Genomic DNA, 57,671 nt, shown 5'->3' on the forward strand with positions numbered 1-57,671 from the left:
TATACTTATTCATCAGTGACTTAAGGTCTGTTTTGGTCTCTTTACAATAGACCGTATAACCTTTTTCATGTGTCTTACTGATGGCCATCACTTTCCTCAATATCAGTGTACATCGCGCGTTAATTTACAGGGGTATAGTATACAGGTTGTGTCCCTCAATATGTAGACGATCTGAGCTATCACAGCCCGCTGAACTCAGGCGCCGCATGGCATTTTCCCATACTGGTTGCTTTCGCTGCGCCGCTTCTGAAAATTAAACGTTCTAACCTTAATAATTCCTTAATGAAACTGTAGTAAAAGTCATCAGTGTACTGACAAACTTGGGTTATCTGATGAGAAACCGCACAAATATGTTGAGTGTTATTATTCCGTTGTATAACGCGGGTGATAGTTTTCGGGATTGCATGGAATCTTTGATCGCACAGACATGGGCTGCGATAGAGATCATTATTGTGGATGACGGTTCAACGGATAACTCTGTTGATATTGCAAGACATTATGCTGATAACTATTCCCATGTCCGGTTGTTACATCAGGCTAACGCCGGGGCATCTGTCGCGCGTAATCGTGGTCTGGCAGTGGCCAAAGGGGATTATGTTGCATTTGTCGATGCCGATGACCTGGTTTATCCCAATATGTATGAAACCCTGATGACCATGGCGCTTCAGGATGACCTCGATCTGGCACAGTGCAATTCTGATTGGTGCATTTTCGAAACGGGGGACACCTGGCAATCAATACCGACGGACCGTCTGCGGTCTACGGGTGTATTGACCGGCCCCGACTGGTTACGTATGGCATTGGCTTCACGCCGTTGGACGCATGTGGTCTGGATGGGGGTTTATCGCAGAGATGTTATCGAGAAAAACAAGATAGCGTTTATTCCAGGGTTGCATCATCAGGATATTGTATGGACGACGGAGTTTATGTTTAACGCCAAACGTGTGCGATATACCGAGCAATCATTGTATAAATACTTCTTACACGATCAATCAGTTAGCCGCCTTAAAAGACAAGGCTTAAAAAATCTCAATTACCAACGCCACTATATTAAAATTACACGGTTATTGGATAAGTTGAATCGTGAATATGCGGGTCGGATTACTATTTATCCGGAATTTCATCAGCAAATAACCTATGAAGCATTACGCGTTTGCCACGCAGTACGCAAAGAGCCGGATGTCCATATTCGTCAACGCATGATTGCAGAGATTTTTGTCTCTGGTATGTATAAGCGCATGATTACTAACGTACGCAGCGCCAAAGTTTTGTACCAGGCGCTGCTATGGTCATTCCGTCTCTGGAAATGGCGCGATAAAACATCCTCGCCCTCTCGTATTGCCCGTAAAACGCTTAATTTACGTTAGCGTTCATAGCGCTGGGTGAGGATGTATTCCCCCAGCCCTGCCATTGCAGGCGCATGTACTGCACCAGCGTGCTTTGGGTGATGCTTTCACCGAGCACGCTGAAGAAGCGGCTGGCGTAAACCGGCTCTAACGGCTGCTTCGGTTTGCATAATCTCACCCCGCGGAAAGGATTACGTGGCACATCAGGTTTACCATTCTTCGGCGGTGTAAGGTTTGGTCTGGAGGTGTCTACCTGTGGTTCATTGAGCAGGCTGCTTGGGCGAACCAGCGTAATGTCCGCAGGCAGGTTATAAAGCATCTGCTGCAGGACGCGAACCGTCGAAGGGTGAGGATGCCCAATGGCAATTGCTGAACCGTTGCGGCGCGCAAGCTCAACGGCCCGATTAAACTGACGGCGAATATCGGCTTCGTTTTGTGTGTCATCCAGGAAGACTTTGCGTTTGATAACCTTCACGCCGGTTCCTGATGCTGCGCGCATTGCCTGACTGTTGCCGATGGTCATACTGTCCAGGAAGTAGAGATCGTAGCGTTCCAGCGCCTGCATCACCTTCTGCATGCCGAACAGGCTGGAGGTCATCGCGCTGCCCATATGGTTGTTCAGCCCGACCGCATTCGGTACTTTGCTTACCGCGTCGCGAATAATCCGCTCAATCTCTTCGCTGCTCATTTCCGGGCGCAAAGTATCTTTCTCTAACGGCTGTTTGCTCAGCGGCGCCATCGGCAGATGGATTAACACTTCATGCCCGCTGTTATGCGCTTTAATCGCCATTTCACGCGCGTGTGGGGCATTAGGCAGAACGGCAACGGAGAGGGTGGAAGGCATCGCCAGAACCTGATTTTCGGTGTGTGGACGATAGCCGAAATCATCAATAACGATGGCAAGTTTGCCAGCAAAAACAGGTGTTGCGAAGGCCAGCACGCTGGCGAGAGAGAATAATAGACGACGAAATTGAGGCAAAACTTATCTTCCCAACCACGGCTGTGGATTGACCGCCTGACCCTGGCGACGAATTTCGAAATAGAGTGCCGGCCTGCCCTGTCCGCCGCTGCTACCCACAAGTGCAATAGGCTGCCCGGCGCGAACCTGCGTACCGACGCTGACCAGCGCGCTCTGGTTATAACCGTACAGGCTCATATCGCCTTTACCGTGCTCAACGACGACTACCAGGCCGTAGCCCTGCAACCAGTCCGCCAGAATGACGCGACCATCGGCAATGGCTTTAACTTCGGTGCCTTCGGATGCGCCAATAACCATCCCCTTCCAACGTAGCTCACCTTGCAACTGTTCGCCATAACGATGTAGCGTTGGGCCACGAACGGGCCAGAATGCCTGGCCGCGTGGGGAACCTAAACCGCCGGTACGGGACATCAGTGATTTTTCGCTTTCGGTTGGCTTGTAGGTTGAGCCTTTCCGTGACGCATCCTTTTGTTTGTCGCGTACGGCCTGCGCCTCGCGAGCTTCACGTTCCGCGCGTGCTTTGGCTGCGGCTTCGGCGCGAGCAATGCTGTTGCGCAGGCGTGATTCGTTGGCGCGCATTTCGCCCAGTTGCTGCTGACCCTGCTGAATCGATGACTCCAGACCCGAGAGCGTCTTCTTGCGTTCATTACGCGCCTGCTCCAGCTTAGCTTGCTGAGCGCGCTGTTCGTACAGCAACGTCTGCTGTTCGCTCTGCTTATCTTCCAGCTCGGCTTTTTGCGAGTCGACTTCTTCGCGGGTTTGTTTCAACTGCGCGATGGTTTCCTGCCGCGCCTGGTTCAGATAGCCGAAATAGGCCTGCAGGCGTTGCCCGCGCTGGCTCTCTTCCCCACTCAGAATGAGCTGAATACCGGTGTGTTCGCCCTGGCGAAACGCTGCGTCAAGTTGGGCTGCCAGGCTACGCTCTTGCGCAGCCCGCTGTTTTTCCAGCTTCGCGAGGGCGGCATTCATCTCTGTGATTTGTGCATTCAGCTGCGCCAGCGAGTTTTGCGTTTCGCGTAGTTGCCTGGCGGCAACGGCGATGGCCTGTTCCTGAGCTTTAAGTTGAGCGAGGAGAGTGGAGCGTTGTTGTTGTTGTTGGCGTACCGCGCGTTCTTTTGCCGCGATATCAGCCTGAATAGATTTGAGCTGATCGCGCTCGTCCGCGTGGGCGGAAAAGGCGCACAGCAATACGCCAGCGCTAAGCGCGCTGGCGTAGAACAAGGGCCTGACTGAAAGCTTTCGCAGTTTCACGGCCCAAGTGATGGTATTGATCGCCTTTCCCCTCATGGGGAGGGATTATTCCACGATGAACAGCGGCTTACCAGTCATCTCTTGCGGGATTTCCATACCCATCAGCGTCAGCATCGTCGGGGCGATATCAGAAAGTTTGCCGCCTTCAACTGCTTTGACGTTTTTACCACCGACATAAATCAGCGGAACGGGCAGGTTGGTGTGTGCTGTATGCGCCTGACCGGTGGACGGATCGCGCATTTGCTCTGCGTTACCGTGGTCTGCGGTGATCAGCAGTTGGCCGCCAACGGATTCAACCGCTTTAGTCACCTGCTCAACGCAGTGATCCAGCGCTTCAACCGCTTTAACCGCAGCTTCCATCACCCCGGTGTGACCAACCATGTCGCCGTTCGGGTAGTTACAAATGATGGTGTCGTATTTTCCACTCTGAATCGCAGCAACCAGCTTCTCGGTCAGCTCAGCAGAGCTCATTTCCGGCTGCAGATCGTAGGTCGCGACTTTCGGCGAGTTGATCAGGATGCGATCTTCGCCTTTGAACGGCTCTTCTACGCCGCCGTTAAAGAAGAAGGTCACGTGGGCATATTTTTCAGTTTCGGAAATACGCAGCTGCGTTTTGTCATTCTTCGCCATCCACTCGCCAAGGGTGTTGGCCAGAGACGCTGGTGGGTAAGCAACAGCAGTTTTGATGTCGGCTGCGTATTCGGTCAGCATCACAAAGTTGAGGTTAACGACTTTCTTACGGGCGAAGCCGTCGAAGTCAGCGTTAACAAACGCACGGGTGATTTCACGCGCACGGTCAGCACGGAAGTTCATGAAAATCAGCGTATCGCCGTCTTCCATGGCGGCTTCAGCCTGGCCTTCAGCACGGATCACGGTCGCTTTCACGAATTCGTCGTTTTCGTCGCGGGCATAAGCAGCCTGCAGGCCTTCAACAGCCGTAGCGAACTGGAACTCGCCTTTTGCCAGCGTCATCAGGTCATAAGCCTGTTCAACGCGATCCCAACGGTTGTCGCGGTCCATGGCGTAGTAACGACCGATGATGGACGCTACGCGGCCTTTGCCCAGCGCGGCAAATTTCTCTTCGAATTTCTGCAGCGAATGTTCAGCGCTGCGCGGCGGGGTATCACGGCCATCAAGGAAAGCGTGCAGATAGATTTTCTCAGCACCGCGTTCAGCTGCCATTTCGACCATCGCCATGATGTGATCTTCGTGGCTGTGAACGCCGCCAGCAGAGAGCAGGCCCATGATGTGAACCGCTTTGCCGCTATTTTTTGCCTGGTCGACCGCATCGGTCAGCACTGGGTTAGCGAAGAAAGTCCGTTCTTTAATTTCAACATCCAGACGGGTCAGGTCCTGATACACGATGCGGCCCGCGCCCAGGTTGACGTGACCCACTTCGGAGTTGCCCATCTGGCGATCGGGCAGGCCGACTTCCAGGCCAGAGGCATCAATCAGGGTATGCGGACGTTTTGCCCACAGAGTATCCATTACCGGGGTTTTGGCATTAAAGATGGCGTTATCCTGGCTGTCTTCACGATAGCCATAGCCATCCAGAATCACCAGTACCATAGGTTTTTTAGAAACCGACATTGCGACAACCTCACACTCAATAGACAAAAATAATTGCGTAATTTTACTACAGCTGAATCGATAAAATAGCCCCAGAAGATCAAATAATCGACCAGAGCGTGTCGCAGAGGGCGCGGATTTACGTTTTTTTTTCCGTAGCGCCCCGCAAAAATGCAATCCAATGCACGCTCTGGCTGTATTTGCGCCAACGCGCAGGTATACTCTTTTCCTGGTTTTTTAATCACTAAGTCGGGAGTTGTTACCCCCCATGCAAGAAATTATGCAATTTGTTAGTCGCCACCCTGTATTGAGTATCGCCTGGATTGCGTTACTGGCGGCTGTATTATTTACCACGTTTAAGAGCCTGACTTCGAAAGTGAAGGTAATTACGCGCGGAGAAGCCACTCGTCTTATCAACAAAGAAGATGCGGTGATTGTGGATTTACGTCAGCGCGACGACTTCCGCAAAGGCCATATCGCGGGCTCCACTAACCTGCTGCCGAGCGAAATCAAAGCCAACAATTTTGGCGAGCTGGAAAAACACAAAAACAAACCTGTTATTGTGGTTGATGGCTCTGGTATGCAGTGCCAGGATTCAGCAACTGCGCTGATTAAAGCCGGTTTTGAGCAGGTATCTGTACTGAAAGACGGCGTAGCGGGCTGGAGTGGCGAGAATCTGCCACTGGTTCGCGGCAAGTAATTTACCCGTCTTCTTTCATGCCTCAGGGTAAAAGAACACTGGAGATAAGTCATGGCCAATATTGAGATCTATACCAAAGCGACCTGCCCGTTTTGCCATCGCGCAAAGGCGCTGTTGAACAGCAAGGGTGTGAGTTTCCAGGAACTTCCGATTGACGGCGATGCCGTGAAGCGTGAAGAGATGATCAAGCGCAGTGGCCGTACAACGGTTCCGCAGATTTTTATTGATGCACAGCACATTGGTGGTTGTGACGACTTGTATGCGTTGGATGCACGTGGTGGACTGGATCCACTGCTGCGTTAAGGCGTACCGAAGTATTTAAAGGACAACACTAAAGGGTTTTCTCAACATGTCAGAACAAAATAACACTGAAATGGCTTTCCAGATCCAACGTATTTATACCAAGGATGTGTCTTTCGAAGCGCCAAATGCACCACATGTTTTCCAGAAAGATTGGCAGCCAGAGGTTAAACTGGATCTTGATACCGCATCTACCCAACTGGCAGATGATGTGTATGAAGTAGTGCTGCGTGTCACCGTAACGGCTTCTCTGGGTGAAGAAACTGCGTTCCTGTGTGAAGTTCAGCAGGGCGGTATTTTCTCCATCAGTGGTATTGAAGGGACTCAGATGGCGCATTGCCTTGGTGCATACTGCCCGAACATTCTGTTCCCGTATGCCCGCGAATGCATCACCAGCCTGGTTTCCCGCGGTACATTCCCGCAACTGAACCTTGCGCCGGTCAACTTTGATGCGCTGTTCATGAACTATTTACAGCAGCAGGCTGGCGAAGGTACTGAAGAACATCAGGATGCCTGATGAACCAAAGTAATGCTTCAATGACTGTGATTGGTGCCGGCTCGTACGGCACCGCTCTTGCCATCACCCTGGCAAGAAATGGCCATCAGGTTGTCCTGTGGGGCCATGATCCGAAACATATCGCGACCCTCGAGCACGATCGCTGCAACGTCGCGTTCCTCCCTGATGTGCCTTTTCCCGAAACGCTGCGCCTGGAAAGTGATTTAGCCACTGCGCTGGCCGCCAGTCGTAATATTCTGGTGGTGGTGCCTAGCCACGTCTTTGGCGAAGTGCTGCGCAACATCAAACCGCTGATGCGTCCTGACGCGCGTCTGGTCTGGGCGACAAAGGGTCTGGAAGCGGAAACGGGACGCCTGCTGCAGGACGTCGCGCGTGAAGCGCTGGGGAATTCTATTCCACTGGCGGTTATCTCCGGTCCGACGTTCGCCAAAGAGCTGGCGGCGGGCATGCCGACGGCGATTTCTCTGGCCTCGACGGACGACACCTTTGCTGACGATCTCCAGCAGTTGCTGCACTGTGGCAAGAGCTTCCGCGTTTACAGCAATCCGGATTTCATTGGCGTGCAGCTTGGCGGCGCGGTGAAAAACGTCATTGCGATTGGCGCGGGGATGTCTGACGGCATCGGTTTCGGCGCGAATGCGCGAACCGCATTGATCACCCGTGGACTGACCGAAATGTCTCGTCTTGGCGCGGCGCTGGGTGCCGATCCTGCCACCTTTATGGGTATGGCGGGTTTAGGCGATCTGGTGCTGACCTGTACCGACAACCAGTCGCGTAACCGTCGTTTTGGCATGATGCTCGGCCAGGGGATGGACGTGCAGGGGGCGCAGGATAAGATTGGTCAGGTGGTTGAAGGCTACCGCAATACGAAAGAAGTTCGTGAATTGGCGCACCGTTTTGGTGTTGAGATGCCAATAACCGAGGAAATTTATCAAGTATTGTATTGCGGAAAAAACGCGCGCGAGGCAGCATTGACGTTATTAGGCCGTGCACGCAGGGACGAGCTGAGTCGCCACTAGCTGTAAGGAACTGTTGAATATAACGACCCGACCCGCGAAGAACGGGTCGGTCGTTTTGCTACCTTCTGGAGTACGCAATGCCGTGTGAAGAACTGGATATCGTCTGGAAAAACATTAAAGCGGAAGCCCGGGCACTGGCGGAATGTGAACCAATGCTGGCCAGTTTTTACCACGCAACGCTGCTCAAGCATGAAAACCTCGGCAGTGCGCTAAGCTATATGCTGGCGAATAAACTCGCTTCTCCGATCATGCCCGCCATTGCCATTCGCGAAGTCGTGGAAGAGGCCTACGCGGCCGATCCTGAAATGATTGCCTCAGCGGCCTGTGATATTCAGGCGGTACGCACGCGTGATCCGGCTGTCGATAAATATTCCACCCCACTTCTGTATCTGAAGGGCTTTCATGCGCTTCAGGCCTACCGTATCGGTCACTGGCTGTGGCATCAGGGGCGTCAGGCGCTGGCGATCTTCCTGCAAAATCAGGTGTCCGTTAGCTTCCAGGTAGACATTCACCCGGCGGCAAAAATTGGCCGTGGGATTATGCTCGATCACGCCACTGGTATTGTGGTCGGTGAAACTGCCGTGATTGAAAACGACGTCTCTATTTTGCAATCCGTCACGCTGGGCGGGACCGGTAAAGCCGGCGGTGACCGTCATCCGAAAATTCGTGAAGGCGTGATGATTGGCGCGGGAGCAAAAATTCTCGGCAACATTGAAGTCGGGCGCGGCGCGAAGATTGGCGCAGGTTCCGTCGTTTTACAGCCGGTACCCCCGCATACCACTGCAGCAGGCGTTCCGGCACGCATCGTCGGCAAGCCTGACAGCGATAAGCCGTCCATGGATATGGATCAGCATTTCAACGGGATACATCATACTTTTGAGTATGGAGATGGTATCTGATTTCGAGCTATCTTACCTGGCAGATTGAACCTGAGCTGTGCTCGTCATCCTCACGTATTGCGTGTACGCTCCGGTGACTGCGCGCAGTCCGTGTTCAATCTGTCTGCGCCGATAACGCTCGAAATGAATTTCATCAAATTAATGTAGGTCGGATCAGGCGCTAGCCGCCATCCAACAATCATCAGCTACGCAGTACCGCGCCCGGATACCCTAGCTGGCGCCAGGCCTCATACACCACCACCGACACCGCATTTGACAGGTTCATACTGCGACTGTCTGGCATCATCGGAATACGAATTTTTTGTTCGGCCGGCAACGCGTCAAGGATGCTGGCTGGCAGACCGCGTGTTTCCGGACCAAACATCAGATAATCCCCGTCCTGATAGCATACCGCGCTATGCGCTGGCGTACCTTTGGTGGTCAGAGCAAACAGGCGCTGCGGATGTTCTGCGGCGACGAAGGCGGCGTAATCAGGGTGGCGCAGCACGGCGGTAAATTCATGGTAATCCAGCCCCGCGCGACGCAGGCGCTTGTCGTCCCAGGTAAAGCCCATTGGCTCTATAATATGCAAACGAAAGCCGGTGTTGGCGCAAAGACGGATAATATTGCCGGTATTTGGCGGGATTTCTGGTTCGAATAAAACGATGTTAAGCATACTGCCCCCTTGATAACGGGGGGCAGAATAGCAGAAAGAGCGGGTACTATGCGACGGTCAGCGCGTGCGGTTTATAGCGCTGCAGCTTGTAAATTGTCGCGGCAGCAGCGACCAGGGCCGGAAGGCTGAGGAACATTAAGATACTGTCTGCCTGCCATTGCAGGGAAAGCAACTGGGCGCTCATCATCGTTCCGGCTACGCCGCCGAAGCGGCCCACGCCCTGCATCCAGGCAATGCCCGTCGCACGGCAGTGGGTTGGATAAAACGTGGCGGCCAGCGTCTGCAGCCCGGACTGCGCGCCGTTCATGGTAATCCCCATCAGGAAGATCAGTGCGCCGAACAAGATGATGTGGTTATGTTCAAACCCGAGAGAGAGGGCAAACAGCATCGTCAGAATAAAGCCGAGTGAGACCACTTTATGGGCTTCCCAGCGGTCCATTAACCAACCGGCCAGCAGGATCCCCGCCGTACCACCAAAGGTAAACAGCGATGTCAGCCAGGCGGATTCGGCCAGCGGATAGCCCATTCCCAGCATCAGCGTTGGCATCCAGCTCAGCAGCACGTAATAGATAACCAGCCCCATAAAGTAGGTCATCCAGAGCATCAGCGTACCCGGCAGCCAGGGCATACTAAATAACTGTGCCACGCTGCTTTTTTTGACCGTGATACGGTCTTCATCCAGATAAAACTGGGTAACCTGTTCCAGACTTCCCGACATAAAGCGTTGAGCAATGCGTTTAATCTGTGCAACCCCTTTACCGCGGTGAACCAGATACTTAACCGACTCTGGCAGGAACAGCACCAACAGTGCGGTGAGGACCAGCGGGGCGATCGCACCAGCAAGCAGAACACTGTGCCAGCCGTAGTTGGGGATCAGCCAGGAGGAGATCACGCCGCCGCCCGCAGCCCCTAACGGAAAGCCACAGTACATGGTGTTAATCGCCATTGAACGACAGCGTTTCGGGGCGAATTCGGACACCAGGGTGATGGCATTGGGCATTGCCGCGCCAAGCCCAAGCCCGGTGAGAAAGCGCCAAAACGTGAGCATATTCAGCGTCTGGGCATAGGCGGTTCCCAGACTGGCGAGGCCAAAGAACAGACAGGAAAAGACCAGGACGCGCTTACGACCCATACGATCTGAAATCGGTCCGGCCAGCAGGGCGCCAAATGAGAGGCCCAATAGCGCGGCGCTTAACACCGGTCCAAGATCTTGTTTCTTGATGCCCCAGTCGGCTGAAAGCGTGGGGGCAATATAGCCCATCGCCGCCGTATCGAAGCCGTCAATGGCTAAAACCAGAAAACCCAGGACAATAATGACCCAGTGGAAGCGCGAAAAAGCACTGTCATCTATCGCCTGCTGGATATTCACTTTTCCGGAATAAGCCATGTCACCCTCGCCCGTTATGATGGTTGTTATATGTATAAAATGCTGTTGTATTAGCTTGTCTATACATTTGGCAGGTGGATAAAAAGTTGTCAAATATATTGGTTGTAAATGTTAACTAGTCGTTATTTTTGGATAAAAAATGGTCGGGCTGAAAACAGACCGACCATTCAGAAAATGGGGTTTACGGGGATGTTGTTACGCTGCGCTACCCTGGACCAGAGGTGCCAGCGCGGCAGGCAGGCTCTTACCCAGTTCCTGTACCAGCGAATCACGGCTGATTTCGCTAATTGACTTCGCACCGGTCAGGGTCATCGCCACCTTCATCTCTTTCTCGATCAGGTTCAGCAGATTCGCCACACCGGCCTGGCCGTGGGTCGCCAGCGCGTACAGATAAGCACGCCCCAGCAGCACGCTATCCGCGCCCAGCGCTATCATGCGTACAACGTCCAGACCATTGCGGATCCCGCTATCAGCCAGAATGGTAATATCGCCTTTCACCGCATCGGCAATGGCGGGCAGCGCACGAGCTGAAGACAGCACGCCATCTAACTGACGGCCACCGTGGTTAGAGACAACGATACCATCCGCGCCAAAGCGTACGGCGTCGCGGGCATCTTCAGGGTCGAGGATCCCTTTGATCACCATCGGACCATCCCAGAATTCACGGATCCACTCGAGGTCTTTCCAGGAAATCGACGGATCGAAGTTATTCGCCAGCCAGCCGATGTAATCTTCAAGGCCGGTGGGTTTGCCCAGATAAGTCGAAATATTGCCTAAATCATGCGGGCGACCGTTCAGACCAACGTCCCATGCCCACTGTGGATGAGTGACTGCTTGCCAGTAGCGACGCAGTGCCGCATTTGGACCGCTCATACCGGAATGGGCATCACGGTAGCGTGCGCCAGGCGTTGGCATATCGACGGTAAAGACCAGCGTGGAGCAACCCGCCGCTTTGGCGCGCTCCAGTGCGTTACGCATAAAACCGCGATCGCGCAGAACATACAGCTGGAACCACATCGGACGCTTGATGGTCGGGGCGACTTCTTCAATCGGACATACGGACACTGTGGAAAGCGTAAACGGAATGCCTTTGGCATCAGCGGCGGCGGCGGCCTGAACCTCGCCCCGGCGTGCGTACATGCCGCACAAACCGACAGGCGCGAGGGCTACCGGCATGGAGAGTGTTTCGTTGAACAGCTTGGTTTCCAGGCTCAGGTCAGACATATTCTTCAGTACGCGCTGGCGCAGCGCCACCTCTGACAGGTCTGCCACGTTACGGCGCAAGGTGTGCTCGGCATACGCCCCGCCGTCAATATAGTGGAACAAGAAGGGGGGCAGGATGCGCTGGGCTGCGGCGCGATAGTCGCTGGCTGCTGAAATAATCATGTGTTGTTCTCCCTGCTATTCTCACCAGGATCACCGGGCAGGCGAGTAATACGCGCCTGCCGGGCCTGATCTTCATCAAATCGTTTAATTGTGGTGTGGACAAAACTGAGGTGCGCCATCATGGCCTTACGCGCCCCGTCGGCATCCCCGGCAACAATGGCGTCCAGCACGGCCTGATGCTGCGCCGTCAGTTGAGAAAATACCGGCGGTACCAGGTACATACGTTGGCGGCTCTGTTTTACCGAAGACTGCAGGACGTCGAAGAAACCGCGCATGGTCTGCAACAGCACCACGTTGTGCGAGGCTTCCGCAATGGCGAGATGAAAACGAACGTCAGCCTGCGAGGCGAGATCCGGATCTTCGCTTTGCGTGGCCTCGAAACAGAGCCTGATTTTCTCTTTATCCGCGGCGGTGGCCCGCATGGCAGCGTGCCAGGCGGTACTGGCTTCGATGGCGTGGCGGGCCTCCAGAATATCGAAACTGTAATCAGGATCGTCCGCCAGCAGGGTTTTCAGCGGCTGAACGATGTTTTGTTCAGACCAGGCCTCATGCTGCCAGCGGATAAACGTCCCGCCGCCACGACGGCTAATCAGTACGCCTTCACTGACCAGTTTTGCTAACGCCTCGCGCAGCGAGTTACGCGATACGCCGAGCTGTACGGCCAGTTGGCGCTCAGCGGGCAACTTCATGCCCGCTTCCAGCTGTTGTTCTTCAATCAGCGCCCGCACACGAGATGCGACTTCGTCTGACAGGCGTCTGGGCATCACTATCATGGAATCATCCAGGTTAAGACATAGGCCTGCAGCGTGGTAATCACACCCACCATGCAGGTGAAAATCAGGCTGTGTTTCACGGTAAAGCGGAACAGGTCAGACTCTTTCCCCACTAATCCCACTGCCGCACAGGCGATAGCGATAGATTGCGGCGAGATCATCTTGCCGGTCACGCCGCCGGTGGTATTTGCCGCAACCATCAGCACATCCGAAACGCCGATTTGCTGAGCAGCCGTAGCCTGCAGGGCGGCAAACAGTGCGTTTGATGAGGTGTCGGACCCGGTCAGAAATACCCCCAGCCAGCCGAGGAACGGTGAGAAGAAGGTAAACGCGCTGCCGGTGTGTGCCAGGGCCAACGCCAGGGTTGATGAAAGCCCGGAGTAGTTTGAGATAAACGCGAATGCCAGCACCATTCCGATGGAGTAAATAGGTAATGCCAGATCTTTCAGCGTGCTGCCAAAAGTCTGCAGCGCTGCGGACGGCTTCATCTTCAACCAGACGATAGACAGCAGGGCGGCAAACAAAATCGCGGTACCGGTTGCGGAGAACCAGTCAAATTTATACACCGCCGCGTAGGCTGTGGCTTCGTGTACGACCGGCGGCATACGGGCAACCAGCTTATCGAGGTACGGAACCGGAATATTGACCACCCAGTGGTACATCGCGCCGCCTGGCGCAAACAGCGCTTTAAACGGCGGTACGCTCCACAGCGTGACGGTGGCCGTCAGGAACAGGAACGGAGACCAGGCGCGGACCACCTGTCCAGCGGTATAGTGGGTGCGAGCCAGCGTCTGATCGACCTGTGAAGCGCCCATATCGCCAAAGCGGAAGATGCGTACCGGCTGCCAGCGTTTCAGGAACAGCGTCAGGCAGACCAGCGAAACCAGAGACGAGATAATGTCCGGCAGTTCTGGCCCGATAAAGTTAGAGCTGAGGTACTGCGCGATAGCAAACGAGCCGCCAGCGACCATCACCGCAGGCCAGGTCTCTTTTACGCCGCGCCAGCCATCCATAATCGCCATAATCCAGAACAACACGATAATGGTCAGGAACGGTAACTGACGGCCCACCATCTGACCAATCTCGAAGCTATCCAGCCCGGTAACCTGACCGGCAACCAGAATCGGAATGCCCATTGCGCCAAAAGCGACCGGAGCGGTGTTTACGATCAGGCACAAACCTGCCGCGTACAGAGGATTAAAGCCCAGACCAACCAGCAGTGCGGCGGTAATCGCTACCGGAGCGCCAAATCCTGCCGCCCCTTCGAGGAATGCGCCAAAGGAGAAACCGACAATCAGCATTTGCAGACGTTGGTCCGGGGTAATCGAGAGTATTGAGGAGCGGATGATGTCGAACTGCCCGGTTTTCACCGAGATTTTATAGACGAATACCGCGGCGATAATGATCCAGGCAATTGGCCACAAACCATAGAAGAAGCCGTACACCACGGAAGCCAGAGCGTGATCGACCGGCATTTTGTAAAACAGCAGGGCGACCGTCAGAGCGATCACCACCGTCCATGACGCCGCAACATAGCCTTTCAGCTTGAGCTTAATCAGGGCGAAGAAAAAGAACAGGATAGGGAGCGATGCGATCAGACTGGAAAGCCAGATGTTACCGGCCGGGTCGTAGTTCTGTTGCCAGAGATTCATTGCAGGTCTCCTGGGGGCCGCCGACATAATGGAATGAGTCTGTGCTCATCTCCTGGTCACATTATGTGTAAAAGTGGCCCTGCCAATATTGTTGTGTAGGGGTAATGACAATGAATGGTTAATCAAATGTTATTTATTGGCAACGGTATTGTACGCACATTTTAATGAAATGTGAGGTGCTGGTAGGATCTGGCTGAAATTGGTAGGGCCAATTGCGAGGAGAAGGGAAGGACCGGGCAAGCGAATGTTGCCCGGTGGGAGATCAGAACTCGCTCTTCGCGAAGCCCGTCATCTCTTTCAGGCCCATTTCACGGCCAAGCTCGGTCATCGGGTGAACGACGATCAGGCCGCGCACGCTCTTCTTCAGCTTGCCCATGTCGGCCTGTTCTTTTTTGGTGATAGCACGACGGAAAGGAAGTTTCGCCAGCTTTTGCGCTTCTTTGCTCAGCTTCTGGCCGTGGACGTCACGCAGACGCGCAATCTCGGTTTCCAGCGTTTCTTTCTCTTGCTCCAGCTCGGCATATTTGTCGGCGGCTTCAACCAGGGACAGGTCTGCCTGCTGGTGGCGGATAGCGTCCAGACGATCGCTCAGGCGTTTAATTTCGTTTTTTTCGACTTCTTTCATAGGATAGCTTCTGATAAAAATAGGATGAATATCCTATAGTATGCGCGCAGAGCGGGATTATTCACAACTAATCGAAGATAAATAATCAAATGTTGCAAGTATTATTCAGCTAATGAAAATACTACTATTTTGATTAATAAGGAATTTTAAGTGATAAGGTCGGCCGTGGTGCTTTTTATTGACGGGTTCATAGTGAAGCACGTTTTCCTCAATATAATCGCCCAACCGATCCTAAACTTAAATGAGCAACCGCGCAGGCTGAGCGCGGTTAATACATGGAGGAGGGAAGATTATGGCGAAAATAGGTGAGAACGTTTCGGCCCTTATTGATAAGACGGTCGATTTTATGGCTTCAAGCCAGGCTTTTCGCGAATATCTGAATAAAACACCACCGCGCAACGTTGTCCCTACTGAAATACCGCAGGAGAATGCGCAGCTGTATCTGCAACGTCTGGCGTATTATCGGCAGCTGTATCGACCGCAGCAGGAAGAGAAGTAAGCCTGCAGGGTCTTATTTTTGAAAGGCTTTTTTTAAGCTGATTTTAGAAATCAGCTCGGTCAGGGAAAGTACCATCGTGGAGCGTACCATCTGCTGGTAGCGCTGAATCTGCATTGCGTGCAAACCTGAGTCTGAGGTATCAAACTGCGGTGGCGGCGGGAGTGCCGTCACGCAGTGGAGTTCGCCAAACGGGCCAAGAATTTCGTCGTCGGTGAACGCGTATTCATTACCGTCATGGTTTAACTCTTCCCGCAGCGCCATCAGAAGCTCCGCATCTTCATACTCCGGCCGGCTGAGTACGCCCAGACCGTAAATTAGCTTCAGACGAACGGAAAGATCGCCCAGCGGACCGTCGCCGTCGAGCAGGGGTTCTACGGCATATTTTACCGCATAGTCGTCTTTGCGAAATACCTGAAGCACAAGGATATTCACCGCTTCGGTGAGCAGTTCTACGGCGGTGATGAGGAAGCTGCGTACGGTTTTGCCAGCATTCAGACGCTCAAGCACACGATTTTCAAAGGCCTGCGTTTGTTCCATTATTGCCTGCATATCTGACAATCTGTCATTTGGGCGCAGGCTGACCTGCGCCACATTCTCTATCATTTGGTTGCGTTATATGCGTTAACCGCCTCCGCCACCACATCACTGTTGGCATCCAGACCGGAAACCTGCGCCAGCGCGGCCTGTGGACCTTTTTCGTCAATCAGCGCGGCCAGTTCCTGGGCCTGCGGATCTTCTTCACTGCGATAGTGCATCGCTGCAGCAATACCGGTGACCAGATTCGCGTGCGGCAGGCCATACTCCAGCGTGCCCAGCAGCGGTTTAATCAGACGATCGCCCGCGCTCAGTTTACGCAGCGGCTGACGACCCACGCGCTCAACGTCATCTTTCAGATACGGGTTTTCAAAGCGACCGAGGATTTTCTGAATGTATGCCGCATGTTTTGCTGCATCAAAGCCATAGCGTTTGATCAGTACCGCGCCGCTCTCTTCCATCGCACCTTTTACCACTGCACGGATTTTCTCGTCGAGAATCGCGTCACGGATGGTCTGATGACCGGTCAATTTTCCGAGGTACGCGGTTATAGCATGCCCGGTGTTCAGCGTGAAGAGTTTACGTTCGACAAATGCCATCAGGTTATCAGTTAATTCCATTCCCGGGATGTCAGGCAGTTCGCCTTTGAACTGTGTTTTGTCGACAATCCACTCACTGAAGGTTTCGACGGTGACTTCCAGCGGATCGTTGGTCGCAGAAGCCGAAGGGGGAACAATGCGGTCCACGGCGGAATCGACGAAGCCAACATGTTCTTCAACCCAGGATTTGTCTTCATCTGCCAGCGCGTTCATAACGTGGCCTTTCAACTGGGTGGTTCCGCGCACCATGTTTTCACAGGCGATAATATTCAGCGGAGTGGCGATGCCCTGCGCCTTGCGTTTAACCAGCCCTTTGGCGATGGCCGGAGCGATACGCTCAAGAACGACCGGACCGACGGCGGTAGTGACTAAATCTACGTGGGCAATCAGGTCGACAACATCATCGCCGATGCTGCTCACGGCGTTGACGCCGGAAACGGTATCAACCTGCTCGTTTTCACCCACCACATGAACCTGATAGCTATGACGGGCATTCAGGGCATCGAGCACGACCTGGTTTACATCCGCGAACGTGAGTTGTATCCCCGCGTCCGCCAGCAGTTTGCCGATAAAGCCACGACCGATATTACCTGCGCCAAAATGTAATGCTTTCATAGTATTAACCTTCAATAATGTTTTTACCCAAGAGGGCTGGGGTGAGGCGTTTCCCTCAACCTAACCCTCTCCACAAGGGAGAGGATATCGCCTTCATATTTCGAACTGCAGATGCGTTGGCTCTCCTCGCTCACCCCAGTCACGTACTTATGTACGCTCCTGGGGATTCGCTGCGTTGCCGCCTTTCTGCAGCTCGAACTATTTTGGAGATACTTAATGGTTAAGCTTTTTTACCTGCCAGCAGTTCCAGAACTTCATCCACGCTGGTGGTATGGGCCAGACGTTCGATCACGGATTCGTCATCCAGAGCGTTGGTCAGGCTGGTGATCACCTGGATATGTTCATTGTTACGTGCGGCGATACCAATGACCAGGCGGGCAATGTCGTCTTCTTCTTCACCGAAGCGCACGCCTTCCGGGTACTGGCAGAACACCACGCCGGTTTTCAGCACGCGGTCTTTGGCTTCAACCGTACCGTGCGGCACTGCGATGGACTCACCGAGGTAAGTCGGGGTCAGTTTTTCGCGGTCCAGCATCGCCTCGACGTATTCTGGCTCAACGTAGCCGCCTTTCACCAGTTGCTCACCGGCAAAGCGAATCGCTTCTTCTTTGTTAGTGGCTTTACGGCCGAGGAAGATATTCTCCGCACCCAGTTTGAACAGGTGGGTATCACCCTCTTCAAAGCTGTCTTTCAGGTGATCGCGGACTTTCTCTTCGTTCACGTTGTGGCGCTGTGCAGCAACCAGACGTTCGGTCAGGCTGGCGTACAGGCCGCTGTCGAGGAAGTTGGTCAGCGAAATGTGCTGTGCCTGAGGCACCTGGCGCATCGCTCGTTCGGTCAGGTCACGGTGGGTAATGACCAGATCGACATCCGGCGGCAGATTGTTAATCGCGCTGTTGGTGACGGAAATCTGAGACAGACCGGCATCCTGCACTTTCTTGCGCAGTACGCCCGCCCCCATGGCGCTGGAGCCCATACCCGCATCGCAGGCAACGATGATTTTACGCACATGGCTCAGGTCGTTAGTCACGTCGCCAGCCGCCAGCGGAGATGCACCTTTGGATTCCGCTTTCATGTCGTGCATACGACGAGTAGCGGCATCAATGTCATCATCTTCTTTCACTTTGCTGGTTTTCAGCAGAATGGCTGAGACGACAAAGGAGACAGCCATTGCGGCACAGATAGCAGCGATGTTCGCGAAGTAAGCACCCTTCGGCGTCATTGCCAGCACGGCCAGGATAGAACCCGGGGAAGCCGGAGAAACCAGGCCGCCGTTCAGGATAGTCAGGGTAAATACGCCAGTCATACCGCCGAGGATAACGGCCAGGATCAGACGCGGGTTCATCAGCACGTACGGGAAGTAAATTTCGTGGATACCACCCAGGAAGTGGATGATAGCCGCGCCGCCTGCAGACTGCTTAGCGCTGCCGCGACCGAAGAACATGTATGCCAGCAGAACGCCCATACCCGGACCCGGGTTAGCTTCAATCAGGAAGAAGATGGATTTGCCCATCTCATGGGACTGCTGAATACCCAGCGGTGAGAAAATACCGTGGTTGATGGCGTTGTTGAGGAACAGGATTTTCGCCGGTTCAACGAAGATAGACGCCAGCGGCAGCATGTCATGGACAACCATGAAGTTAACGCCTGCCGCCAGGATTTTGGACAGTGCTTCAACCAATGGGCCAATGCCAAGGAATGCCAGAATGGCGAGGATCATCCCGATGATGCCTGCGGAGAAGTTATTCACCAGCATCTCAAAACCGGACTTGATCTTACCGTCTACCCAGTTGTCGAAATGTTTGATAGCCCAGCCGCCCAGCGGACCTGCGATCATCGCGCCGAGGAACATTGGCATATCGGCACCGACGATAACGCCCATGGTGGTGATAGCACCCACCACGCCGCCACGCTCGCCGCCAACCAGCTTACCACCGGTATAACCGATCAGCAGCGGCAGCAGATAGGTGATCATTGGGCCGACAAGCTTCGCCAGCGTTTCGTTCGGCAACCACCCTGTCGGAATGAATAATGCGGTGATAATACCCCACGCGATAAACGCGCCGATATTTGGCATCACCATGTTACTGAGGAATCGACCAAAGCTTTGCACTTTGATCTTAATATCGGATGACATAAAAACACCCCTTCTTATGTTTGCTGTCGCGCAGGCTAAAAGCCCGAGGTTTGTTAATGTAGCGGCAGGAGGTAGCCGGACCCTGTAGATACTGCGAAATCTGGCACTGAATCGTTCAACTGTCCAGTCGACGGCTTTTTATGTGACGTTTGTCACGTAAATATAGGGTGTATGGCGTTAGTTAATGTGATTTTCATCACAAAATATCGGTACAAAAAAACATCACAGGTCAAAGATTGGCTAAAAATGGGCGTTAAGTGTGAAGTTGTTCACGTTTTTGCTTTGGCTGTTTGTTGAGTATTTGTGATCTACTTCGCAATAAATATTTGTCTGGATTTTTCCTGGTGTGATCTGGAGCGGATTCTGTTTCATCACCTATTTCTTGCAACTACCCCGCAAGCCATCAACCTGAAAATTTATACCCTGGTGGTATGGCGGAAATGACTAACTGCAATTATGTTCAAATTACCAGCCATGACTCCTTTCGGCTGCCTGCAATTGAAAGCTCTGATTAGCGTGAATACGAGGCGGGTATGTTTCTAAACTATTTCGCGTTAGGTGTGCTGATCTTCGTTTTTCTGGTTCTGTTTTACGGAATCATCGCCATCCATGATATTCCCTATAACATGGCTAAGAAGCGCAACCATCCCCATGCCGATGCCATCCATACGGCGGGTTGGGTGAGTTTATTTACGCTGCATGTTATTTGGCCCTTCCTGTGGATCTGGGCCACGCTCTATCAGCCAGAACGAGGCTGGGGAATGCAGTCACACATCACGCCGTCCGGGAAGGAACCTGACCCTGAAATTGCCGCGCTGGCCGCGCGCATCACCCAGTTGGAAAATAGACTGGATGGGGAGAAAAAAAACGATAACTCCACCTTTCCGGAGATTTGATCATGGACTTGTTGATTGTCCTGACCTATGTGGCATTCGCCTGGGCCATTTTTAAAATATTCCGTATTCCGGTAAATCAATGGACGCTTGCTACCGCCGCATTAGGTGGGGTGTTTATTGTGGCGGGACTGATTTTATTAATGAACTATAACCACCCGTATACCTTTACGGCGCAAAAGGCGGTTATTTCAATTCCTGTTACCCCACAGGTCACCGGAATTGTTAGTGAAGTGACAGATAAAAATAATCAGCTGATTAAAAAAGGCGAGGTGTTATTTAAACTCGATCCTATGCGTTATCAGGCGCGAGTTGACCGGCTACAGGCTGACCTGGTCACCGCCACCCACAATATCGACAATTTGAAAGCGCAACTGTTGGAAGCGGTCGCGAATACCACCCGCGTTTCCGCTGAACGAGATCGCCTGTATAAAGATTATCAACGCTATTTGAAGGGCAGCCAGGCGAAGGTTAATCCATTCTCTGAAAGCGACATCGACAACGCCCGGCAAAACTATCTGGCGCAGGATGCGCTGGTCAAAGGCTCCGTTGCTGAACAGACGCAGATTCAGAGCCAGTTAGACAGTATGGTCAATGGAGAGCAATCTCAGGTTGCGTCTCTGCGCGCCCAGCTCGCTGAAGCCAAATACAATCTTGAGCAGACTATCGTACGTGCGCCCAGCAACGGTTATGTAACGCAGGTGCTTATCCGGCCCGGGACCTATGCCGCCGCGCTGCCTCTGCGCCCGGTGATGGTATTTATTCCGGAACAAAAACGGCAAATCGTGGCGCAATTCCGCCAGAATTCGTTGCTGCGCCTTAAACCGGGTGATGAAGCGGAAGTGGTCTTCAACGCGCTGCCAGGCCAGGTATTCTCCGGCAAGCTTACCAGCATTCTGCCGGTTGTTCCGGGCGGTTCTTATCAGGCGCAGGGAGCATTACAGTCCTTAACGGTGGTGCCGGGTACCGATGGCGTGCTGGCCACGATTGAGCTGGCTCCCAATGCCGATGTGGATGCGCTGCCGGACGGTATCTATGCCCAGGTGGCGGTCTATTCCGACCATTTCGCTCATGTTTCAGTGATGCGTAAAGTGCTGCTGCGCATGACCAGTTGGATGCATTACCTTTATTTGGATCATTGAGACCGTCATCACCTGCCATTTGCACTGACCTGAGCCATACTGATATTTTTGTTGGCAAAAAGGACCCGGCATGAAACTCATTGGCAGCTATACCAGCCCTTTTGTGCGTAAAATTTCTATACTGTTACTGGAAAAGGGCATCACCTTCGAATTTGTAAATGAACTCCCCTATAACGCAGATAACGGCGTGGCACGCTATAACCCGTTAGGAAAAGTGCCCGCGTTGGTTACCGATGAGGGCGAGTACTGGTTTGACTCTCCGATCATCGCGGAATACATAGAACTGCTGGATATTGCGCCAGCGATGCTGCCGCGTGAACCACTGGCGGCGCTGAAGGTACGCCAGTTGGAAGCGCTGGCCGATGGCATTATGGATGCCGGTTTAGTCTCGGTACGCGAACAGGCTCGCCCCGTCGCACAGCAGTCAGAAACCGAACTGTTACGCCAGCGAGAAAAGATTACCCGTAGTCTGGATATGCTGGAAGGTTATCTGGCGGAGGGTACGCTGAAAACGGATACGGTTAACCTGGCAACCATTGCGATTGCCTGTGCCGTCGGTTATCTCAATTTTCGTCGGGTTGCGCCCGGCTGGTGTGTTGATCGCCCGCGTCTGGTCAAACTGGTGGAAACGCTCTTTCAACGCGAAAGTTTTGCCCGTACGGAACCGCCAAAGGCTTGATACACATTATACTCGCCTAAGCAAAGTCACGGTACAATCCTTCCTATATCGATATCCCTCTCCACGGTGGAGAGGGCCACCAACAGCCAGGCCCTTTCATGACAACCGACATGCGTTCACTCTACAGCCAGCTTCCTGCGATCGATCGTTTATTGCGCGATAGCGCCTTCCCAGCTTTACGTGAGTCTCACGGTCATACCCGGGTGGTTGACCTGCTGCGTCACATGCTCGACGAAGCCAGAGAAGCTATTCGCGACACGCACGCGCTCCCGGCATGGTGTGAGGACTGGGCGCAAGAGGCCTGCGCCCGGCTGGAACGAGAATCGCAAAGTGCGCTGCGTCCGGTGATTAACCTGACCGGAACGGTGCTGCATACCAATCTTGGTCGCGCATCGCAGGCCGAAGAAGCGATCGAGGCGGTGGTGCAGGCGATGCGCACGCCGGTGACGCTGGAATACAGCCTGGATGATGCCGGGCGTGGACATCGGGATCGGGCCCTGGCGGATTTACTCTGCCGTCTGACGGGGGCGGAAGACGCCTGTATCGTCAATAACAATGCGGCAGCGGTTTTGCTGATGCTGGCGGCCACGGCTAACGGCAAAGAGGTGGTCGTTTCACGCGGAGAACTGGTAGAAATTGGCGGCGCATTTCGTATTCCGGACGTGATGTGTCAGGCCGGATGTATTCTGCGCGAAGTGGGTACCACCAACCGGACCCACACGAAAGATTATCGTCAGGCGGTAAATGAAAACACCGGTCTGCTGATGAAAGTGCATACCAGTAATTACAGCATCGAAGGCTTTACGAAGTCGGTGGATGAGGCAGAGCTGGCCACTATTGGCAAGGAGCTGGATGTTCCGGTAGTGGCGGATCTCGGCAGCGGCTCGCTGGTCGATCTCAGCCAGTATGGATTACCGCAGGAGCCGATGCCGCAACAGCTGATTGCCGCTGGCGTTAGCCTGGTGAGCTTCTCTGGCGATAAATTACTGGGAGGGCCGCAGGCAGGGATTATTGTCGGTAAAAAAGAGATGATCGCGCGCTTACAGAGCCATCCGCTGAAACGTGCATTACGGGCTGATAAAATGACGCTGGCTGCGCTGGAAGCGACGCTGCGGCTCTACCTGCACCCGGAAGCGCTGGCAGCGAAGTTGCCGACGTTACGCCAGCTCACCCGCTCGCAGGAGGCTGTCCACGCGCAGGCACAACAATTACAGGCACGGCTTGCTGATCATTACGGCGACGAATTCGCCCTGAACGTTATGCCTTGTTTATCGCAGATAGGCAGCGGTTCGCTACCTGTTGATAGGCTGCCCAGCGCGGCATTAACCTTTACTCCACATGATGGGCGCGGTAGCCGTCTCGAAGCACTGGCCGCCCGTTGGCGTGCGCTGCCCGTGCCGATCATTGGGCGAATTTATGATGGTCGCTTATGGCTGGATCTGCGCTGCCTTGAGGACGAGACCCGGTTTATGGAGATGATGCTGAAATGATTATTGCGACCGCCGGACACGTTGACCACGGAAAAACAACGTTATTACAGGCGATTACCGGCGTGAATGCCGACCGTTTGCCGGAAGAAAAAAAGCGCGGCATGACCATCGATCTCGGTTATGCCTACTGGCCGCAGCCGGACGGAAGGATTCTGGGATTTATCGATGTTCCCGGACACGAAAAGTTTTTGTCCAACATGCTGGCGGGTGTCGGCGGGATCGACCATGCGCTGCTGGTGGTGGCGTGTGATGACGGCGTGATGGCGCAAACGCGTGAGCATTTGCAAATTCTGCAACTGACGGGCAATCCGCAGATCACCGTGGCGCTCACGAAAGCCGATCGCGTGGATGAAGATCGCATCAACGCGGTACGTATTGAGGTGCATACTGCGCTTGAAAACTATGGATTCGCCGATGCGGTTCTGTTCGTGACGGCTGCCAGTGAAGGTCGTGGAATCGAAGAACTGCGCGATCATTTACAGCAATTAACGTCGCGCGAGCATGCCCGCGATCGCAGCTTTCGCCTGGCGATTGACCGTGCCTTTACGGTCAAAGGCGCGGGTCTGGTGGTGACCGGGACGGCGCTTAGCGGTGAAGTGACTGTTGGTGACACGCTGTGGCTCACGGGCGTCAACAAACCGATGCGCGTACGTAGCTTGCATGCGCAAAATCAGGCCACCGATCGCGCGCAGGCGGGGCAACGTATTGCGCTGAATATTGCCGGTGATGCACAAAAAGAAGAGCTTAACCGCGGCGACTGGCTGCTGTCCGATGCACCGCCAGAGGCGTTTACCCGCGTGATTGTCTCTTTAGAGCATGCCGCGCCGCTGATGCAGTGGCAACCGCTGCATATTCACCACGCGGCCAGCCATGTCACCGGGAGAATATCGCTGCTTGAAGGGACGCTGGCGGAACTGGTGTTTGATACACCGCTCTGGCTCGCCGATAACGACCGTCTGGTGCTACGCGATATTTCGGCCCGCACGACGCTGGCTGGCGCGCGCGTGGTAACGCTCAATCCGCCGCGTCGCGGGAAGCGTAAGCCGGAATATTTGCAGTGGCTGGCAGCGCTGGAGAAGGTACAGAGTGACGGCGAAGCTCTGGCGCTACATCTGACGCGCGGGGCGGTGAATATTCCTGACTTCGCCTGGGCGCGTCAGCTCAACGGCAACGGTATGCGTCCGTTGATTGAGCTGCATGGCTTTATTCAGGCGGGATACAGTCTGTTGAATGCTGCCGTTGCAGCGCGCTGGCAGCGGAAAGTCCTTGATACGCTGGCAACGTACCACGAGCAGCACCGTGATGAACCAGGGCCTGGGCGAGAACGCCTGCGCCGTATGGCTTTGCCGATGGAAGACGAAGCGTTGGTCCTGCTGCTGATTGAAAAGATGCGTGAGAGCGGCGCCATCCATAGCCATCATGGCTGGCTGCATTTGCCGGATCATAAGGCCGGTTTCAGCGAAGAGCAGCAGGCTATCTGGCAAAAAGCAGAACCGCTTTTTGGCGATGAGCCGTGGTGGGTGCGCGATTTGGCAAAACAGACGGGCACAGATGAGCAGATGATGCGTGTGGTGCTACGACAAGCAGCGCAGCAAGGCATCATCACCGCGATCGTCAAAGATCGCTATTACCGTAACGATCGTATTGTGGCCTTTGCCAATATGATCCGTGAACTGGATCAGGAGAAAGGATCGACCTGTGCTGCCGATTTCCGCGACAGGCTTAACGTTGGACGCAAATTGGCTATCCAGATTCTGGAATATTTTGACCGCATTGGTTTTACGCGTCGCCGGGGAAATGATCATTTATTACGCGATGCTTTGCTGTTTCCCGAAAAATAATGAAACAATTAATTCAGGAATTAAATGAATTAATACAAAATAGATATTGATTGAAATAAGCACATTAGATTATGAACCTAATGTGCTTTTTAATTGTGGGTGTTATTAAAATAACAACCACGATCATATTTTGTTGGATATTTCACTCGTATGCTTCCTGACTCTTTAGAGTAATTAAGGATCGTACAATGGCTGCTTCAACATTTTTTATTCCTTCCGTGAATGTAATTGGCGCTGATTCATTAAAAGACGCAATGAATACAATGGCGGAATATGGTTTTCGTCGTACGCTGATTGTCACGGATGCCATGCTGACAAAATTAGGTATGGCTGGCGAGATTCAAAAAGCATTACAGGAACGTGATATTTTCAGCGTAATTTTCGACGGTACGCATCCTAATCCCACGACCAGTAACGTCGCTGCTGGTCTGCACATACTGAAAGAAAACGAATGTGATAGCGTTATTTCCCTCGGCGGCGGTTCTCCGCACGATTGTGCGAAGGGCATTGCGCTGGTGGCGGCTAACGGCGGCGATATTCGCGATTACGAAGGTGTGGACCGTTCTGCAAAACCACAGCTGCCGATGATCGCCATTAACACCACCGCGGGCACGGCATCTGAAATGACCCGTTTCTGCATCATTACCGATGAAGTACGCCACATTAAAATGGCGATTGTGGATAAGCACGTTACGCCGCTGCTGTCCGTTAATGACTCCTCGCTGATGGTCGGCATGCCGAAGTCCCTGACAGCGGCAACCGGTATGGATGCGCTGACCCACGCCATTGAAGCCTACGTGTCTATTGCTGCAACGCCGATTACCGATGCGTGCGCGTTGAAAGCGGTCACCATGATTGCGGAAAACCTTCCGGTCGCCGTTGCAGATGGCAGCAATGCTCAGGCGCGCGAAGCCATGGCTTACGCGCAGTTCCTCGCGGGCATGGCCTTTAACAACGCTTCTCTTGGTTATGTGCACGCAATGGCGCACCAGTTGGGCGGCTTCTACGATCTGCCGCACGGTGTATGTAACGCAGTGCTGCTGCCGCATGTGCAGGTCTTCAATAGCAAAGTGGCTGCCGCTCGCCTGCGTGATTGCGCTGAGGCAATGGGCGTGGATGTTGCTGGCTTGAGCGCAGAGCAAGGGGCGGAAGCCTGCATCGCGGCGATCCGCGAACTGGCGCAGAAAGTGAATATCCCGGCCGGTCTGCGTGAGTTGAACGTGAAGGAAGAGGATATTGCCGTACTGGCGACCAATGCTCTGAAAGATGCCTGCGGTTTCACTAACCCGATTCAGGCGACTCATGAAGAAATCATGGCGATTTATCGCGCAGCCATGTAATTCGTGATACCTGTCGTAAAGCAGTAAATGGCTGGCGAATAATTCGCCAGCCCCGTCTACCCTTGTAGTACCCCTACAGCAAGGAGACGGTCATGACCAATAACCCCCCTTCAACGCGTATTTATCCCGGCGAGTATGGTTACCCTCTGAAGTTAAAAGCCCGATACGATAACTTTATCGGCGGTGACTGGGTTGCCCCGGTGGACGGCGAGTATTACCAAAACCTGACGCCGGTAACCGGGCAATTACTGTGCGAAGTGGCCTCTTCCGGCAAAAAGGATATCGATCTGGCACTGGATGCCGCGCACAAAGTAAAAGACAAGTGGGCTCAGACATCCGTGCAGGACAGGGCGGCGATACTGTTCAAAATCGCCGATCGTATGGAGCAAAACCTGGAACTGCTGGCGACGGCAGAAACCTGGGATAACGGTAAGCCCATCCGCGAAACCAGCGCGGCAGATGTTCCGCTGGCGATTGACCATTTCCGCTATTTCGCTTCCTGTATTCGTGCGCAGGAAGGGGGTATAAGCGAGGTTGATAGCGAGACCGTGGCTTATCACTTCCATGAACCTCTTGGCGTGGTAGGGCAAATTATCCCGTGGAACTTCCCGTTGCTGATGGCCAGCTGGAAGATGGCGCCCGCGCTGGCGGCGGGTAACTGCGTCGTGCTTAAACCCGCGCGCCTCACGCCGCTGTCCGTGCTGTTGCTGATGGAAGTCATCGGCGATCTGCTCCCGCCAGGCGTGGTGAACGTGGTAAACGGTGCGGGTGGGGAAATCGGTGAGTATCTGGCGACGTCTAAACGCATTGCGAAAGTGGCGTTTACCGGCTCAACGGAAGTTGGGCAGCAGATCATGCAATACGCCACGCAGAACATTATTCCCGTCACGCTGGAGCTGGGTGGGAAATCGCCCAATATCTTCTTCGCTGATGTGATGGATGAAGAGGATGCTTTTTTTGACAAAGCGCTGGAAGGTTTCGCGCTGTTTGCCTTCAATCAGGGTGAAGTGTGTACCTGTCCGAGCCGTGCATTAGTACAGGAATCTATTTACGAACGTTTTATGGAAAGAGCTATTCGCCGGGTGGAGAGTATTCGCAGCGGCAACCCGTTAGACAGCGTGACGCAAATGGGTGCGCAGGTGTCGCATGGTCAACTGGAAACCATTTTGAATTACATCGATATTGGTAAGAAAGAAGGGGCTGATGTTCTCACCGGCGGGCGGCGCAAGCAACTGGATGGCGACTTAAAAGAAGGTTATTACCTCGAACCAACCATTCTGTTTGGCAAGAACAACATGCGGGTTTTCCAGGAAGAGATCTTCGGGCCCGTGCTGGCCGTCACGACCTTTAAAACCATGGAAGAGGCGCTGGAAATCGCCAATGACACCCAATATGGGCTTGGCGCTGGTGTCTGGAGCCGTAACGGAAATCTGGCGTACAAGATGGGCCGTGGGATTCAGGCGGGGCGTGTTTGGACCAACTGTTACCATGCTTACCCGGCCCATGCGGCATTCGGTGGCTATAAGCAGTCGGGTATCGGGCGCGAGACGCATAAGATGATGCTCGAGCATTATCAGCAAACCAAATGTCTGCTGGTGAGCTACTCAGATAAACCGCTGGGACTATTTTAATTTCTCATCACTTATTGCCCGGTTTTGCGCCGGGCATATCTTTATTCTGCAGTTATATATAAACCCATATATCGTTATATAAATAAGACGATTGCATCCAATCTGGTCATTCCACTACTATTATCAACTCTATTGTGTAAATCAAATTACAGCTGAGTTTTCAATTTAAATCCCTGAGGCAAATATGTTCCTTAATTATTTTGCATTAGGAGTGCTTATTTTTGTATTCCTGGTCATTTTTTACGGGATTATTATTCTGCATGATATTCCCTATCTCATTGCAAAGAAACGTAACCATCCTCATGCTGACGCAATACATGTCGCGGGCTGGGTGAGTTTGTTTACCTTACATGTCATTTGGCCCTTTTTATGGATCTGGGCAACGCTTTATCGCCCGGAACGCGGGTGGGGTATGCAAAGCGCGGATTCTTCCCTGATCCAGTTGCAGGCCAGGGTTGCCGATCTGGAAAAGAAACTGGGTGAGGCGAAGACCTCTCCGGCGGAGTAATATCGATGGATTTATTGATCGTTCTGACCTATGTGGCGTGCGCATGGTCAATATTTAAGATTTTTAAAATTCCTGCCAATAAATGGACAGTACCCACTGCAGCATTGGGCGGTATATTCATTGTTTGCGGGCTTATATTACTGATGAATTATAACCATCCGTATACATTTAAGGCGCAAAAGGCAGTAATTTCTATTCCCGTAGTACCGCAGGTCACGGGGGTCGTGACGGAAGTGACGGATAAGAAGAATACGCTGATCAAAAAAGGTGAGGTACTGTTTAAACTTAATCCGGGACGTTATCAGGCACGAGTTGATCGCCTGAAAGCTGATATTGTCACTGCACAACATAAAGAGCAGGTGCTGGTGGCGCAGTTAGACGAAATGCAAGCCAACACGCAGCGGGCAAAGGCTACGCGTGACAAGCTAGCTAAAGATTACCAGCGTTATGCGCAGGGGAGTCAGGCGAAGGTCAATCCTTTTTCTGAACGCGATATCGATGCGGCGCGGCAAAACTATCTGGCGCAGGAAGCAGCGGTGAAATCCTCCGTTGCGGAACAACAGCAAATCCAGAGTCAGTTAGACAGCCTGGTGCAGGGTGAGAATTCGCAAATTGCCAGCCTGAAAGCGCAGTTAGCCGAAGCGGAGTTCAACCTGGACCAGACAGTGGTTCGCGCGCCCAGCGATGGTTACGTTACGCAGGTGTTGATGCGACCGGGAACCTATGCCGCCGCGCTGCCTATGCGTCCGGTGATGGTGTTTATCCCTGATCAAAAACGGCAAATTATCGCCCAGTTCCGGCAAAACTCGTTGCTGCGATTGGAGCCAGGCGATGAAGCTGAAGTGGTGTTTAACGCCCTGCCGGGTAAGGTTTTCAGCGGCAAACTGGCTGCCATCAGTCCGGCCGTACCGGGGGGAACATATCAGTCGAATGGGGCGCTGCAATCCTTAAATTCTACGCCCGGATCGGAGGGGGTGATCGCCACGATTGAGCTGAATGATAATGTGGATGTGAACGCTCTGCCTGATGGGATTTATGCGCAGGTCGCGGTTTATTCTGATCACTTCACCCATGTGTCAGTGATGCGTAAGGTTCTGCTGCGTATGACCAGTTGGGTGCATTATCTGTATCTCGATCACTAGGCGCAGGCTATTTTGCTTACCATTTTGAACCTGGTACCCTAATTTCGCTTACTCAGGCTGCTGTTCCAGCGCCTGAGTAAGTTGCTGGCGGATCTCTGCCAACATCTCATCAAGAATAAACTGTACCCGCCATGGCTGATATTCACGTTTGCGGAAAATCACCACCAAATCCAGCCACCATTCATGTTGTTCTGAGAAACATGGAACCAGCGACCCGGATTCAACATCTTTTTGCACACTCGCATTTGGCGCAAAAACAATGCCCAGATGGTTACGTGCCAGCGCCAGTGCAGACTGTGTATTGTCGCAGACATAATTTCCGGTTACCCGATAATCGTGCATCTCCTTGCCTCCGGCAGAAGTGAAACGCCAGATATTAGCCTCATCTATCATCATGGAATCAATCAGGATACAGGAATGTTCTTCCAGTTCATCAGGGCTACTAATAGGATGTGCTTTGATATACTCAGGGCTGGCAAAAGCCGTCACCGCATATTTGGTAATGAAACTGGCAACCAGAGATTCATCTTTAGGATGGGCATAGGTGATTAAAATATCACAATCTTCAGGGAAGTCGACACCTTCAAAAAATGCCTTTCGTTCCAGGTTACATGTTTTAAGTGAGAGGCTAATTCCACCGATATCCTGAATTTTTGCGATCACATGTTGCGATAAATAAGCAATTATGCCCGTCGGAGCATATACGGTTACCCGGCCACGTTTTTCGTGCTTATAATCAGCAATGAAATTATTGAGCTGATCGTTTCTGTCCAACATGTCATTGATGTAAGGAAGCAGCGCTGTACCAAACGGTGTGAGGGTGAGCTGTCGAGTGGTGCGATCAAATACCTTTAGTCCAACTTTGGATTCAAAATCAGCAAGATACTTACTAACGTTGGCTTGTGCGATGCCGAGAACCGTAGCGGCATGACTGATGTTTTCACTGGCAGCAATTACCGAAATAATCTTCAGTTCCCGGTGTTTGAGTTGTAATTTGTTCATCGCCAAACCCAATATATATATGTTTGTATATATTACTATATAAATATGAATCTTGCACCGATGAAATTGTAAGCATTATTATGCACGCGTTTTGTATCTTATTTTAAAATGGAATGTGGGCATGTTAATTAAACGCAATATTGTGGCGCTATTCGCCTTTTCATTTATGGCGAGCGCAACTGCCGCAGAATTTTCTATTGGCGGCGGCGCTGTATATAACGAATCTCCTTATCGTGGATATAATGATAACGTTCACGCAGTACCGCTTGTCAGTTATGAAAGTGAATCATTTTATTTTAGGCAAACAACGTTAGGTTATATTCTTTCAAAAAATGAAAGTAATGAATTTAGCATTACTGCCTCGTACATGCCGCTTGAGTTTGATCCGGGTGATAACGACGATCAAGCGATGAAGCAATTGAACAAGCGTGACGCAACCGCGATGGCGGGTGCTGCATGGTATCACCATGAGAAATGGGGCAGCGTGAAAGTCTCCGCAGCAGCGGATGTGCTGGACAACAGCAACGGTTGGGTTGGGGAAATGTCTTTGTTTCGCCAAATGCCGATGGGCAAGCTGACGCTGACGCCGGCGATTGGCGTGCTCTACTATGACGAAAACTTCAACGAATATTACTACGGCATCTCTGGCAATGAATCCCGCCGTAGTGGGTTATCAAGCTACTCCCCTGGCGATAGCTGGACACCGTATGTTGGCCTGTCCGCTAAATACGCATTGACCAGCAATCTGACGCTGCTGGCCAGCGCCAACTATAGTGCGCTGCCAGATGATATTAAAAATAGCCCGATGGTTGACCGTGATGACAGCTTTACCTTTATGTCCGGTCTGACCTGGCGTTTCTGATTCTCACCCGTTTGTCCTCAGGGAGGAGGGCAATCTTTTCAATGTGATAGACCGGATAAGACCCGAAGCATCGTCATCCGGCATACCTTCAGTTACTACTCGTTTACCCAGATACGCATTTCGCTGTTTCGGCAGTTCTTACGCGAGCAGGAAAATATTCATCGCAGCGTTGCGTTGGAACTGATCCTACTGCTGATTTTGCAGCAAATCTCCGCGGCGGCTAGCGAGCAACCCGCAGATAGCCCCGGTAATGCGCTGGCATGGAAAGCGCAACAAATAATCCACACCCAGTTCCACCTGCCGATTAGTGCTTCAACTCTGGCGAAAGAGCTGCATTGCAATGCGGATTATCTGGGGCGTGTATTCCGTAGCGCTTTCAGGCTGACGCTAACTGAAGCATTGCATCGCCAGCGGGTAAGAGCGGCAGAAAAACTGTTGATCAGTGGCTCGCTGTCGCTTACCGAAGTGGCGATAAAATGTGGATTTAATGATGTGGGTTACTTTCGCAAAATCTTTCGCAAGCATACCAGCCTGACACCCGCAGCGTGGAAACGGCGCTATTGCAAAGAGCATATTAATAGCGCCTGACCCGTTACTGCCCGTAATACGCGTTCACACCGTGTTTGCGCAGATAGTGTTTATCCAGCAACTCCGACTGCATATCCGGCAACTGAGGGGCTAACTGGCGCGAGAACAGCCCCATATAGGCGCACTCTTCGAGCACCACGGCGTTATGTACGGCGTCTGCGGCATCTTTACCCCAGGCGAACGGACCGTGTGAATGCACTAATACCGCCGGAACATGCAGCGGATTAAGATCGCGTTGCTCAAAGGTCTGAATAATGACCTCACCGGTTTGATATTCATATTCGCCGTTAATCTCCTCAACGGTCATCAGACGAGTACACGGAATAGAACCATAGAAATAATCGGCATGTGTGGTACCCCATGCCGGGAGATCAAGACCCGCCTGTGACCAGATCGTCGCGTGGCGTGAATGGGTGTGGACGATCCCACCGATTTCAGGGTAGCGACGGTACAGCGCCAGATGGGTTGGCGTGTCTGAGGAGGGTTTTTTACTACCTTCAACCACATTGCCGCTGGCAATATCCACCACCACCATATCGTCGGCGGCCATCACGTCATATTCCACGCCGGACGGCTTAATCACCATCAGCTTACGCGTTTCATCCACCGCGCTGACGTTACCCCAGGTAAAGGTGACTAAACCATGAGCCGGAAGCGCCAGATTGGCCGCCAGCACCTCGGCCTTCAGTTGTTCTAACATGGAAATCCTCCTTCCTGCATACGTGCTTCTATCCAGCGTCGCGCCTGGATAATTTCCAGTACCGGCTCATTCGCTTTTTCAGTCCACATTTCAATCAGAAACGATCCGCGATAGTTCAGCTCATGCAGCGTTTTGAAGATACCGACAAAGTCCACGCACCCTTCGCCAAAAGGCACATCGCGAAACTGGCCCGGATGGGTTTCGGTTACCGGTAGCGTGTCTTTCAGGTGGATAGCGGCGATACGGTCGATGCCCAGCGTCAATTCGGCAGTGACGTCATTTCCCCAGGCGCTGAGATTGCCTACGTCCGGATAGACGGTGAACCACGGCGATGACAGCATTTCGTCCCACTTTTTCCACTTGCTAATCGAGTTCATAAAAGCGGTATCCATAATTTCTACCGCCAGCATGACCTGCGCGGCGGCGGCTTGCTCGACTGCCCATGCCAGCCCTTCGGCAAAGCGCTGCTGCGTACCTTCGTCATGTTCCTCGTAATAGACGTCGTAACCTGCCAGTTGAATGGTGCGAATACCGAGATCGCGCGCCAGACGAATGGCTTTGGTCATGATGTCGCGCGCCCGAACGCAGACTGATTCATCGCGGCTGCCAAAGGGAAAACGGCGGTGGGCGGACAGGCACATTGAGGGGATTGCCACGCCGGTTTCCAGCATCGCGCTCACCAGCGATGCGCGCTGAGCGGGGCTCCAGTCGAGACGCGACAGACGTTCATCGGTTTCATCCACCGACATCTCGACGAAATCAAAACCGCAGCTTTTCGCCAGCACCAAACGCTCCGGCCAGGAGAGGTCTTTCGCCAGCGCTTTTTCATAGATACCTAACGGATGATTACGCATACTGTGCTCCCCAGATGGCGTCGATTTGCGCATGGAATTCAGCGGCAACCTGCGTTGGGTTTTGCGCCCCAGCCAGCGCGCGTCCGGCGATAAAGGCTTTGACGTTGATATCGCGAAACAGCGGCAGGTCGGCGGGCGTAATCCCGCCGGTAATTGACAACTCCAGACCGATATCGGAAAGCGCTTTCATGCGCGCCAGATCAGCTTCTCCCCACTGTTGCCCGCTGGCCTGGGCATCGCGCCCACGATGGTAAATCGCCTGGCGAACCCCAACGCGATACCAGTCACGGGCGTCATCCAGCGTCCAGTTGCCGAACAGTTCCATCTGAATTTCGCCGCCGCAGGACTGCGCGACGCCATGGCCTTTCTCTACTGTCGCCAGCGGCGCAGCGCAGATGATGGTCATCCAGTTAGCGCCAGCGCCAAACGCTTGCTGTGCAAGGGTTTCGCCCGCATCGGCTACCTTCCAGTCGGCGACGATGATTTTATTTGGGCACTGGGTGCGCAGCGCTTTGACGGCGCTAAGGCCTTCGGTCAAGCAGAGAATCGTTCCCGCTTCAACGATATCGACACTTTCTTGTAGCAGTGCGACATCGCGCTGGGCTGCCTGCAGGTTGGTGTGGTCGAGCGCCAGTTGCAGTAATGGTCGACTCATCATTCATGCTCCTTAATGCGGGCGTGATAGCCCTGTAGTGCGGTAATTAAATCTATGTATTGGCGATATTTACGCTGGTAGCTCGCATGCGCCGCTGCGTCTGGCAGCAGCGTGCGCACTGGGTGCTGTAAGCTGCGCTGCGCGTCGCTGAAATTGTGATAAACGCCGGTGCCTACGCGGGCGGCGAGCGCTGCGCCAAAGCAGCCGGTCTCTTCAATCTGCGGCAGCTCGATACGTAAGCCGCTGACGTCTGCCAGCATTTGCATCCAGATGTCGGAGTGCGCCGGACCTCCGGTGACGCGCAGGGTATGTGCTTGCGTAAAACGTTCACGCATGCGGTTCAGGTGGGTCATGTGGCTGAAAACCACGCCTTCGTAGATGGCCTGTAATAAGTGGGCGCGAGTGTGTATAGCCTGCATGCCATAAAAGCCGCTGGTCATCTCCAGCCCGGCGTTACTGCCGTACAAAAAGGGCAGGAAGAAAAGCGCGCTACCGGCTTTCGGTAAACTGGCGACGGCCTGATTGATCTCATCAAAAGAGAGTTCGCCCCACTGAGCGGTAAACCATTCCAGATTGCCGGAGGAGGTCGGACTGGCTTCATGAACGATGTACTGCCCGTCATTCACATAGCGGCCATAAACATAGGGATGAGGCTCGTGGTCGCGCAGCCTGTGAGCGATCCCGCTGGTGACAGCCCACGTTCCCATCACCGCGTTAAGGGTGTGCTCATCTTCGATACCGGCGCAGAGTGCGGTGGAAACCACATCAAACAGGCCGCCGACGACGGGCGTACCCGCCGCCAGACCGGTGATGGCGGCTGTCTGAGCGGTGATTTCCCCGCATATTTCTGCTGACCCCACGATGGGGGGCAGGGCATGGTCGATTTCACTGATACCCAGCCACTGAGTCAGCCTCGGGTCGTACTGACCCGTGGTCATGTTGTAGAGGTTCGACTCGGAGATATTGCTCTCTTCGCAGCCTTTGACGCCGGTTAAGCACCAGCGCAGGTAGTCATGACCCATCATGACGCTACCAATTTGCGCGTAGCGCTGAGGGGTGTTCTCTTTCACCCAGCGCAGGAGCGATGCCGGATGCCCGGTCCACAATGTCTGGCGGGTGACCGGGTAGAGCTGCTCAGGGATCCCATCCTGCTGCCAGCGCTGTACGATGTCCATCGCACGTCGGTCAGAAGAGAGAATGGCATTACCTAGCGGCTTATCTTGCTTATCAAGTAGGAACAGGCCTTTGCCCTGAGCGGATATACCGACACCTTTGATTTGCTCGCCGCAGACACCTGTACGCTTTAACAGCCCGGCAATGGTCGCGACGCACTGTTGCCACAGTTGATGCATATCGCGTTCGGCGTACCCGGGTAATGGCGATATTGTCTGCAGCGATTGCCGGTTAATTCCCTGCTCATGACCTTTGGCATCATACAAACCCGCTTTCAGATAGGTCCCGCCGCAATCAATACCCAGCCAGAAGGTCGCTTTCTCACTCATCTTTGTTATCTCATTTTTGCCGGATGGCGCTACGCTTATCCGGCCTACGACGGTTGCTACCTGTAGGCCCGGTAAGCGAAGCGCCACCGGGCATTGTTTTAAGCTGTACGTTTATGTGGATTCAGCGTCTTTAGCGGCGCGGCGCCGGCATCGCATTTCGCTGGCAGCAGCAGGGCCATCAGCGCGGCCAGAGCCAGTGAAATTGCCAGGCAGTAAACGCCCGCATCTTTGCTGTACAGGGTGATGAGTACGCCGACCGCGTAAGGACCGCAAAAGCCACCGAGGTTGCCGAGAGCGTTGATGACCCCACGTGCGCCACCGGCCATTTCCGCGCTGAACAAACGCGCCGGAATAGTCCAGAACACGCCCGCAGCCGATTGCAGGAAGAATCCGCAGCCGACCAGCGCGGCGTAAGCCAGCCAGACGTTATTTTTCAGCGCCACAGAGAGGAACATGCACAGGGCAAAGCCAATCAGCGGCAGGCAGACGAACAGCTTGCGTTTACCGGTGCGGTCAGAGAGAGAAGAGAACAGGAACATCCCGGCAATTGCGCCGACGTAAGGCAGAATGGCGAGCATGCCGACCTGCCCCATGCTGCTGTGAGTCAACTCTTTGAGAATGGTCGGCAGCCACAGGGTGTAACCGTAAATCCCGGTCTGATAGAAGAAGTTCAGCGCGATTAGCTGCCACATGGTTTTATCGGAAAGTACTGCGCCCAGAGAGGCATTTTTGACTTCGGTTCCGGCAATGGCTTTTTGCTCGGCGGCCAGCGTTTCCACCAGGTAATTTTTCTCGGCGTCAGAGACCCAGCGCGCTTCCTGCGGACGGTCGTAAACGGTATAGGCCCACAGCACCAGGACGACGACAGACAGTAAACCTTCAATGATAAACAGCCAGCGCCAGTCGAGCACGGTGATGATCCAACCCGAGAGCGGGGCGGTAATGATCCCGGCAATTGGCACAAACATAATCACAATCGCATTGGCGCGACCGCGTTCGGCATCGGGGAACCAATTACTGATCATCGTCAGCACGACCGGCAGCATGCCGCCTTCGGCAACGCCGAGTAAGAAGCGCAAAACCAGCAGTTGATACTGATTCGTGATCAACCCCGTCAAAACGGAAATGACCGCCCAGGCAACCAACGACCAGCCGATAAATTTCTTGCCGCTGCCGTGTACGGCAATTTTTCCGCCGGGAACCTGTAAAAACAGATAGCCGATAAAGAAAATACCACCGGCCAGACCGGCCATGGTGGCGGAAATACCTAATTCCTCATCCATTCCGCCGGGCATCGCGAATGCGATATTGACGCGGTCCATATAAGAAATAATACAGGCGATGAGAATAGGTGGAATAATCCGTAGCCAGCGCTGACGGGGTATATCTTGAAGTGTAGGGCGAGAGGTCATGTTCATATTAATATTCTCGTAGAGTAGTATTTTATTTTTATAGTTTTACTTTATTTAATGCGGCGATACCGTCGCGCAATATTGCTACACGATGAGCCACATCTGCATTGGCATTTATTTCCAGTAATTTAATGCCGGCAAATTGCAATGGCTCGGTTCCTGCGCAGGCGAATAATTCGCGGGCATGCTCTGTGGCCATCAAACCTTCTGGACAGAAAGGGGCAAACGGTGCGTGTAAGTCCTGCCACTCGCCGTATTCCCCCGCAAGCGTGGTACCGGAAAACATCAGTGCGCCCAGTTTTCCAGCCCGTTTGGCCTGCTGCGTGTGGGTCAGCGGTAGGGTGAGGTTCCGTCCTTCAATGGCCGAGCGCGCCCAGTTAATGCACACGCTGATGTCATACCCGGCAATGACCTCCAGCACGTTGTCCAACGGCAGAAAACCTTTGCGCGGCGCAATACCGGTCATGGCATCACAATGTTCCAGCACCAGATCGCAGGACCAGTCCCAATTGGCTATCTCTTTAAGCGAACGGGCGAATGCGTCGGTGGCCTGCGCAACATCTGGATTGCTGGCACAGGGGGCGGCATGCAGCTCCAGCGCAATCACTTTTCCGGCGTGGGACGCATTGATATGGTTGATTTTCTGCTGCAGATGACGGTAATACGCCACGCAGGCTTTACGTTGTTCTTCGTCGCTGGAAGCCAGCCCAAAAGCGCTGTTTGCGCCACGACGGCGCATGGTTTCCATTATAGCTGTGACCACGATTTGCCAGTCGCCCGGTGTATGACGTAATAACCATTCGTCGCCTAACGGGTGAAGATGTTCAAGGCAGGGCTGCTCCAGTCCGCGAATATCCGGGGTATCGGCGAGTTGTCGCCAGAAATCCTTCTCTTCCTCTTCACTCTTTTGGTGAAATGAGGGTGCACAGGGGTACGCACCGATAATATAACCGGCATTATTAACGCTCATGTTGTGCTCCTTTTTATAAAACTGAAATAGCGACCTTCACAACTATTTTACGGATCGGCGTGGCGACAGTTTTATGACATGCAGGGCGGTGAACATCCTGCGGGAAAAATATGGCATAACTTCCCGGAATCATTTCAATGAAAGATTCATTTTCGCTGGCGTGATAAAAAATAATATCACGCTGTTCTAATAACGATTCACTGGTTTGGTTATTCCCGGTATCAATGGCGATCCCGATTTTCTCTTCACCCCAGGCCAGAAACTGAATATCCAGATAGCGGCGATGCACCTCAGGACGATTTTCGGCAACGTCACGGGTGGTTAAATCGATAATTTGCGCGAAGATATTTTTACCGTCGATCTCCACCACGCCCGGCTCCAGTTTTTGAAAATCTGTGGTGCGCAGAAAGTCGAGCGCCCTTTCAATCGCAGCGGGCAAACGGCATGGGTTAGGTTGAGCAATATGTCCGAAGATCATGGTGTTGCTCCTTACAGGGCCTGAATTTTTGCCCAGACGCTGTCGTCAACGGTGATACCGTTCCGGCGATTTTCTTCCAGTAGCTTTGTAAACTCGTGGCCCGGCAGACGGACAGGCGTGTTTTCATCTGCGCGTTCGGCGGTGGTGATGAAATCCATAATCCGCTGTAGCTTGGCATCGCGGGTGGCGCCGTCGATCAGCTTATCCACTTCAATGGCGATAAAAATCTGTGAAACGCCATATTCATCGCTGTTATCCTGGGTGACTTCCGCAACGGAGGAGCCATCAGAAAGCAGGGTGGCAATCATATCCAGCACAATCGACAGACCTGAACCTTTCCAGTAACCCATTGGCAAAATGCGGCGATTTTTTTCGATAACGCCCGGCTCTTTGGTGAGATTGCCTTCATCATCAAAGCCACCATCTACCGGCAGTTGGCGACCGGCCAGGCGATTCACTTCCAGCATGCCGTAGGAGAACATCGACATCGACATATCAACCATGGTGATTGGTGATGAGGGGATCGCGACGATCAGCGGGTTAGTACCAATGCGGCACTCTTTCGAACCCCACGGTGGCATGACGGCAATCGAGTTAGTCCAGCAGATACCGATGTAACCTTTCTCCGCCGCCTGCCAGCCATAGCTACCGCCGCGCATCCAGTGGTTGGCGTTACGCAGTGCGACCAGGCCAATACCGTGATCGGAGGCCAGCTCAATGGCTCTGTCCATCATCTTTTTCGCCGTCAGGTTGCCGATCGAACGCTGGGCATCCCATTGTTCAATCGCCCCCAGGCTGGTAATGCGTTGCGGTTTGGCCTCAGGAATGATGTCGCCGTTATCCAATTGCTGAATAAAACGAGGAAAACGATTCACACCGTGCGAATAAACGCCGGACTCGGTGGTGCGCGCAAACATTTCGGCACAGGCATCGGCGGTTTCAACGGCAATACCGCGTGCCAGCAGTACCCGCTTGAACGCATCTTTCAACTGCTCAAAAGTGACTTTCATTCCTGTTTCCTTGTTTAAATTTGATCGCTTTTTTATCTCTAAATTTCACTATGCGAAATCTGATTTCAAATATAGCGATCAAATTTTGACAGATCAACGGGGTGGTCTATTTTTTAAAATCATCAAAATCAAATAGTTGTGTTTTTTCGGTTCAGATCGTGAACTGAAACACACTTTGCGCTACCATCAGAGCGCGACGAAAAGGGGAGCGGAAGCGATGGGCACAAAAGAGAGTGAAATGACGCAAGACAAAGAGAGGCCAGCCGGAAGTCAGAGCCTGTTCCGTGGTTTAATGTTGATTGAGATTCTGAGTAACTATCCGAATGGGTGCCCACTGGCCCATCTGTCTGAACTGGCCGGGCTGAACAAAAGTACTGTGCATCGACTCCTGCAAGGGCTGCAGTCCTGCGGATATGTCACGCCTGCACCTGCTGCGGGTAGCTATAGGTTGACCACTAAATTTATCGCCGTGGGTCAGAAGGCACTATCTTCACTGAATATCATCCATGTTGCCGCACCGCACCTCGAAGCGTTGAACATTGCCACGGGTGAAACAATCAACTTCTCAAGCCGTGAAGATGACCACGCGATTCTGATTTATAAGCTGGAACCGACGACGGGCATGCTGCGTACCCGCGCTTATATCGGTCAACATATGCCGCTGTATTGCTCCGCGATGGGTAAAATTTACATGGCGTTTGGACATGCGGATTATGTGGAATCTTATTGGGAGAGCCATCAGGATCTTATTCTGCCGCTGACCCGCAATACCATTACCGGTTTGCCGGCGATGTACGACGAATTGGCGCAGATCCGCGAAAGCAGTATGGCGATGGATCGGGAAGAGAACGAACTGGGCGTTTCCTGTATTGCTGTACCGGTGTTTGATATTCATGGTCGGGTGCCGTACGCGGTGTCAATTTCACTCTCTACTTCGCGACTTAAGCAGATAGGGGAAAAAAATCTACTCAAGCCGCTACGGGAAACCGCGCAGGCGATTTCCAATGAGCTGGGTTTTACCGTTCGCGATTAGGCGGATCGCCATAGTTGTTCAGGCACCTGACAATATTTAACCGTTTCCCCTGTCCGATCAAGGCGTCAGGGGCAACCTCTCTGGCACTCTGTGGTTTTCACGCAGACGGAGGGAGCAATGAACACGTTTATTATGGCGGATGCGGCAAAATGTATTGGGTGTCGTACCTGCGAAGTTGCTTGCGTCGTCGCGCACCAGCAGAACCAGGACTGCGCGTCGGTCTCTTCCACTGCGTTTACCCCGCGCATCCGCGTGATCAAAGACGACGCCTTTACGACGGCAGTCGCCTGCCATCAATGCGAGGACGCTCCCTGTGCAAATGTCTGCCCGACGCACGCAATTCGTCGTGAACATGGGCATATCTTCGTTGAACAGACGCGTTGTATTGGCTGTAAAAGTTGTATGCTGGCCTGCCCGTTTGGGGCAATGAATGTCGTCGCCCGCTCGTCACGGGTGCAGGCGATAAAATGCGATTTATGCTGGCACCGTGATGCGGGACCCGCGTGTGTCGAAGCCTGCCCGACCAGCGCGTTGCAGTGTATAGATGCCGTCAGTATTCAGCGCCAGCGCCTGCATTCACAGCCGCTGTGAAGTGAGCCCGACCCGCTCTCGGGTCGGGTTTGCATTAGCCTTCCTGCCAGGCGCGTTCGATCTCTTCAGCCAGAATCTTCACTCCAGCTTCTATTTTCTCCGGTTCTGGCACGTAGTTCATCCGCATGCACTGATGCGTATGCGGCCAGGGTTTATCCAGACCAGGGAAGAAGTAATCACCGGGAACCATCAGCACGCCGCGCGCTTTCAGACGCTGATACAACAGTTCGGTGGTGATAGGCAAATCTTTGAACCATAACCACAGGAAAATCGCGCCCTCCGGTTTATGAATAAGGCACCGATCTTCAGATAAATAGCGGCGAATGATCGCAATCGTCTCCTGAACGCGCTGATAATAAAACGGCTTAATCACCGTCTCGGACAGACGCAGAAGGTCGTTGCGCTTAATCATTTCGCACATGATTGCCGGACCCATTCCGCCAGGCGCGAGGCTGATAATGCCGTTCATGTTGGTGATGGCGGTGATGATTTTTTCATTCGCGATAATGATGCCGCAGCGGGAGCCTGGCAGACCCAGCTTGGAAAGGCTCATGCACAGCACAATGTTGGGGTTCCACAGCGGGCGCGCTTCGCTAAAGATGATGCCGGGGAACGGTACGCCATAGGCGTTATCAATCACCAGCGGGATCCCATGCTGGTTGGCCAGCCGGTCCAGCTTCATCAGCTCTTCATCGGTGATCACGTTGCCTGTCGGGTTTGTCGGACGTGACACGCAGATCATGCCCGTCTCTTCACCGATGTGCAGGTGTTCAAAATCAACGTGATACTTAAACTGACCTTCTGGTAACAGTTCGATGTTTGGACGCGCGGAGACAAAGAGATCCTCTTCCAGCCCGGAATCGGCATAGCCAATGTATTCCGGAGCTAACGGGAACAACACTTTTTGTGTTGTTCCGTCGGCGCGGCGTCCGGCGAACAGATTGAATAAGTAGAAAAATGCGCTCTGACTGCCATTTGTCAGTGCAATATTTTGTGGCTCGATATCCCAACCCTGCTTCTCACGTAGCAGTTTCGCCAGCTCAGTCAGCAGCTCGGTTTTACCTTGTGGACCATCGTAATTGCAAAGCGCATCAGTGGCTTTGCCGTTTTCCAGCATATCTGTCAGCAGAGACTGAAAGTAATTTTGCATCTCTGGAATTTGCGCCGGATTGCCGCCACCGAGCATGATGGCGCCTGGAGTGCGTAAACCGTCGTTAAGGTCCTCCATCAGGCGTGTGATGCCTGAATGGCGGGTAAATTTGTCGCCAAAAAGTGAGAATGTCATAGCAGGTGGTCTGTCGAACTGAGTAGTAAAGTGGCTAACCATAGCGCTACCCATGGCAGGGTGCAAATCAGGGGTATCAGGCCGGATTGAGATTTTGTGCTACTGATTTTTATTTGGCTGGTTTTTAATGTTGAGTAAGGCTTCCCGCTGCGTGGACAGCGAGAAGCCTGCCGGGATCAGGGCTGACCGGCCCACACCACCATCACCTTATCGTCGCCATGCTCACGAATAAATCCGTATCCCTGCGTCAGCGGCAGCGTGATTTGTTTACCGGCGCCAATGGCGGGATGCCTGGCCCTGAACTGACTGATTCGCTGCCAGTGGGCGACGCTGGCGGCAGATTTCCCGGTCACATCCTGCCAGTTCATCTCTGAGCGCGTACCCTGTAATGGGTCTGAGCCGGTTGGGCCAAAGGGGCGGGCCGACTCGTCGCCATAAAAGAGTTGAACCGCGCCAGGTGCCAGCAGCAACAGCTCGGCGGTGTTGTCTCCACCTTCGCGGAACAGACGTGTATCGTGCGAGGAGAGATAGCTCAGGACGTTGAAGTCCTGCAATTTATCCGCCATCTGCTGCCAGGTGGGGTCCATATTTGCCAGACAATCGACGGCCTTTGCCGCCTGCTCCTGGTAGTCGAAATTGATCATCGCATCGAAGCCGTGACGGTAATAGTCGCTTTGCATCACACCGTGACCCCAGGCCTCGCCAGTCATCCAGAAGGGGTTATCATCCAGCGCTTTTTCCGGATTGGCTTTCTTCCATTCGACCAGCGCCGCGCTGGCTTGTGTTTTTAGCTGCTGCCAGGCGGGAAGCTCGACGTGTTTAGCGGTGTCGACCCGAAAGCCGTCAATCCCATAATCACGCACCCACTGACTGAGCCAGTGCGTCAGATAATCCCGGGGCGCGTAATCGGCGATGGCTTTGGCGTGCGTATCCGGCTTGTGCTGATAAAAGTTTGGCAGCCCGGAAGGCGTGGTGGATTCGGTTTTCAGATCGGGCAGGAAAGCCAGCGACATCGTCAGGTCGTCAAAGCCAGGATTGTCGTAATCGCCAATATCGGTGCGGATCCAGTTTTTTCCCCACCATTTTTCCCAGCCAGCTTTATCGCTAAAGTTGATGTAATCATTGAAACTGTGCCAGCTTTGCCCGGCGGATGGCTGCCAGTCCGTCCAGCGTTCCCCGAGCGTTTTTTTCAGTTCATCGCCCGATAGGTACAGTGCCCCAAACTGATACTCCTGCATATCCGCCAGCGTGGCGTAGCCGGTATGGTTCATCACCACATCAAACAAGACACGGATGCCGCGCTGGTGTGCGCCATCAACCAGCGCGCGCAGGTCCGCTTCGTTTCCCATATTGGCGTCAAGCGTGGTCCAGTCCTGGGTGTAGTAGCCGTGGTAAGCGTAATGGGGGAAGTCCCCTTTGGCGCCACCGCCGACCCAGCCGTGGATTTGCTCAAACGGCGCACTGATCCACAGGGCGTTGACACCTAACTGTTGCAGGTAGTCGAGTTTGCTGGCGAGCCCGCGCAAATCGCCACCGTGGAACGTGCCAATTTCCTGCATGCCGTCGTTGCGACGCCCATAGCTATGGTCGTTACTCGGATCGCCATTCACAAAGCGGTCCGTCAGGACGAAATACACCGTGGCGTTATGCCAGTCGAAGGCTGCGGGGGCATCGGTTTCCGCCCGTTCCAGTAGCAACAGCCCGTTACTGGTTGCGGCGGGCTGTAGGGTAATCGACCCGTTTTTTACCGTTGCCGTTTGCTGGCTGTAGAAATCACGCACCACGGCACCTTCCGGGAAGGTCTGGCTCACGTCCAGCGTTAAGGGTGAACCGTCCCATTTCGGGCATTGGCGAATCTGGGTGGTGACGGTGTCCTTAGCACTTTTTACCAACAGCATCAGCGTCGGCGTACCGGAGCGGGTATCGATTTCCAGCGTGTAATCGCCGTCTTTGAATAAACGCCACTGTGGCGGCGTGCCTTCACAAGGTTTTAGCGACAGCATCTGGTTGAGTTTTATCGCATCAGCAGGCTGCCAGCACTGTTGGTCAAAATTCAGGGTTAAAGGACGGGTACCCTTCGTCAACGCTGCATGGCTGACGAATTTACCCGTACCTTCCGCTTCGAAGGTGGGAAGTCCTTGAGACGTCCATGATGAGGCGATGGCAATGCCGGGCATTAGCGCCAGCGCAACGGCGGCAAGTTTCATAGTGCTGTCCTTGATGCTGCGATTTTCGCCAGTTTGCCAGTGAAATCAGGCCGGAAACTCCTCCTTTGAGTTGATTCCGCCAGGAGGAGAAGTGAGGGTGAGCGACCGCGCGCAAAAAATGAACTGATTTTGCGATAACCTCCACATTTTCTTCGAATTAATGGCACCCAGAACTGTTAATACGTGACATAGTTTCAGAATTGGACTATTCCTGTGGGTGCTCTTGACGGCTATTTTTGATATGATTTGAGATTCATCTCTCATTTTTGTGAAAAATATAAGGTGTTGGAATGTATAAATCCGACCAGGAGACCTAATGATATTGACTCCCATTCGACGATATGGGGCAATGATTCTTATGTTACTCACCGTTGCATTTTCGGGTGAGGTGCTGGCAAAGACACACACGGCGACAACGAGTCACAAGCCCCAGATAACCAAGGCAAGTAATAAACAGGTTAGCAGTAAACAAGAGTATTCTCGCAATAGTGCAAAGAGTAGTTCACTTCCTGATTTGCGAAAATACCCTTCCGGAACACCAAGGAAAAAAGCGTTTCTCCGGACGGTTATGCCTTATATTACCAGTCAAAATGCTGCCATTACGGCGGACCGTAACTGGCTGATTTCAAAACAGTACCAGAACCGCTGGTCACCGACTGAGCGTACGCGTATGAAAGACATCGCGAAGCGCTACAAGGTGAACTGGTCTGGTAACACGCGTAAAATTCCGTGGAATACGCTGCTTGAGCGTGTAGACATTATCCCGACCAGTATGGTGGCAACCATGGCTGCGGCAGAAAGCGGCTGGGGTACGTCGAAGCTGGCGCGTAGCAACAACAACCTGTTTGGCATGAAATGTGGCAAGGGTCGTTGTAACAATGCACCGGGTAAGGTGAAAGGCTACTCACAGTTTGAATCAGTGAAAGAGTCGGTGAATGCTTACGTCATTAATTTGAATACGCATCCGGCCTACTCTTCCTTCCGTAAGTCACGTGCGCAGTTGCGTAAAGCCGATCAGGAAGTCACCGCCACCGCGATGATCCATAAGCTGAAGGGTTATTCCACTAAGGGACAGAGTTATAACAACTATCTGTTCGCAATGTATCAGGACAACCAGCGTTTAATCGCCGCGCATATGTAATTTCGAGTGCCGGATGGCGACTTCGCCCTCCGGCTATCATCTTTATAGCAACACTTCACTGTTCACATCGCGATACTCTTTTGGCGTCGTGTCGTACTCTTTCTTGAATACCGAATAGAAATACTGCAGAGATGGGTAGCCGCACATCTGTGAAATTTCGTTGATTGAAAGCGTGGTAGAAATCAACAGGCTGCGCGCCTTTTCCAGCTTTTCGGCATGAATCACGGCGTGAATGGTCTCTCCGACCTCTTCTTTAAAGCGTTTCTCCAGATTCGAACGTGAAATCCCTACTGAGTCCAACACTTGATCAACCTTGATACCTTTGCAGGCATGGTTACGAATGTAATGCATCGCCTGAATAACGGCAGGATCGGTAAGTGAACGATAATCTGTAGACTGACGCGCAACAACGCGTACAGGAGGAACCAGAATGCGCTGTAGGGGAATCTCTTCGTGAGCCAGCAGGCGGTGGAGTAGTTTGGCTGCCTGATACCCCATTTGTCTGGCCCCCTGAGCGACGGAGGACAAGGCGACTCGTGTCAGGTAACGGGTCAGCTCTTCGTTATCGATACCAATGACGCACAGTTTTTCCGGTACCGGAATATGCAGATGTTCACAGGCCTGCAGAACGTGCCGCGCACGTGCGTCGGTGACGGCGATAATCCCGGTTTGTGGAGGTAAGGTTTGCAGCCAGTCCGCCAGCCTATTTTGCGCGTGCTGCCAGTTTTCTGGCGCGGTTTCCAGACCTTGATACACCACGCCGCGGTACTTCTCTTTGGCAACCAACTGGCAAAACGCATATTCACGTTCTGCGGCCCAGCGTTTACCGCTTGAAGCCGGAAGACCATAAAATGCAAACCGGTTAATCCCTTTCTCTTTCAGATGCAGGAAGGCGCTTTCTACCAGCGCGTGGTTGTCGGTGGCAATGTAATGTACTGGTGGATAATCTTGCTGCAGATGGTAGGAACCCCCAACGCCAATGATCGGAACATCCACATCGACAAGTAATTGCGCAATATCATCATCGTCATAATCGGCAATAACGCCGTCGCCTAACCACTCTTTAATGTTATCAATGCGAGCACGAAAATCTTCTTCTATGAAGATATCCCACTCCGATTGCGACGCTTGCAGATACTCGCCAACCCCTTCAACCACCTGACGGTCGTAGGCTTTATTGGCATTAAATAACAACGTAATACGATGACGTTTATAAAACATGGTTCTTTTCCTGCTGAATCATGTAGATAAGACAATGCCGGTTGCATTAACCGGCATTGAGATACACCCACTTCTTAAATTCAGGAACGACGTTTGGTTGCTGAGTCCATCCATACCGCCAACAACAATATCGCTCCTTTCACTATGTATTGCCAGAAGGTGGGGACGTCCATCATACTCATTCCATTATCGAGAGAAGCCATAATGAATGCGCCCATGACGGCGCCGGCAACACTCCCGACCCCTCCCGCCAGGCTGGTTCCCCCGATGACACATGCGGCAATGGCATCCAGTTCTGCAATGTTCCCTGCGGAAGGGGAACCTGCGCCAAGCCGGGAGCTAAGAATGAGCCCGGCAATGGCGACCATCAAACCATTAATAGCGAAGACGGCAAGTTTGGTGCGTTCAACGTTGATACCAGAAAGGCGGGCGGCTTCCAGGTTCCCGCCAATGGCGTAAATTCTCCGACCGAATGCCGTGCGCGTGGCCATAAACATCCCACCGAGCAGCAGCAGCGTCAGCAGCAGGACGGGCGTTGGAACACCACGATAATCGTTTAATAGCCAGATTGCCCCTAAGACGACAATGGCTGTGAATGCCTGGCGACCCACAGCCGACGTTGATGCGGGAGTGGCAAGGCCTAACGCCTGGCGACGCATACGGCCTCGCCATTGCCAGCCAACAAACGCCATTAAGCCGAGAGCACCGATGACAAAGCCTGTGCCATCAGACAAGTAGCTCTGACCAATCTGAGACATTGCTGCGCTGGTGGGGGATACGGTGGTGCCGTTGGTGATGCCAATCAGAATACCGCGGAAAGCCAGCATTCCCGCAAGGGTGACGATAAACGACGGAACCTTGCGGTAAGCAACCCACCATCCATTCCATGCCCCGAGGAGCAATCCCAGAGTCAAGGTTACGATCACCGTCAGCGGTAAAGGCCAGCCTAGCCAAACATCACAGATCGCCGCTACGCCGCCCAACAATCCCATCATGGAACCGACAGAGAGATCGATTTCAGCGGAAATGATCACAAACACCATACCCACGGCAAGAATACCGGTAATCGCAGTCTGTCGAAGCAGGTTCGAGACATTACGTGCGCTCAGGTATGCGCCATCAGTGGTCCACGTGAAAAACAGCATAATCACGATAATCGCCGCAATCATGACGAAGACTTGCAAGTTAAGCGATTTTATTGCTGGGAAACCACCTGTGATAGAGGGAGAAAGTTTCGCTTCAGACGGATTGTTTTTCGACATGATGTTCGCTCCTTAATGCGGCTTCCATCACCTGCTCCTGAGTCAGGTTATGATTTACCAGGTTAGCTTTCAGTTTTCCTTCATGCATCACGAGGATGCGATCGCTTAGTCCGAGCACTTCAGGTAATTCAGAGGAGATGACAATCACGGCAATGCCTTCCTGGACGAGCTGGTTGATGAGTTTGTAGATTTCATATTTGGCGCCGATATCAATACCCCTGGTGGGTTCATCAAGAATGAGAATCCGGGGATTTAACAGGAGGCAACGCGCGAGAATCGCTTTTTGCTGATTCCCTCCGCTCAGACGCCCGATCGCAAGGTCGGGGGACGATGTTTTTACTTTGAGCTGTTGAAGCGATTCCAGAATGCATTTTTGTTCAGCGGCATCATCAAGATGGCTCATGCCCCCGGTAAATTTATCGAGTGCAGCCAGCGTGATATTTTTCCCCACAGCCATCACCGGAACAATGCCATCTTTTTTTCTGTCTTCAGGCACCATGGCGATGCCATGAGCAATAGCTTGCTGGCAGTTATGGATATGCACCTGAGTGCCTTCAATAAAAATCTTTCCCTCCCAACGACCAGACCAGACGCCAAACAGACACTGTACGGCTTCGGTACGTCCTGCACCGACGAGTCCGGCAATGCCGAGAATTTCGCCCTGCTTGAGTGAGAAAGAAATGTCGTTGACGCGTTTTATATGGCGATTGACGGGATGCCAGGCTGTCAGATTCTCAACCCGTAAAATCTCTTCTCCCGTGATATGAGGCTCGCTGGGGTAAAGTGCGGTGAGCTCACGACCAACCATCATGGTGATAATATCGTCTTCAGTCATGTTGGTCGCATCGCGTGTGCCGATGTGTTTACCGTCGCGAATAACGCAAATGGTATTCGAGATGGCCTTAACTTCATTCAATTTGTGTGAAATATAAATGCAGGCGATATCATGCTGTTGTAGGTCACGTATAATATTCAGCAGTATTGCAGTTTCCTGCTCGGTGAGGGAGGCCGTTGGTTCATCCAGAATAAGTAAGCGGACCTGCTTATTCAGCGCTTTTGCAATTTCTACCAGCTGTTGTTGCCCTAATCCTAAATCGCCCACGCGCGTATCTGGCGAAATAGACAAACTGACCTGATCGAGTAATTTTTGACAGCGTAACGTCATCATCTCGTAATCAAGAACGCCGTTACGGGTCATTTCGTTACCGAGGAAAATATTTTCCAGTATTGTTAACTCTTTCACCAGGGCTAATTCCTGGTGGATGATCGCAATACCCTTACGTTCGGTATCACGAATATGGCTGGCACGGATGGCTTCGCCAGCAAAAATGATCTCGCCTTCGTAGGTTCCATGCGGGTAAATTCCGCACAGAACTTTCATTAGCGTCGATTTACCCGAACCATTTTCACCGCATAATGAAATGATTTCGCCAGCATTGATCCTAAGGCTAACGTTATCAACCGCCTTCACTACGCCGAATGTCTTGGTAATGTTTTTCATTTCAAGAAGATATGGCATAACTGCTCCACATAAGCCAATAAGAGAACCCTGCGTGGACATTCACGTATATCCGTGGCGAATTTGACACCACGTTTTATTGCCCTCTGATTTGCAGAGGGCACATGGCTTACAGATCGCTTTTCTTGTGGAATCCGTCTTTAATGACGGTCTCGTTAATATTGTCTTTGTTAACATCAATAGGTGTGAGTAGTCGGGAAGGGACATCTTTCAGGCCATTATTCAGCGAAGTATCTGCTTTAGGCTGTTGATCATTTCCCAGTTCGACGGCGATTTCCGCAGCGGTATTTGCGAGCAATGTAATAGGTTTATAAACCGTCATGGTTTGAGTCCCGGCGACAATGCGCTTGATGCCTGCAAGGTCTGCATCTTGTCCGGAAATAGCGACTTTTCCTGATAATCCTTGCGCACTCAGCGCCTGAATCGCACCGCCAGCTGTGGCGTCATTTGAGGCAACTACTGCGTCAATTTTGTTATTGTTGGCGGTTAGCGCATTTTCCATAATCTTCAACGCATTCTCCGGTAACCAGCCGTCAACCCATTGATCGCCCACCACCTTAATTTTTCCGCTGTCGATATAAGGTTTTAATACTTTCATTTGTCCAGCGCGGAACAGCTTCGCGTTGTTATCAACGGGTGAGCCACCCATCAGGAAATAATTCCCTTCGGGAACAATATTGACTAATGATTGAGCCTGTAATTCACCTACTTTTTCATTATCGAAAGAGATATAAAAATCGATGTCAGCATCATTGATCATGCGATCGTAAGCCAGCACCTTGATCCCTTCTTGTTTTGCTTCTTTGATAACATTGCTTAATACCTGGCCGTTGTAAGGGATTATCACAAGGACATCCACGCCCCGGTTTATCATGTTTTCAATCTGCGACATTTGGGTTTCTTCATTACCATTCGCCGATTGTACAAATACTTTCGCACCAAGCGATTCAGCTTTGTTGACGAAAATATCGCGATCTTTCTGCCAGCGTTCCAGGCGGAGATCATCAATCGCCATACCGATTTTTACTTCTTTGGCATGACCTGCGACGCTGGTGAGTAAAAGGGATGTGCAAACAGCAAGTAAAATGCTCTTCATCTTCATAATCGTGATGCCTTTTGTAGGGGAGAAATAGCAGTAAAAGTAACAATCACAGCATAAGACGTAGCAGAGTTTTAACAGGTAACGGCGGGAAGGCAATTATAGATTTTTATCTTCCAATTACGTTTTTTGGTTTATTTCTTGATTTATGACCGGGATCGTATTTTAAATGATTCGTTACCTGGGTTGCATTTAAGTTTGATAAGTAACAATTTTTAAATTGTTCAGATTTTATTTTGAGAAGTAGCGCACACTTGTGAATTATCTCAATGGCAGTATGAAATAACATAATTGAGCAATAGGTGGGGAGTGCCCAATATTACGACATTATCCATCACCCGCCGCATTACCTGATTATGGAGTTCATTATGCCAGCCTATTTTGACCAGCTTGAGCGCGTTCGTTATGAAGGCACCAAATCAACTAATCCATTAGCATTTCGCCACTACAACTCTGATGAGTTAGTGTTAGGCAAGCGTATGGAAGATCACCTGCGATTTGCTGCCTGCTACTGGCACACTTTCTGCTGGAATGGTGCAGATATGTTTGGTGTTGGTGCATTTAATCGCCCGTGGCAGCAGCCCGGTGAAGCGCTGGAATTAGCGAAGCGCAAGGCGGACGTGGCGTTCGAGTTTTTCCACAAGCTGAACGTGCCCTACTACTGCTTCCATGACGTGGATGTCTCGCCGGAAGGTGCGTCGCTGAAAGAGTACAAAAACAATTTTGCGCAGATGGTTGATGTACTGGCGGCAAAACAGGAGCAGAGCGGCGTGAAGCTGCTGTGGGGAACGGCAAACTGCTTCACCAACCCACGTTACGGCGCGGGCGCGGCCACGAACCCGGATCCGGAAGTGTTCAGCTGGGCCGCCACTCAGGTGGTTACGGCTATGGATGCCACGCATAAATTAGGCGGTGAAAACTACGTTCTGTGGGGCGGTCGTGAAGGCTATGAAACGCTGCTGAATACCGATCTGCGTCAGGAACGTGAGCAAATTGGTCGCTTCATGCAACTGGTCGTGGAACACAAACACAAAACCGGTTTCCAGGGCACTTTGCTTATCGAGCCGAAGCCGCAGGAACCGACCAAGCACCAGTACGATTACGATGCGGCGACCGTATACGGATTCCTCAAGCAGTTCGGTCTGGAAAAAGAGATCAAACTGAATATCGAAGCCAACCACGCCACGCTGGCGGGTCACTCGTTCCATCACGAAATCGCCACCGCTATCGCGCTGGGTCTGTTTGGCTCTGTCGATGCCAACCGTGGGGACGCGCAACTGGGCTGGGACACTGACCAGTTCCCGAACAGCGTAGAAGAGAATGCGTTGGTGATGTACGAAATCCTGAAAGCCGGCGGCTTCACCACCGGTGGCCTGAACTTCGATGCCAAGGTTCGTCGTCAGAGTACCGATAAATACGATCTGTTCTATGGTCATATTGGTGCGATGGATACCATGGCGCTGTCGCTGAAAATTGCGGCGCGTATGATTGAAGACGGTGGTCTGGATCAGCGCGTGGCTAAACGTTATGCCGGTTGGAATGGTGAGCTGGGCCAGCAAATTCTGAAAGGGCAGATGACGCTGACGGAAATTGCGCAGTACGCTGAACAACACAACCTGGCGCCAGTGCACCAGAGCGGTCATCAGGAATTGCTGGAAAATCTGGTGAACCATTATTTGTTCGACAAATAACGGGTCTCTGAGTATGTCCGTAAGCCCGGTCAGCTCGCGCGACCGGGCCTTTCTTTAAGGAACGATGCCCTATGTATATCGGGATAGATCTTGGCACATCAGGCGTAAAGGCCATTCTGCTCAACGAGCAGGGCGATGTGGTCGCTTCGCAAACAGAGAAACTCACCGTCTCGCGCCCGCACCCGTTATGGTCAGAACAAGACCCAGAGCAGTGGTGGCTGGCAACGGATCGCGCTGTGAAAGCCCTGGGTCGGCAGCATTCACTTCGCGAGGTGAAAGCGTTGGGGATTGCCGGACAGATGCACGGCGCGACGCTACTGGATGAACAACAGAAGGTATTGCGCCCGGCTATCCTGTGGAACGATGGTCGCTGCGCCGAAGAGTGCGTCATGCTGGAGAGCCTGGTTCCGCAGTCTCGTGCCATCACCGGCAACCTGATGATGCCTGGCTTTACCGCGCCAAAGCTGCTGTGGGTACAGCGCCACGAACCGGAGATTTTTAGCCGGGTTGATAAAGTCCTGCTGCCGAAAGATTACCTGCGCCTGCGTATGACCGGCGATTTCGCCAGCGATATGTCTGATGCGGCTGGTACCCTGTGGCTGGATGTTGCGAAGCGTGACTGGAGTGATGTCATGCTGGAAGCCTGTAAGCTGACTCGTGCGCATATGCCTGCGCTCTATGAAGGCAGTGAGATTACCGGAACATTGTTGCCAGCAGTCGCCAGGGCCTGGGGAATGCAGGAGGTTGCGGTGGTCGCCGGAGGTGGGGATAACGCAGCGGGGGCGGTTGGCGTGGGCATGATGAATGCCGGTCAGGCGATGCTATCGCTGGGTACTTCCGGGGTCTATTTTGCGGTCAGCGACGGCTTTCTCAGCAAACCGGAAAGCGCGGTCCATAGCTTTTGCCATGCCTTGCCTGAACGATGGCACCTGATGTCTGTGATGCTAAGTGCGGCATCCTGCCTGGACTGGGCGGCAAAATTAACCGGACTGGCGAGCGTTCCTGCGTTGATTGCCGCAGCGCAACAGGCGGATGAACACGCTGAGCCGATCTGGTTTTTACCCTATCTGTCCGGTGAACGTACGCCGCACAACAACCCGCAGGCAAAGGGCGTATTTTTCGGTCTGACGCATCAGCATGGTCCGGCGGAGCTGGCACAGGCGGTGCTGGAAGGCGTTGGTTTTGCATTGGCTGAGGGTATGGACGTGGTACACGCCTGCGGCGTGCAGCCCTCCAGCATTACGCTGATTGGCGGCGGGGCGCGCAGCGAATACTGGCGTCAGATGCTGTCTGACATCAGCGGATTGCAGTTGGATTACCGTACCGGCGGCGATGTTGGTCCTGCTCTCGGTGCGGCGCGTCTGGCGCAAATTGCCATTAATCCGCAGCAGCCATTATCAGACCTTCTGCCTCAGCTTACGCTGGAGCAGGCGCATTATCCTGATGCCGAGCGCCATGCCCTTTATCAACAGCGTCGGGAAACCTTCCGCCGAATCTATCAGCAATTACACCCGCTGATGTCCTGACCCTAAATCCCCTCTGGTAAACAGAGGGGATTTATCAAATATATATTTCAATCTAATTAATAATTATCGCGCATGAATTTATTCTGAAAGTCCGGCGTAGTGACCTTTTCTGTGTTGTCTTTAGCGGGTTATTCATATTGTATCCATGATGGATAAGGAGGTCCCAATGAAGACAACAAGGCTGTTGCCATGGATATTATTCTTCTCTGGTGCATTTATTTACGTTATTGGCTTATGGCGGGCATGCCCGTTATTAAGTAGCAAAGGTTATTTTTTCGCTGTGCTGATGACGGGAATGTTTGTGACGTACGTTTATCAGCGTGCAGAAAATCTCAATCAGAACGATGAACACTTCGCCTCTGTATGTCAGATGGTGGCGCTCATCACGGTAGGGGTGCTGTTGGTGGGCGTATTGAATGTCCCATTATCACCCCTCGAAAAGGGGCTGTTCCCGCTGGCATTCATCGTATGTTTACTGGGACAAGTTTTACTCATGCGTTCAGCAGAATATTTATCTAAAGGACCGGAACTCTAAATGGAAAACAGGACATCAACTTATTCACCGGCATTTAGTATTGTGTCATGGGTCGCGCTTCTCGGCGGCATTGTGGTTTATCTGCTGGGGTTGTGGAATGCCGATATGCAGTTGAATGAAAAGGGGTATTACTTTGCTGTTTTGGTGCTTGGTTTGTTTTCTGCTGCGTCGTATCAAAAGACGGTACGGGATAAATATGAGGGGATCCCGACTACGCCGATTTACTACATAACCTGTCTTGCCGCGTTTATTATTGCGGTTGCATTGTTGGTTATCGGTTTGTGGAATGCCACGCTGCTGCTAAACGAGAAAGGGTTTTACGGCCTGGCCTTCTTTTTAAGCCTGTTTGGTACCGTTGCGGTGCAGAAAAATATCCGTGATAGTGGCTTTGAGCATCCAAAAGAAACGCTGGCAGTCGCAGACGATTTTACGGAGTGATCGTATGCCCTCGATGGTTACCGATCGAGGGCTTTTATTGTTAGCTCACCAGTCTGCGCGTATCGATGCGCTGTAACAATACAGACAACAGTAAACTTCCCGCCAGCGTGGCGCTAAAAATCCACAGCATATCCAGCGGCGGCCAGTTTTTGAGTTCTACACCGTTGGTGCGTAGCGCGTGAATGATCAGCGCATGAAAGCCATAAATACCCAGGGAGTGGCGGGAAATAAGGCCCAGTACCGGCAGAGTGCGCGTACTGAGCGTATTTTTGACCAGCGTCAGGAGGGAGGCGGCACAAATAAACACCGCCGGGCCGCAATAGAGATACCAGGTATCGGCAAAATTGCCTCGCCAACGCAGTTCATGCAACGTGCCTCGAGAAATAATAAACACTGCGGTGATAAACAACGCCGCACAGAGCCAGGTAAGCGCGCGCTTGTGCGTATCCATCATACCAATCGCTCGGCCTAGCATACCGTACACAATGTAGTAGAACGTGTCGCCACTGATGTACAGGTTGATGGGAAGCCACTCAAAACCGCCAATTTTTTGTGAGACGGTATTGGGATTGGCAATTACCCCAATCACTACCATAAGCGCCAGCAGCATCTTGCCGCTGATATTTTTTACCTGTATCAGCGGGGAAACCAGGTAGATTACGGCGATCGCGAAGAAAAACCACAGGTGGTAGAACACCGGCTTTTGCAGCAGGTTTTTCAGCGATAGCTCAGCGTTGATCGAGGTAAACAGCAGGATGTAGGCCAGCGCCACGCTGCTGTAAAACAGGATGCAGAGCGCAATGCGCATGAAATGGCGCGGTTTGGCGCTGCGCTCGCCAAAAAACAGATAGCCCGAAATCATAAAGAACAACGGGACACTGACGCGAGAAGCTGAATTGAGCACATTGGCCAGATCCCAATTCAATGGGCTGACGCTTTGCGCATTGGTGATGTACCAGGTCGTGGTGTGGATCATCACAACCATGAGACAGGCTATCCCGCGCAGGTTATCAATCCAGAATATTTTGGGCTGCATCAGTTCCTCTGTATCCATTAAAAAAAGTCTGACCGAAATTTTGCGAGCGTAGCTCACTGGAAAAATCCGAGTTCTTACGCTAAAGCTTGAGATGGTCTGATGAGATTCTCAAAATAGCATCCGTTTCCAGACACTTAATAATAAGACTGACCAGCAAACCAGGCGCTAATAAAATGATGATGAAGTATTTCTTTTCCGCGATCGTTACCCTTTTACTGGTTGCGTGCGCCGACACCCAGCCGCCTGCACCCGCGCAGAAGGCGCAAAAGATCAAAGTCAGTGCAACACGTTCGCTGGATATGGAGTCACTGTGTAAAAATGAGGCGGCACAAATCTACAACACAGGTGTGCAGAAAATTGATATCTCCGGTCTGGAACAATTTCAGGGCAGCTATGAGATGCGTGGTTCTACCTTCCGTAAAGAGAGTTTTGTCTGCTCTTTTGATGCAGACGGGCAGTTTTTACACCTTTCCATGCGCTAAGTTCCCCCTTTTTCCCGTTTCGTACTGTATATCTTGCAGCCAGCGGGTATACTGACCGCTTCCTTTAAATCCACACGTATCCAGCACGAAATAATATGCAAAAGTTTGATACCAGGACCTTCCAGGGCTTGATCCTGACCTTACAGGATTACTGGGCTCGCCAGGGCTGCACCATCGTTCAACCATTGGACATGGAAGTCGGCGCGGGGACATCTCACCCAATGACCTGCCTGCGGGCGCTGGGGCCGGAACCGATGGCGACTGCTTATGTGCAGCCTTCTCGTCGTCCGACCGACGGCCGCTATGGCGAAAACCCGAACCGCTTACAGCACTACTATCAGTTCCAGGTAGTGATTAAGCCGTCTCCGGACAACATTCAGGAGCTGTACCTGGGTTCTCTGAAAGAGCTGGGTATGGACCCGACCATTCACGATATCCGTTTCGTAGAAGATAACTGGGAAAAC

The 57,671-nt window shown here is 52.6% G+C and carries 55 protein-coding genes and 1 pseudogene (2 of these 56 cut by a window edge); 27 read left to right on the plus strand and 29 right to left on the minus strand.

The window, feature by feature from the left end:
• Positions 1–88 carry the start of a lipopolysaccharide core heptose(II) kinase RfaY gene (locus tag HV037_RS00535; RefSeq protein WP_249414956.1) on the minus strand. The gene continues 329 nt to the left of window position 1, outside the view, so 88 of the gene's 417 nt are visible here — the first part of the coding sequence; it begins with the start codon at positions 86–88; its stop codon lies beyond the left edge, outside the window.
• Positions 89–332: 244 nt separating this feature from the next.
• On the opposite strand from HV037_RS00535, the gene HV037_RS00540 reads away from it, so the two are divergent.
• Complete coding sequence (locus HV037_RS00540; RefSeq protein WP_049042810.1) at positions 333–1,367, plus strand: glycosyltransferase; 1,035 nt, start codon at positions 333–335, stop codon at positions 1,365–1,367.
• Here the strand turns inward: HV037_RS00540 and HV037_RS00545 are convergent.
• Genes HV037_RS00545 through gpmM form a run of 3 tightly spaced genes read right to left on the minus strand, consistent with a single transcriptional unit; the run spans position 1,354 to position 5,166 of the window.
• Positions 1,354–2,325 (minus strand): divergent polysaccharide deacetylase family protein, encoded by a 972-nt coding sequence (locus HV037_RS00545; RefSeq protein WP_103284429.1) that lies wholly within the window; start codon positions 2,323–2,325, stop codon positions 1,354–1,356. The genes HV037_RS00540 and HV037_RS00545 overlap by 14 nt on opposite strands.
• Before the next feature lie 3 nt (positions 2,326–2,328).
• Complete coding sequence (envC, locus tag HV037_RS00550; RefSeq protein WP_231390992.1) at positions 2,329–3,588, minus strand: murein hydrolase activator EnvC; 1,260 nt, start codon at positions 3,586–3,588, stop codon at positions 2,329–2,331.
• A gap of 33 nt (positions 3,589–3,621) precedes the next feature.
• Positions 3,622–5,166, minus strand: coding sequence for a 2,3-bisphosphoglycerate-independent phosphoglycerate mutase (gene gpmM / locus HV037_RS00555; RefSeq protein WP_103284430.1), 1,545 nt, complete (start codon positions 5,164–5,166; stop codon positions 3,622–3,624).
• 247 nt (positions 5,167–5,413) lie between these two features.
• Between gpmM and HV037_RS00560 the strand changes: the two genes are divergently transcribed.
• The 5 genes from HV037_RS00560 to cysE all read left to right on the plus strand — a co-directional run bounded on the left by HV037_RS00560 (position 5,414) and on the right by cysE (position 8,580).
• Positions 5,414–5,845 (plus strand): rhodanese-like domain-containing protein, encoded by a 432-nt coding sequence (locus HV037_RS00560; protein WP_005120473.1) that lies wholly within the window; start codon positions 5,414–5,416, stop codon positions 5,843–5,845.
• Positions 5,846–5,896: 51 nt separating this feature from the next.
• On the plus strand, positions 5,897–6,148 hold the full coding sequence (gene grxC / locus HV037_RS00565; protein ID WP_003024152.1) for a glutaredoxin 3: 252 nt from the start codon (positions 5,897–5,899) through the stop codon (positions 6,146–6,148).
• 46 nt (positions 6,149–6,194) lie between these two features.
• A complete protein-coding gene (secB, locus tag HV037_RS00570; RefSeq protein ID WP_003024155.1) occupies positions 6,195–6,662 on the plus strand; it encodes a protein-export chaperone SecB in 468 nt (155 codons plus the stop codon).
• On the plus strand, positions 6,662–7,681 hold the full coding sequence (gene gpsA, locus HV037_RS00575) for an NAD(P)H-dependent glycerol-3-phosphate dehydrogenase (protein WP_016154966.1): 1,020 nt from the start codon (positions 6,662–6,664) through the stop codon (positions 7,679–7,681). Before secB ends, gpsA begins: the two co-directional genes overlap by 1 nt.
• Positions 7,682–7,758: 77 nt before the next feature.
• Positions 7,759–8,580 carry a serine O-acetyltransferase gene (gene cysE, locus HV037_RS00580; RefSeq protein WP_016154965.1) on the plus strand — a complete coding sequence of 274 codons (822 nt, stop codon included), beginning with the start codon at positions 7,759–7,761 and terminating at the stop codon, positions 8,578–8,580.
• A 181-nt stretch (positions 8,581–8,761) separates the two neighbouring features.
• On the opposite strand, the gene trmL is transcribed toward cysE, so the two are convergent.
• The 6 genes from trmL to HV037_RS00610 all read right to left on the minus strand — a co-directional run bounded on the left by trmL (position 8,762) and on the right by HV037_RS00610 (position 15,058).
• On the minus strand, positions 8,762–9,235 hold the full coding sequence (trmL, locus tag HV037_RS00585) for a tRNA (uridine(34)/cytosine(34)/5-carboxymethylaminomethyluridine(34)-2'-O)-methyltransferase TrmL (RefSeq protein WP_016157744.1): 474 nt from the start codon (positions 9,233–9,235) through the stop codon (positions 8,762–8,764).
• A 46-nt stretch (positions 9,236–9,281) separates the two neighbouring features.
• Positions 9,282–10,622 carry an aromatic acid/H+ symport family MFS transporter gene (locus tag HV037_RS00590; RefSeq protein ID WP_103284431.1) on the minus strand — a complete coding sequence of 447 codons (1,341 nt, stop codon included), beginning with the start codon at positions 10,620–10,622 and terminating at the stop codon, positions 9,282–9,284.
• Positions 10,623–10,817: 195 nt separating this feature from the next.
• Positions 10,818–12,008, minus strand: a complete 1,191-nt coding sequence (gene lldD, locus HV037_RS00595) for an FMN-dependent L-lactate dehydrogenase LldD (RefSeq protein ID WP_016154962.1) — start codon at positions 12,006–12,008, stop codon at positions 10,818–10,820.
• Positions 12,005–12,781: a transcriptional regulator LldR gene (lldR, locus tag HV037_RS00600; RefSeq protein WP_003024170.1), complete on the minus strand. Its 777-nt coding sequence runs from the start codon at positions 12,779–12,781 to the stop codon at positions 12,005–12,007. The genes lldD and lldR overlap by 4 nt, the downstream gene beginning before the upstream one ends.
• A complete protein-coding gene (lldP, locus tag HV037_RS00605; RefSeq protein ID WP_016154960.1) occupies positions 12,778–14,433 on the minus strand; it encodes an L-lactate permease in 1,656 nt (551 codons plus the stop codon). The genes lldR and lldP overlap by 4 nt, the downstream gene beginning before the upstream one ends.
• A 262-nt stretch (positions 14,434–14,695) precedes the next feature.
• Positions 14,696–15,058, minus strand: a complete 363-nt coding sequence (locus HV037_RS00610; protein WP_016154959.1) for a YibL family ribosome-associated protein — start codon at positions 15,056–15,058, stop codon at positions 14,696–14,698.
• 292 nt (positions 15,059–15,350) lie between these two features.
• Between HV037_RS00610 and HV037_RS00615 the strand changes: the two genes are divergently transcribed.
• A complete protein-coding gene (locus HV037_RS00615; RefSeq protein ID WP_016154958.1) occupies positions 15,351–15,557 on the plus strand; it encodes a hypothetical protein in 207 nt (68 codons plus the stop codon).
• 12 nt (positions 15,558–15,569) lie between these two features.
• On the opposite strand, the gene mtlR is transcribed toward HV037_RS00615, so the two are convergent.
• The 3 genes from mtlR to mtlA all read right to left on the minus strand — a co-directional run bounded on the left by mtlR (position 15,570) and on the right by mtlA (position 19,442).
• Positions 15,570–16,160, minus strand: a complete 591-nt coding sequence (gene mtlR, locus HV037_RS00620; protein ID WP_005120486.1) for a mannitol operon repressor MtlR — start codon at positions 16,158–16,160, stop codon at positions 15,570–15,572.
• Complete coding sequence (mtlD, locus tag HV037_RS00625) at positions 16,157–17,305, minus strand: mannitol-1-phosphate 5-dehydrogenase (protein ID WP_016154957.1); 1,149 nt, start codon at positions 17,303–17,305, stop codon at positions 16,157–16,159. Before mtlD ends, mtlR begins: the two co-directional genes overlap by 4 nt.
• A gap of 220 nt (positions 17,306–17,525) precedes the next feature.
• Positions 17,526–19,442, minus strand: coding sequence for a PTS mannitol transporter subunit IICBA (gene mtlA, locus HV037_RS00630; RefSeq protein WP_016154956.1), 1,917 nt, complete (start codon positions 19,440–19,442; stop codon positions 17,526–17,528).
• Positions 19,443–19,975: 533 nt separating this feature from the next.
• Here mtlA and HV037_RS00635 point away from each other — a divergent pair.
• From HV037_RS00635 to HV037_RS00675, 9 genes are all read left to right on the plus strand, one after another.
• Positions 19,976–20,338, plus strand: coding sequence for a DUF3302 domain-containing protein (locus tag HV037_RS00635; RefSeq protein ID WP_016154955.1), 363 nt, complete (start codon positions 19,976–19,978; stop codon positions 20,336–20,338).
• A gap of 2 nt (positions 20,339–20,340) precedes the next feature.
• On the plus strand, positions 20,341–21,477 hold the full coding sequence (locus HV037_RS00640; protein WP_049271752.1) for an HlyD family secretion protein: 1,137 nt from the start codon (positions 20,341–20,343) through the stop codon (positions 21,475–21,477).
• A gap of 70 nt (positions 21,478–21,547) precedes the next feature.
• Positions 21,548–22,156 carry a glutathione S-transferase gene (locus tag HV037_RS00645; protein WP_046275795.1) on the plus strand — a complete coding sequence of 203 codons (609 nt, stop codon included), beginning with the start codon at positions 21,548–21,550 and terminating at the stop codon, positions 22,154–22,156.
• Positions 22,157–22,254: 98 nt separating this feature from the next.
• Positions 22,255–23,646, plus strand: coding sequence for an L-seryl-tRNA(Sec) selenium transferase (selA, locus tag HV037_RS00650; protein ID WP_016154951.1), 1,392 nt, complete (start codon positions 22,255–22,257; stop codon positions 23,644–23,646).
• Positions 23,643–25,487, plus strand: coding sequence for a selenocysteine-specific translation elongation factor (gene selB, locus HV037_RS00655; protein ID WP_103284432.1), 1,845 nt, complete (start codon positions 23,643–23,645; stop codon positions 25,485–25,487). The genes selA and selB overlap by 4 nt, the downstream gene beginning before the upstream one ends.
• A gap of 188 nt (positions 25,488–25,675) precedes the next feature.
• Positions 25,676–26,827: an L-threonine dehydrogenase gene (gene yiaY, locus HV037_RS00660; RefSeq protein ID WP_016157737.1), complete on the plus strand. Its 1,152-nt coding sequence runs from the start codon at positions 25,676–25,678 to the stop codon at positions 26,825–26,827.
• A gap of 92 nt (positions 26,828–26,919) precedes the next feature.
• Positions 26,920–28,458, plus strand: a complete 1,539-nt coding sequence (gene aldB / locus HV037_RS00665) for an aldehyde dehydrogenase AldB (RefSeq protein WP_019078065.1) — start codon at positions 26,920–26,922, stop codon at positions 28,456–28,458.
• 184 nt (positions 28,459–28,642) lie between these two features.
• Positions 28,643–28,966, plus strand: coding sequence for a DUF3302 domain-containing protein (locus HV037_RS00670; protein WP_003024200.1), 324 nt, complete (start codon positions 28,643–28,645; stop codon positions 28,964–28,966).
• Positions 28,967–28,971: 5 nt separating this feature from the next.
• Positions 28,972–30,108, plus strand: a complete 1,137-nt coding sequence (locus HV037_RS00675) for an HlyD family secretion protein (RefSeq protein ID WP_016154946.1) — start codon at positions 28,972–28,974, stop codon at positions 30,106–30,108.
• A gap of 48 nt (positions 30,109–30,156) precedes the next feature.
• Here HV037_RS00675 and HV037_RS00680 read toward each other — a convergent pair whose 3' ends face one another.
• Positions 30,157–31,110, minus strand: a complete 954-nt coding sequence (locus tag HV037_RS00680) for a LysR family transcriptional regulator (RefSeq protein WP_016157735.1) — start codon at positions 31,108–31,110, stop codon at positions 30,157–30,159.
• Between the two features lie 121 nt (positions 31,111–31,231).
• On the opposite strand from HV037_RS00680, the gene HV037_RS00685 reads away from it, so the two are divergent.
• Positions 31,232–31,972, plus strand: coding sequence for a MipA/OmpV family protein (locus HV037_RS00685; protein ID WP_016154944.1), 741 nt, complete (start codon positions 31,232–31,234; stop codon positions 31,970–31,972).
• Positions 31,973–32,089: 117 nt separating this feature from the next.
• Positions 32,090–32,560: pseudogene (locus HV037_RS00690) on the plus strand (helix-turn-helix domain-containing protein); the annotation flags it as partial.
• A 4-nt stretch (positions 32,561–32,564) separates the two neighbouring features.
• On the opposite strand, the gene araD reads toward HV037_RS00690, so the two are convergent.
• The 8 genes from araD to yiaK form a co-directional block, all read right to left on the minus strand.
• On the minus strand, positions 32,565–33,260 hold the full coding sequence (gene araD, locus HV037_RS00695; RefSeq protein WP_049271758.1) for an L-ribulose-5-phosphate 4-epimerase: 696 nt from the start codon (positions 33,258–33,260) through the stop codon (positions 32,565–32,567).
• Positions 33,254–34,114, minus strand: a complete 861-nt coding sequence (locus HV037_RS00700; protein WP_103284434.1) for an L-ribulose-5-phosphate 3-epimerase — start codon at positions 34,112–34,114, stop codon at positions 33,254–33,256. The genes araD and HV037_RS00700 overlap by 7 nt, the downstream gene beginning before the upstream one ends.
• The gene (gene ulaD, locus HV037_RS00705) at positions 34,107–34,769 is read right to left on the minus strand and encodes a 3-keto-L-gulonate-6-phosphate decarboxylase UlaD (RefSeq protein WP_075848133.1); all 663 of its coding nucleotides are present in this window, start codon (positions 34,767–34,769) and stop codon (positions 34,107–34,109) included. The genes HV037_RS00700 and ulaD overlap by 8 nt, the downstream gene beginning before the upstream one ends.
• Positions 34,769–36,271 (minus strand): FGGY-family carbohydrate kinase, encoded by a 1,503-nt coding sequence (locus tag HV037_RS00710; RefSeq protein ID WP_075848032.1) that lies wholly within the window; start codon positions 36,269–36,271, stop codon positions 34,769–34,771. The genes ulaD and HV037_RS00710 overlap by 1 nt, the downstream gene beginning before the upstream one ends.
• A 98-nt stretch (positions 36,272–36,369) precedes the next feature.
• On the minus strand, positions 36,370–37,689 hold the full coding sequence (locus HV037_RS00715; protein ID WP_103284435.1) for an MFS transporter: 1,320 nt from the start codon (positions 37,687–37,689) through the stop codon (positions 36,370–36,372).
• A 31-nt stretch (positions 37,690–37,720) separates the two neighbouring features.
• Positions 37,721–38,653, minus strand: coding sequence for a DUF4862 family protein (locus tag HV037_RS00720; RefSeq protein WP_049042779.1), 933 nt, complete (start codon positions 38,651–38,653; stop codon positions 37,721–37,723).
• 13 nt (positions 38,654–38,666) lie between these two features.
• Positions 38,667–39,131, minus strand: a complete 465-nt coding sequence (locus HV037_RS00725) for a YhcH/YjgK/YiaL family protein (RefSeq protein ID WP_049042778.1) — start codon at positions 39,129–39,131, stop codon at positions 38,667–38,669.
• Between the two features lie 11 nt (positions 39,132–39,142).
• The gene (gene yiaK, locus HV037_RS00730) at positions 39,143–40,141 is read right to left on the minus strand and encodes a 3-dehydro-L-gulonate 2-dehydrogenase (RefSeq protein WP_016154935.1); all 999 of its coding nucleotides are present in this window, start codon (positions 40,139–40,141) and stop codon (positions 39,143–39,145) included.
• Positions 40,142–40,358: 217 nt separating this feature from the next.
• On the opposite strand from yiaK, the gene yiaJ reads away from it, so the two are divergent.
• Positions 40,359–41,174, plus strand: a complete 816-nt coding sequence (yiaJ, locus tag HV037_RS00735) for an IclR family transcriptional regulator YiaJ (RefSeq protein ID WP_103284436.1) — start codon at positions 40,359–40,361, stop codon at positions 41,172–41,174.
• Between the two features lie 117 nt (positions 41,175–41,291).
• Positions 41,292–41,765: a 4Fe-4S dicluster domain-containing protein gene (locus tag HV037_RS00740; protein ID WP_019078068.1), complete on the plus strand. Its 474-nt coding sequence runs from the start codon at positions 41,292–41,294 to the stop codon at positions 41,763–41,765.
• 34 nt (positions 41,766–41,799) lie between these two features.
• Here the strand turns inward: HV037_RS00740 and avtA are convergent, their stop codons facing one another.
• Together avtA and malS are read right to left on the minus strand one after the other, a co-directional pair.
• Positions 41,800–43,092, minus strand: a complete 1,293-nt coding sequence (gene avtA / locus HV037_RS00745) for a valine--pyruvate transaminase (RefSeq protein WP_233896667.1) — start codon at positions 43,090–43,092, stop codon at positions 41,800–41,802.
• Between the two features lie 134 nt (positions 43,093–43,226).
• Positions 43,227–45,257, minus strand: a complete 2,031-nt coding sequence (malS, locus tag HV037_RS00750; RefSeq protein ID WP_103283327.1) for an alpha-amylase — start codon at positions 45,255–45,257, stop codon at positions 43,227–43,229.
• A gap of 316 nt (positions 45,258–45,573) precedes the next feature.
• On the opposite strand from malS, the gene HV037_RS00755 reads away from it, so the two are divergent.
• Entirely contained in the window at positions 45,574–46,398 is an 825-nt protein-coding gene (locus HV037_RS00755; protein ID WP_016154930.1) for a protein bax, read from the plus strand.
• Between the two features lie 42 nt (positions 46,399–46,440).
• On the opposite strand, the gene xylR is transcribed toward HV037_RS00755, so the two are convergent.
• From xylR to xylF, 4 genes are all read right to left on the minus strand, one after another.
• Positions 46,441–47,619, minus strand: a complete 1,179-nt coding sequence (gene xylR, locus HV037_RS00760) for a D-xylose utilization transcriptional activator XylR (protein ID WP_103283328.1) — start codon at positions 47,617–47,619, stop codon at positions 46,441–46,443.
• 80 nt (positions 47,620–47,699) lie between these two features.
• The gene (gene xylH / locus HV037_RS00765) at positions 47,700–48,881 is read right to left on the minus strand and encodes a xylose ABC transporter permease XylH (protein WP_016154928.1); all 1,182 of its coding nucleotides are present in this window, start codon (positions 48,879–48,881) and stop codon (positions 47,700–47,702) included.
• Positions 48,859–50,400, minus strand: a complete 1,542-nt coding sequence (locus HV037_RS00770; RefSeq protein WP_016154927.1) for a xylose ABC transporter ATP-binding protein — start codon at positions 50,398–50,400, stop codon at positions 48,859–48,861. The genes xylH and HV037_RS00770 overlap by 23 nt, the downstream gene beginning before the upstream one ends.
• A gap of 109 nt (positions 50,401–50,509) precedes the next feature.
• A complete protein-coding gene (gene xylF / locus HV037_RS00775) occupies positions 50,510–51,502 on the minus strand; it encodes a D-xylose ABC transporter substrate-binding protein (RefSeq protein WP_075848050.1) in 993 nt (330 codons plus the stop codon).
• A 365-nt stretch (positions 51,503–51,867) separates the two neighbouring features.
• Between xylF and xylA the strand changes: the two genes are divergently transcribed.
• From xylA to yiaA, 4 genes are all read left to right on the plus strand, one after another.
• Complete coding sequence (xylA, locus tag HV037_RS00780; protein WP_016154925.1) at positions 51,868–53,190, plus strand: xylose isomerase; 1,323 nt, start codon at positions 51,868–51,870, stop codon at positions 53,188–53,190.
• A gap of 71 nt (positions 53,191–53,261) precedes the next feature.
• On the plus strand, positions 53,262–54,716 hold the full coding sequence (gene xylB / locus HV037_RS00785; protein WP_103283329.1) for a xylulokinase: 1,455 nt from the start codon (positions 53,262–53,264) through the stop codon (positions 54,714–54,716).
• Between the two features lie 166 nt (positions 54,717–54,882).
• Positions 54,883–55,251 carry an inner membrane protein YiaB gene (yiaB, locus tag HV037_RS00790; RefSeq protein ID WP_103283330.1) on the plus strand — a complete coding sequence of 123 codons (369 nt, stop codon included), beginning with the start codon at positions 54,883–54,885 and terminating at the stop codon, positions 55,249–55,251.
• A complete protein-coding gene (gene yiaA / locus HV037_RS00795) occupies positions 55,252–55,689 on the plus strand; it encodes an inner membrane protein YiaA (RefSeq protein WP_016154922.1) in 438 nt (145 codons plus the stop codon).
• Positions 55,690–55,729: 40 nt separating this feature from the next.
• Here yiaA and HV037_RS00800 read toward each other — a convergent pair whose 3' ends face one another.
• On the minus strand, positions 55,730–56,725 hold the full coding sequence (locus HV037_RS00800; protein ID WP_046275799.1) for an acyltransferase: 996 nt from the start codon (positions 56,723–56,725) through the stop codon (positions 55,730–55,732).
• Between the two features lie 173 nt (positions 56,726–56,898).
• Here HV037_RS00800 and HV037_RS00805 point away from each other — a divergent pair, with 173 nt between their 5' ends.
• Both HV037_RS00805 and glyQ read left to right on the plus strand, forming a co-directional pair.
• Positions 56,899–57,207: a YsaB family lipoprotein gene (locus HV037_RS00805; protein WP_016154920.1), complete on the plus strand. Its 309-nt coding sequence runs from the start codon at positions 56,899–56,901 to the stop codon at positions 57,205–57,207.
• A 95-nt stretch (positions 57,208–57,302) separates the two neighbouring features.
• Positions 57,303–57,671, plus strand: the 5' portion of a protein-coding gene (gene glyQ / locus HV037_RS00810; protein WP_181624249.1) for a glycine--tRNA ligase subunit alpha. It continues 543 nt past the right edge of the window; only the first 369 of its 912 coding nucleotides appear in the window; the start codon lies at positions 57,303–57,305; its stop codon lies off the right edge, out of view.

The sequence above is a fragment of the Citrobacter sp. RHBSTW-00017 genome (assembly GCF_013797615.1).
In the GTDB taxonomy this organism is placed as follows: domain Bacteria; phylum Pseudomonadota; class Gammaproteobacteria; order Enterobacterales; family Enterobacteriaceae; genus Citrobacter; species Citrobacter braakii.

Coding starts and splice junctions, on each gene's coding strand:
- HV037_RS00540 (WP_049042810.1), top strand. CDS start 333: ATGAGAAACCGCACAAATATGTTGAGTGTTATTATTCCGTTGTATAAC.
- gpmM (WP_103284430.1), bottom strand. CDS start 5,166: ATGTCGGTTTCTAAAAAACCTATGGTACTGGTGATTCTGGATGGCTAT.
- HV037_RS00560 (WP_005120473.1), top strand. CDS start 5,414: ATGCAAGAAATTATGCAATTTGTTAGTCGCCACCCTGTATTGAGTATC.
- grxC (WP_003024152.1), top strand. CDS start 5,897: ATGGCCAATATTGAGATCTATACCAAAGCGACCTGCCCGTTTTGCCAT.
- secB (WP_003024155.1), top strand. CDS start 6,195: ATGTCAGAACAAAATAACACTGAAATGGCTTTCCAGATCCAACGTATT.
- gpsA (WP_016154966.1), top strand. CDS start 6,662: ATGAACCAAAGTAATGCTTCAATGACTGTGATTGGTGCCGGCTCGTAC.
- cysE (WP_016154965.1), top strand. CDS start 7,759: ATGCCGTGTGAAGAACTGGATATCGTCTGGAAAAACATTAAAGCGGAA.
- trmL (WP_016157744.1), bottom strand. CDS start 9,235: ATGCTTAACATCGTTTTATTCGAACCAGAAATCCCGCCAAATACCGGC.
- HV037_RS00590 (WP_103284431.1), bottom strand. CDS start 10,622: ATGGCTTATTCCGGAAAAGTGAATATCCAGCAGGCGATAGATGACAGT.
- lldD (WP_016154962.1), bottom strand. CDS start 12,008: ATGATTATTTCAGCAGCCAGCGACTATCGCGCCGCAGCCCAGCGCATC.
- lldR (WP_003024170.1), bottom strand. CDS start 12,781: ATGATAGTGATGCCCAGACGCCTGTCAGACGAAGTCGCATCTCGTGTG.
- lldP (WP_016154960.1), bottom strand. CDS start 14,433: ATGAATCTCTGGCAACAGAACTACGACCCGGCCGGTAACATCTGGCTT.
- HV037_RS00610 (WP_016154959.1), bottom strand. CDS start 15,058: ATGAAAGAAGTCGAAAAAAACGAAATTAAACGCCTGAGCGATCGTCTG.
- HV037_RS00615 (WP_016154958.1), top strand. CDS start 15,351: ATGGCGAAAATAGGTGAGAACGTTTCGGCCCTTATTGATAAGACGGTC.
- mtlR (WP_005120486.1), bottom strand. CDS start 16,160: ATGATAGAGAATGTGGCGCAGGTCAGCCTGCGCCCAAATGACAGATTG.
- mtlD (WP_016154957.1), bottom strand. CDS start 17,305: ATGAAAGCATTACATTTTGGCGCAGGTAATATCGGTCGTGGCTTTATC.
- mtlA (WP_016154956.1), bottom strand. CDS start 19,442: ATGTCATCCGATATTAAGATCAAAGTGCAAAGCTTTGGTCGATTCCTC.
- HV037_RS00635 (WP_016154955.1), top strand. CDS start 19,976: ATGTTTCTAAACTATTTCGCGTTAGGTGTGCTGATCTTCGTTTTTCTG.
- HV037_RS00640 (WP_049271752.1), top strand. CDS start 20,341: ATGGACTTGTTGATTGTCCTGACCTATGTGGCATTCGCCTGGGCCATT.
- HV037_RS00645 (WP_046275795.1), top strand. CDS start 21,548: ATGAAACTCATTGGCAGCTATACCAGCCCTTTTGTGCGTAAAATTTCT.
- selA (WP_016154951.1), top strand. CDS start 22,255: ATGACAACCGACATGCGTTCACTCTACAGCCAGCTTCCTGCGATCGAT.
- selB (WP_103284432.1), top strand. CDS start 23,643: ATGATTATTGCGACCGCCGGACACGTTGACCACGGAAAAACAACGTTA.
- yiaY (WP_016157737.1), top strand. CDS start 25,676: ATGGCTGCTTCAACATTTTTTATTCCTTCCGTGAATGTAATTGGCGCT.
- aldB (WP_019078065.1), top strand. CDS start 26,920: ATGACCAATAACCCCCCTTCAACGCGTATTTATCCCGGCGAGTATGGT.
- HV037_RS00670 (WP_003024200.1), top strand. CDS start 28,643: ATGTTCCTTAATTATTTTGCATTAGGAGTGCTTATTTTTGTATTCCTG.
- HV037_RS00675 (WP_016154946.1), top strand. CDS start 28,972: ATGGATTTATTGATCGTTCTGACCTATGTGGCGTGCGCATGGTCAATA.
- HV037_RS00680 (WP_016157735.1), bottom strand. CDS start 31,110: ATGAACAAATTACAACTCAAACACCGGGAACTGAAGATTATTTCGGTA.
- HV037_RS00685 (WP_016154944.1), top strand. CDS start 31,232: ATGTTAATTAAACGCAATATTGTGGCGCTATTCGCCTTTTCATTTATG.
- araD (WP_049271758.1), bottom strand. CDS start 33,260: ATGTTAGAACAACTGAAGGCCGAGGTGCTGGCGGCCAATCTGGCGCTT.
- HV037_RS00700 (WP_103284434.1), bottom strand. CDS start 34,114: ATGCGTAATCATCCGTTAGGTATCTATGAAAAAGCGCTGGCGAAAGAC.
- ulaD (WP_075848133.1), bottom strand. CDS start 34,769: ATGAGTCGACCATTACTGCAACTGGCGCTCGACCACACCAACCTGCAG.
- HV037_RS00710 (WP_075848032.1), bottom strand. CDS start 36,271: ATGAGTGAGAAAGCGACCTTCTGGCTGGGTATTGATTGCGGCGGGACC.
- HV037_RS00715 (WP_103284435.1), bottom strand. CDS start 37,689: ATGAACATGACCTCTCGCCCTACACTTCAAGATATACCCCGTCAGCGC.
- HV037_RS00720 (WP_049042779.1), bottom strand. CDS start 38,653: ATGAGCGTTAATAATGCCGGTTATATTATCGGTGCGTACCCCTGTGCA.
- HV037_RS00725 (WP_049042778.1), bottom strand. CDS start 39,131: ATGATCTTCGGACATATTGCTCAACCTAACCCATGCCGTTTGCCCGCT.
- yiaK (WP_016154935.1), bottom strand. CDS start 40,141: ATGAAAGTCACTTTTGAGCAGTTGAAAGATGCGTTCAAGCGGGTACTG.
- yiaJ (WP_103284436.1), top strand. CDS start 40,359: ATGGGCACAAAAGAGAGTGAAATGACGCAAGACAAAGAGAGGCCAGCC.
- HV037_RS00740 (WP_019078068.1), top strand. CDS start 41,292: ATGAACACGTTTATTATGGCGGATGCGGCAAAATGTATTGGGTGTCGT.
- avtA (WP_233896667.1), bottom strand. CDS start 43,092: ATGGTTAGCCACTTTACTACTCAGTTCGACAGACCACCTGCTATGACA.
- malS (WP_103283327.1), bottom strand. CDS start 45,257: ATGAAACTTGCCGCCGTTGCGCTGGCGCTAATGCCCGGCATTGCCATC.
- HV037_RS00755 (WP_016154930.1), top strand. CDS start 45,574: ATGATATTGACTCCCATTCGACGATATGGGGCAATGATTCTTATGTTA.
- xylR (WP_103283328.1), bottom strand. CDS start 47,619: ATGTTTTATAAACGTCATCGTATTACGTTGTTATTTAATGCCAATAAA.
- xylH (WP_016154928.1), bottom strand. CDS start 48,881: ATGTCGAAAAACAATCCGTCTGAAGCGAAACTTTCTCCCTCTATCACA.
- HV037_RS00770 (WP_016154927.1), bottom strand. CDS start 50,400: ATGCCATATCTTCTTGAAATGAAAAACATTACCAAGACATTCGGCGTA.
- xylF (WP_075848050.1), bottom strand. CDS start 51,502: ATGAAGATGAAGAGCATTTTACTTGCTGTTTGCACATCCCTTTTACTC.
- xylA (WP_016154925.1), top strand. CDS start 51,868: ATGCCAGCCTATTTTGACCAGCTTGAGCGCGTTCGTTATGAAGGCACC.
- xylB (WP_103283329.1), top strand. CDS start 53,262: ATGTATATCGGGATAGATCTTGGCACATCAGGCGTAAAGGCCATTCTG.
- yiaB (WP_103283330.1), top strand. CDS start 54,883: ATGAAGACAACAAGGCTGTTGCCATGGATATTATTCTTCTCTGGTGCA.
- yiaA (WP_016154922.1), top strand. CDS start 55,252: ATGGAAAACAGGACATCAACTTATTCACCGGCATTTAGTATTGTGTCA.
- HV037_RS00800 (WP_046275799.1), bottom strand. CDS start 56,725: ATGCAGCCCAAAATATTCTGGATTGATAACCTGCGCGGGATAGCCTGT.
- HV037_RS00805 (WP_016154920.1), top strand. CDS start 56,899: ATGATGATGAAGTATTTCTTTTCCGCGATCGTTACCCTTTTACTGGTT.